Source organism: Phytomonospora endophytica, from assembly GCF_014202425.1.
Taxonomy (GTDB): Bacteria; Actinomycetota; Actinomycetes; order Mycobacteriales; family Micromonosporaceae; genus Phytomonospora; species Phytomonospora endophytica.
Genome location: NZ_JACHGT010000002.1, coordinates 513,648 through 571,318, shown reverse-complemented (window position 1 = coordinate 571,318; position 57,671 = coordinate 513,648). Strand labels below are relative to the sequence as shown.

Below are 57,671 nucleotides of genomic sequence, written 5' to 3'. Positions count from 1 at the left end.
ATCGAGCTGTACGCGATGTTCGCCGAGGTCGCGCACTGGCTGAACGCGCGCGGGGTCACGGTGAGCCGCAGCCTCGTCGGGAACTACGTGACCTCCCTCGACATGGCCGGCTGCTCGATCACGGTCATGAACCTCACGCCGAGGCTGCTGGACCTGTGGGACGCGCCCGTCGAGACGCCCGCGCTGAGGTGGGGACGGTGACCGCCGTCGACGCCGGGCTGTGCGCCCGCTGGATGGCCGCGACGGCCGCCCTCGTCACCGAACACGCCGACGAGCTCACCGCCCTCGACACCGCCATCGGCGACGGCGACCACGGCCTGAACCTCCGCCGCGGCTTCGCCGCCGCCGCCGAGGCCGTCGGCGACACCCCGGGAGCCGTCCTCAAAGCCGCCGGGACCGCACTCGTCAACACCACCGGCGGCGCCTCCGGGCCCCTCTACGGAACCTTCCTGCGCAGGGCCGCCAAAGCCCTCGGCGACGACCCCACCGCCACGGCCACCGCCTTCGCCGCCGCCCTCGGTGCCGGACTCGAAGGCGTCCGCAGGCTCGGCGGCGCCGCCGAAGGCGACAAGACCATGATCGACGCGCTCGCCCCCGCCGTCGCCGCCTTCACCGGCGACGACTTCTCCACCGCCGCCCGCGCGGCCGCCGACGCCGCCGCGTCGGGCCGCGACGCGACGAAGCCCCTCGTCGCCCGCAAGGGCCGCGCCAGCTACCTCGGTGAACGCTCCGCCGGGCACATCGACCCCGGAGCCGCGTCGAGCGCCCTGCTGTTCGAGGCACTGGCGGGGCTGACATGACCGTCGGACTCGTCCTCGTCTCCCACAGCCGGACACTCGCCGAAGGCACCGCCGAACTCGTCGCGCAACTCGCCGCCGACGTCCGCGTGATCCCCGCCGGCGGCACCCCCGACGGCGGCCTCGGGACCAGCCCCGAACTCATCACCGACGCCGTCACCCGCGCCGACGGCGGCGACGGTGTCCTCATCCTCGCCGACCTCGGCTCCGCCGTCCTCACCGCGAGACTCCTCCTCGACGACCTCGACGGCGACGTGCGCCTCGCCGACGCCCCCTTCGTCGAAGGAGCCGTCGCCGCCGGAGTCATCGCCGGAACCGGCGCCACCCTCACCGAAGCGCTCGCCGCCGCGGAGGAGGCCTGGGCGTACCGGAAGTCGTAGGAACACTCCGGCCGGTGGATGAGTCACCCCTGATTAATCCCTGACTCCCGGCCGGATGCCTTGCGCGTCAACGGAATCCGGATACCGTTCAATGGGCCGACAACCCCTCGCGCCCCGCCGGAGGCACCCATGCGCATCCTCGTCCTCGGCACCGGCCCGGGTGCCGCGAACGCGAGGCGCCTCGCCCACGAACGCGGCCTGCGGCTCGCCCGCCACGCCCTCGACTCGGTCACCTACATCGTCGCCGACGACACCGTCAACCCCCGCGACCCCAAACTCGTCGCCGCCAGGGCCCTCGGCGTCCACGTCGTACCCGACACCGAGTTCGTCAACCAGCCCGAACAGTGGCCCGCGCCCCGCGACGCCGCCGACAGCGCCGTCGCGCCGATGGGACACCACGGCGGACGCCCCAGCGGGCACCACCCGCGCTCACCGCACGGGCACCCGCGCTCGCCCCAGGTCCAGCAGGCCATGGACTCGCTGTTCAAGGCGATCAACAACGCCGACCCGACCGCCATCCGCGAAGCCCTGAGGCAGTTCGGGTCGATCCTGTGGGCACTGTCGCCGCTGCTCACCGGTGGGCTCAGCGCGCCCATCATCTTCGGGCACGCCGCCGCGAAACTGAAGTCCGTCGTCGCCGGCATCGCGGCGTTCCTGTACGCGGGGATGGCGATCGCCTACATCACCCTGTTCGCGATGGACGCGCAGAAACTCGACGACGGCCAGTTCGCCAACGTCAATCCGCTCGCCATGATCTCGCTGTTCGCGCTGATGCTCGGCGGCACCGCCCACGCGTTCATGATCCGCAACAAGATGTTCCCGCGAGCCGAAGGCGACGACACGCCCCGCCGTGTCATTCCCGCCGACGACGCCGAAGCCCGCGTCCTCGCCCGCCGGGAACGCCGCGCCCGCGCCCGCCGCCTCCTCGCCGACGACCCCGCCATGGCCGACGAACTCGGCATCGGCCGCCCCGACCTCGACCTCGGTTACGACGACGGCGGCCTCGTGGACGTCAACCACGCGCCCGCCGAGATCCTCGCGACAATGCGCGGAGTCGACGCGAAGACGGCCGAGCGCATCGTGACGATGCGCGAACTGTCGGGGCCTTTCGCTTCGGTGGCCGAGCTGGTGGTGCGCGCCGACCTGGACCCGGACGCCGTGCGGCTGGTGGAGGAGTACGCCGTTTTCGGGTGAGGGGGCGCGGGTTTGCTCGTGGCGCCGCCACGTTCTCGCGCGAGCCGACACCCGACTCCGTGCCCGGGCGGCTTCCGGGCTCGCCTGCGCCATCGTGATCCGTCGGTTCTCAGCGTGCGGTTCCCCTGCGTCGGCTCTGGCCTACGCTCGCCGGCACCAGGACACGCCGCCTGCGGTGAGAGGTGGTGTCGTGGCGGCTTTCGGGCGGGGCTCGGTCGCGCACCCGTGCCTGCCCTCGCGTCCGTGACTCGCACGAGGTTCCCGCCCGTACCGGGACTCGCGCCCCTACCCGCGTTCAGGTCCGCGCCCGCATCTCACCCCACGCGGCCTCACGCTCGCACCGGCCAGTCCTCGCGTCCGCTGCCGCGTCGGTCCAGGGCGCTGCGGTTGCGGCGAAACGGTGGTGTCGCGGGAGGCGGAACCGCCCTCGCTTCCGCGCTCGGCCGGCGGAGGCTCGCGCCGGCGCCTGTACCCGCTTCCGCCGTCGATCCCGCGCTCGCCCGGCGCCGGCTCCTGCGGCTTGTGGGGACGAGGTGGTGTCGCGGCGGGCGGACGGCGCCGGAGTTCGCTCCGGCTCGCGCTCGCCCCGGTCACGACCGCGCCGCACCCGCGTTCGGTGCTCGCCCGCCGACGGGCCACGCGGCTCGCGGTGGCGTGCGCGGCAGGACATACGGCGGCTGCTGCCGACCCCTCACCCCACCCCCACCACTCCCGACCGCCGTTCCAGCATCACCGTGTCCCGCCACACCCCCCGCAGCCTCCCCACCCGCTCCCGCACCCCCACGGTCCGAAATCCCGTCCGCGCGTGCAGCGCCAGGCTCGCGGTGTTCTCCGGGAAGATCGACGTCGTGATCGTCCAGATCCCCGCGGCTTCGGTCGAGGCGATGAACGTCTCCAGCAGCGCGCGTCCGACCCCGCGTCCCGCCGCGTCCGGCCGCACGTAGACGGAGTGCTCGACGACGCCGGCGTACGCGGGGCGTTTCGACGTGGCGGTGCCCGCGATCCAGCCGAGGACGTGGGCGCCCTCCGTCGCGACGAAGCGGTGCCGCAGGAGCTTTCCCACGCAGAATCGCGTCCAGTCCGGCGCGGCCGTCTCGAAGGTCGCGTTGCCCGTGTCGATGCCCGCCTGGTAGATCGCCAGCACCTGCCGGGCGTGGGCGTCGGTCATCTGGGTGATCGTCAGCCGTGGTGCGCGTGTCGTGGTCATGGGCTACCTCCACTGGTGCAGGGCTCACGGTAGGCGTGGGTTGTTGCCGCTCTGTTAACCGACTTGCGCATGGGGCGTGCGTGAACACCCCCTATCCGCGCAAGCAGTTTGCTTGAAACTCGGGTACAGTCGCGCCCGTGTGCGGAATCGTTGGATATGTTGGAGCGCGGCCGGCGCTCGATGTCGTTATGGACGGCCTTCGGCGCCTTGAGTACCGCGGGTACGACTCGGCGGGGGTCGCCCTCCCGGTGGGCGGGGAGCTCTACGTCGAGAAACGCGCCGGAAAGCTCGGCAACCTCGACAAGGCCCTCGCCGAGAACAACGGGGAGCCGGCGCACCTGGCCGCGACGGTCGGCATCGGCCACACGCGCTGGGCCACCCACGGCGGCCCGACCGACCGCAACGCCCATCCCCACTCGAGCGCCGACGGCCGCATCGCGGTGATCCACAACGGGATCATCGAGAACTTCGCCGTCCTGCGCGCGCGGCTGGAGGCCGAGGGCGTCGAGTTCGCCTCCGACACCGACACCGAGGTCGTCGCGCACCTCCTGTCCGCCGAGGTCGCGGCGGGTGCGAGCCTGTCCGAGGCCATGCACCGCGTCGTCCGCCGCCTCACCGGCGCGTTCACGCTCCTCGCGGTGCACGCCGACGACCCCGACACCGTGGTCGGCGCCCGCCGTAACTCGCCGCTGGTCGTCGGCCGGGGCGACGGCGAGTACTGGCTGGCCTCCGACGTCGCCGCGTTCCTCTCCTTCACGCGCGAGGCCGTCGAGCTCGGCCAGGACCAGGTCGTCACGATCGGCCGCGACGGTTTCGCCGTCACCGACTTCTCCGGCGAGCCCGCGAAGGCCACGCCCTACACCGTCGACTGGGACGCCGCGGCCGCCGAGAAGGGCGGCTACGACCACTTCATGCTCAAGGAGATCGACGAGCAGCCCGCCGCCGTCGCCGACACGCTGCGCGGCCGCGTCACCGAGACCGGCGAGATCGCCCTCGACGAGGTCCGCCTGTCCGACCAGGACCTCCGCGACGCCGACAAGGTCTTCATCGTCGCCTGCGGCACGTCCTACCACGCGGGCCTCGTCGCGAAGTACGCCATCGAGCACTGGACCCGACTGCCCTGCGAGGTGGAACTGGCCAGCGAGTTCCGCTACCGCGACCCGGTCCTCGACCGCTCCACGCTCGTCATCGTCATCTCCCAGTCCGGCGAGACCATGGACACGATCATGGCCCTGCGCCACGCCAAGGAGCAGAAGGCGCGCGTCCTGGCCATCTCCAACACGGTCGGCTCGACGATCCCGCGCGAGTCCGACGCCGTGCTCTACACGCGCGCCGGCCTCGAAGTCGCCGTCGCGTCGACGAAGGCCTTCCTCACCCAGCTCGTCGCCTGCTACCTGGTCGGCCTGCACCTCGCGCAGATCCGGGGCGTGAAGTACGCCGACGAGGTCGCCGCCGTGCTGGAGCAGCTCGCGGCGATGCCCGCGAAGATCTCGACCGTCCTCGACCAGATGGACCCGGTGCGCGAGCTCGCACGGAGCCTCGCCGGACAGCACCCGGTGCTGTTCATCGGCCGCCACGTCGGCTACCCGGTCGCGCTCGAAGGCGCCCTGAAACTCAAGGAGCTGGCCTACCTGCACGCCGAGGGCTTCGCCGCCGGCGAACTCAAGCACGGCCCGATCTCGCTGATCGAGGAGGGCACGCCCGTCGTCGTGATCGTGCCCTCGCCGCGCGGGCGCGGGGTGCTGCACGACAAGGTCGTGTCGAACATCCAGGAGGTCAAGGCACGCGGGGCCCTGGTCATCGCGGTCGCCGAGGAGGGCGACACCGCCGTGGCGCCCTACGCCGACCACATCGTGCACGTCCCGGTCGTGCCGACGCTGCTGGCGCCCTTGCTCACGGCGGTGCCGCTCCAGGTCTTCGCGTGCGAGGTCGCGCGCGGGCTCGGTCTGGAGATCGACCAGCCGCGCAACCTCGCCAAGTCGGTGACCGTCGAATAGCTAGAAGCCGTACGCCTCGGCGATCAGCTCGTAGGAGCGCAGCCGCGCCTCGGCGCCGTGCACGGTCGAGGTGATCATCAGCTCGTCGGCGCCGGTCCGCTTCACCAGCGCGTCGAGCTGCTCGCGGACCCGCTCCGGCGTGCCGTGGACCGCGTTGGACAGCCAGTCGCCGACGAACGCGCGCTCGGCGGGCGTGTACGGGAAGTCCTCGGCCTCCTGTGCGCTGGGCAGCAGGCCCGGGCGGCCCGTGCGCAGCTTCAGCATCGACAGGCCGAGCGAGCCGACCGCGCGGCGGGCGGTCTCCTCGGTGTCGGCGGCCACGGCCGTCGCGGCGATCATCGCGTAGGGCCGGTCGAGGATCGACGACGGCCGGAAACCCTGCCGGTAGAGCTGGAGGGCCGGCACGGTGTTGGCCGCCGAGAAGTGGTGCGCGAACGCGAACGGCAGGCCCAGCGAGGCCGCGAGGCGGGCGCTGTAGTCGGAGGACCCGAGCAGCCACACCGGCGGGCGGGAGTGCTCGCCGACGCCCCCGTCGACCCGTCGCTGGACGGGACCCGGCACGGCGTGGATGCGGTGGTAGGGGTGGCTCTCGGGGAAGGACCCGTCGAGGAAGCCGGTGAGCTCGGCGACCTGCTCGGGGAAGTCGTCGGCGCCGAGCCGCTCGGGCGTCAGGCGCAGTGCGAGGGTGGTGGCGCGGTCGGTGCCGGGCGCGCGCCCGAGACCCAGGTCGACCCGTCCGGGCGCGAGCGCTTCGAGCGTCCCGAACTGCTCGGCGACGACGAGGGGCGCGTGGTTGGGCAGCATGACCCCGCCCGAGCCGAGGCGGATGCGCTCGGTGTGCGCGGCGACGTGCGCGAGGATCACGGCGGGGGCGGAGCTGGCGATGCCGGGCATGGAGTGATGCTCGGCGACCCAGAAGCGGTGGTAGCCGAGACGCTCGGCGAGTTCGGCGACCTCCGTGGTCGTCCGCAGCGCCTCCGTCGCGGTGAAGCCGGAGCCGACGGGCGCCAGGTCGAGGACGGACAGGGGGACCGGAGCGGTGCCGCGGGCCTGGCCGCGGATGGGGTCGGTGTGCACGGTGAAGCTAAACGGGACGCCGGGTCCGTTTGTTCCCGCGGGTGACCTCGCGCACGCCCGGCGCCTTCGGACTTGCCGGACGGATATCTCGCTCCGGTACCCTCTTCGGCATGCCGATCATGGACGATGACATAGAGGGTTGTAGTACCCAGCCGGGTTCGGCCCGGCAGAACACACGCATGACGCGACAGGGGGTGACGTCATGCTGATCGGTATCGGTGTGCTCGTCATCGTCCTGCTCACCGCGGCCACCGGCTACTTCGTGGCGCAGGAGTTCGCCTACGTCGCCGTCGACCGCAACCGCCTCCGCCAGGCCGCCGACGCCGGGGACGGACCCGCCGCGCGCGCCCTCGGCGTCACCAGGCAGCTGTCCTTCATGCTCTCCGGAGCGCAACTGGGGATCACCGTCACCGGGCTGCTCGTCGGCTACGTCGCCGAGCCCTACGTGGGCGCCGGACTCGCCGAGATCCTCGGCGGGGCGGGCGTGCCGGAGTCGGTGAGTCTGTCGGTCTCGGTGATCATCGCGCTGCTGTTCTCCACGCTCATCCAGATGGTGTTCGGGGAACTCGCGCCCAAGAACCTCGCGATCGCGCGGCCCGAGGCGCTCGCCCGGGCCCTGTCGCGGTCGACGGTGATCTACCTGAAGGTCGCCGGGCCGGTCATCCGCCTCTTCGACGCCGCCGCCAACAAGCTGCTGCGGTCGGTCGGGATCGAACCGGTGGAGGAACTGCCGCACGGCGCCACCGCCGAGGACCTCGAACACATCATCGACGAGTCGCACGCCGGCGGGCACCTCGACGCCGAACTGTTCCGGCAGCTCGAAGGCGGTCTGGACTTCCGCACCCTCGACGCCGGGCAGGTCATGACCCCGCGCGTCGACGTGCACACCATCGGCGCCGGGGAACCGGTCGCGCGCGTCGTGGAACTGCTGTCCACCGGGCGGTCCCGCTTCCCCGTCATCGGGTCCAACGTGGACGACGTGGTGGGCGTCGTGAGCATCGCCGACGTGCTCCAGGTGCCGCGCGCCGAGCGCGCGGCCACCCTGGTCGGGGCGGTCGCCTCCCCGGCGCTGTTCGTGCCGGAGAGCCTGCCGGCGCCGGAGCTCCTCGAACGGCTGCGCACCGAGAACCGGCAGCTGGCCTGCGTCGTCGACGAGTACGGCGGCCTGGCCGGGGTGGTGTCCTATGAGGACGTCGCCGAGGAGGTCGTCGGCGAGATCCTCGACGAGGACGACAAACCCGAGGCCCGTGCCCGGCGCCGCGCCGACGGCAGCTGGGTGGTCCCGGCGCGCTGGCGGATCGACGAGATCGCCGAGGAGACCGGTGTGGAGCTGCCCGGCAACGGTGCCTACGAGACCGTCGGGGGACTGGTGCTGCAGCAGCTGGGCCGCACCGCGACGCCCGGCGACATCGTCGACGTGCCACTGGCCACTGTGGACGATCCGAACGAGGGCGAACACCCGGCGCGCATCGCGCAGCTGGCGGTCGTCGCCGTGCAGCGGCACGTGCCGCACACGATCGCCCTGTCCGTGCGCGACCTGGAGGTGGAGTCGTGAACACCGCCTGGGCGCTGATCGTCTCCCTGTTCCTGCTGGCGGCCAACGGCTTCTTCGTCGCCGCCGAGTTCGCGCTGATCTCGGCCAAACGGCACCGGCTCACCGAACTGGCCGCCGACGGGTCCATGTCGGCCCGGCTCGCCCTGCGCGGCAGCCGGCACCTGACGGTGACGCTCGCCGGCGCGCAGCTCGGGATCACCTTGTGCACACTGGGTCTGGGCGCGCTGGCCAAACCCGCGATCGCGCACCTGCTCGACCCGGCGTTGCAGGCGCTGGGGCTGCCGAGCCAGGTGTCCTACGTGGTGGCGTTCCTGGTAAGCATCGCCGTGGTGGTGTTCCTGCACATGGTCGTCGGTGAGATGGCGCCGAAGTCCTGGGCGATCTCGCACCCGGAGACCTCCGCGCTGGCCATCGCCGTGCCCTTCGAGGGCTACATCTGGCTGACCAGGCCGATCCTGGCGATGCTCAACGGTGCGGCGAACCTGTCGCTGAGGCTCGCCAAGGTCACCCCGAAGGACGAGATCGGCGAGAGCCACAAGCCGGAGGACCTGGCCGTTCTCCTGCGGCAGTCCAGGGAGGACGGGCTGCTCCAAGAACAGCAGCACCGGATCCTCAGCGGAGTGCTGCGGCTGCGCGCGACGACCGTCGAGGAGCTCATGCGGCCCCGCCACGAGGTCGTGACCGTCGAGGCGAGTGCCGACAACGACGAAGTCGAACGCGTCTCGCTGGAATCCGGCCGATCCCGCCTCGTGGCCCTCGACGGCGACCGTCCACTGGGGATCGTGCACATCCGCGACGCCCTGAAGAACCCCGGCGCCGGAGCCACGGATCTGCTGACCCGGCCGCTCACCCTGCCCCGCGACACGCCGATCTCGCGAGCCGTGGCGACCATGCGCGCCGAACGCGCGCAGGTCGCGCTGGTCACCGGGGACGACGGCGGGCTGCTCGGACTGGTCGCCCTGGAAGACCTGCTGGAACAGGTACTCGGGGACTTCGAGGACGAGACTGATGCCGGTCTTGGCGGCGCGAACGAAACCGCCTGAAAGGCATGGGATCGGGCTGGGCCCGCCGCCGGTGCCGGTCCCCGGCCAAGTGCGGAAACGCACTCGGGTTCCCGGCGTGGGTGCGAAAACGCGGCGGGAACCCGCCTTCACCCCCGTCGGCGCCCCACCCCTACCCCAGCCCCCGGCTTCCCGCCGAGGCCGTCGCCGGGAACGCCGCCGGCGGCGTATACCCCGCCGCCACGAAGGCCTTGTGCACCGCCGCCGAGATCTCCGCGGTCTTGTCCGTGTCGCACAACGCGATCACGCAACCACCGAAGCCGCCACCGGTCATCCGCGCGCCGTAGGCGCCCGCCGCGACGGCCGCCTCGGCCGCCAGATCGACCTCGCCGACGGTGATCTCGTAGTCGTCGCGCATCGACGCGTGCGACTCCGTCAGCAACTCGCCCAGCCTGCGCGGCTCGACGCCGTCGCGCAGCACGCCGACGGTGTGCAGGACGCGCTGGTTCTCGGTCACGATGTGGCGCACCCGGCGTCGCGCCACGGGCGAATCGAGCCGGGCGAGAGCGTCGTCGAGACCATCCAGCGTCAGGTCCCGCAGGGCTCGCAGCCCCAGCGCGTCGGCGGCCTTCTCGCAGTCGGCGCGGCGGGCGGCGTACTCCCCGTCGACGTGCCTGTGCGGCGCGCGCGTGTCGATGATGAGCATCGTCAGACCGCGCGCGGCCAAGTCGAAAGGCACGTGCTCGGCCTCGCCGGTCCGGCAGTCCAGGAACAGCGCATGCCCTTCACGGCAACGGATCGAGGCCGACTGGTCGAGAATCCCGGTCGGCGCGCCGACGTAGACGTTCTCCGCGCGCTGCGCCAGCGCCGGGCGGTCGTCCTCGGGGATGTCCACGCCGTACAGCGCGCACAGGGCACCCAGGACCGAACACTCCAGGGCCGCCGATGACGACAGCCCCGAACCGACCGGCACGTCCGAGGCCAGCGCCAGATCGGCGCCGCCGATCTCGTGCCCGGCCTCGCGCAGGGCCCACACGACGCCCGCGACGTAGGCGGCCCAGCCTTCGACCTTGCCGGGTTCGAGGTCGTCGACGGTGAACGTGACGCGCTCGTCCATGCCCTCCGAGACGACCGTCCACACGGGATTCGGCACTTTCGCGGCGGCCGCGACGACGTTGTGCGGCAGGGCGAACGGGAGCACGAAACCGTCGTTGTAGTCGGTGTGCTCGCCGATCAGGTTGACGCGGCCCGGCGCGGCCCAGCGGACGGTGGGTACACGGCCGTAGGCGGCGATGAAGGACTCGGCGGCCCGCAGACCGGTCGCGGAGGCGGTCACAGTACGGCCTCCCGCAGCATCCGCGCGGCCTGCTCGGGCGTGATGTCGTTGACGAACGCGCCCATCGCCGACTCCGAACCGGCCAGGAACTTCAGCTTGTTCGGTGCCCGCCGGGCGCTGTGCAGCTGAAGGTGCGCGTAGGACAGGTCGCGTCCGGTGCGCACCGGCGCCTGGTGCCACGCGGAGATGTAGGGCATCGGGACGCCGAAGACGGCGTCGAGGCGCCGCAGCACCTCCAGGTACACCGGCCCGAAGGCCTCACGCTCCATATCGGACAGTGCGGGCAGGTCCGGGACGTGACTGTGCGGGTACAGGTGCACCTCGAAAGGCCAGCGCGCGGCGACCGGCACGAAGGCCGTCCAGTGCTCGTTGGCGGCGACGACGCGCTCCCCGGCAGACTCGGCCGCCAGGACGTCGGCGAAGAGGTTGCGGCCGGTGCGCAGCAGGTGCGTCTCGGCCGAGGCGAGCATGCGGCGGGTCGTCGGGGTGACGAAGGGATAGCCGTAGATCTGCCCATGCGGGTGATGCAGCGTCACGCCGATCTCCTCGCCCCGGTTCTCGAAGCAGAAGACCTGCTCGACACCGTCCAGTTCGGACAGTGCGGCGGTGCGGTCGGCCCACGCCTCCATCACGACCCGGACCTGGCGCGGCTCAAGGGAGGCGAAGGAGGAGCCGTGGTCGGGGGTGAAGCACACGACCTCGCAACGCCCGGCCGCCGGCCGGCGTGGTGACGGCCCGGCGGCGTCGAGCGTCGTGCCGGCCGGACCGGAGAACGAGGGGAAGAGGTTCTCGAAGACGGCCACTTCGTAGTCGGGGGCGGGGATCTCGGTGGACCGCGACGCCGTCGACGGACACAGTGGACACTCACTCGCCGGGGGCAGGAAGGTCCGCGTCTGCCGGTGCGCGGCGACCGCGACCCACTCGTCGCGCAGGGCGTCGTAGCGCATCTCGCCGACCGGTGGACGCGGCGGCAGCGTGCGGCCGTCCGCGAAGGACGCGCGGCCGGAGTCGGCCACGGCGTCGAAGTAGTGCAGCTCGCGGCCGTCGGCGAGCGACGTGGTCGAGCGGTGAACACTGGTCAAAGTGGACAATGCCGTGGCGCCTTCGTTCCCGGACCGCGCGCGTTTCACGCCTCGGCCACGATCAGCTCGCCGACGTGCTCGCGGAGATCCGCGCGAGACGGCTCGGGCAGGCCCGAGTCGCTCACCAGCACGTCGGCGTCGGTCAGTTCCGCGATCGTGCGAATGCCGACCATCTCCCACTTGGTGTGGTCGGCGAGCACGATGAGGCGACGGGCGGCGGCGACCATCGCGCGGTCGGTCTCGGACTCGGCGATGTTGGGCGTGGTGAAACCCGCCCGCACGCTGAACCCGTGGACGCCGAGGAAGAGGGCGTCGACATTGATGGTCGCCAGGGAGGCCGTGGCGAAGGGGCCGACGAGCGCGTCGGAGGGCGTGCGGATACCGCCGGTGAGGATGACGGTCTGGTCGGCGCGGCCCGAGCGGTAGAAGACGTCGGCGACCGGGACGGAGTTCGTCACGACGGTCAGGCTCGGGACGGACAGCAGGTGGTGGGCGAGGGTCCAGGTCGTCGTGCCGCCCGACAGCGCGATCGCCGTCGCGGGCTTGACCAGCCCCGCCGCGGCTCGCGCGATGGCCTCCTTCTCGGCCTTCTGCTGGACCGACTTGGCGGCGAAACCGGGCTCGTCGGTGGCTCCGATGTCGACGGCCGTGGCGCCGCCGTGCACCTTCGCGACGAGGCCGCGCTCGGCCAGCTGTTCCAGGTCGCGCCGGATCGTCATGTCCGAGACGCCGAACTCGGCGACGAGTTCGCTCACCCGCACCGCGCCGTCGCGGCGGACGCGCTCGGCGATGATGGCCTGACGTTGTTGCGCGAGCATGGCTCCCCCGGGGGCGGGATCGGGTGACACGATCCTGCGAGAGTAAACCAACATGACCGAACATGCCAACGGTGAGCGTGCGCGCATCATTCGCGCACCCTTTGCGGTGCCTGATGCCTGGCGATCCGATATTCAGCGCCGATCTTGCGCATTCGGGCTCGAACGCGCACGTCCCGGGGGCTTGGGACGTGGGCGGGTTTGTTGGGGGCGGGGTGGGGTTGTCGCGGAATCCGGTGGGAGCGGCGCGGTCTCCGCCGGCCTCCGGCGCGCGAACGGCGCAAACAGGCCAATGTTTCGATTCGTCGATGTTCGCCCCCCTCATCCCCACTACGGTTCGTAGCGGTGGGGTCGCTCAGTGTCCCGCGTCACACGCGCGGAGCACGCCCGGGCGGCCCGTCCCACGAGGAAGACGAGGAAAGGGTGGAATCCACATGCGTACGTTCTCGAAACGGGTCGCCGCGGTAGCCCTGTCCGCCGCGATCACGGGTGCTGTCTTCGCCCCGGCGATCGCGTCGGCGGAGGACCCGCCGGCGGCGGACTGCGCCGCGCTGACCGCGGACCTGCAGGCCGCGGTCACCGCGTTGACCACGGCGGTCGCGGTGCCCGTACGGGACGGGGCCGACCTGCCCGGCCTCCCGGTCGGCGGCGACCCGCTCGCCGCGGCACTCGACGTCCAAGGAGCCGTCGCGGCCCTCGGCGGCGGCGGTTGCCTTCCAGGCGTTCCCGAACCGGGCGCCGACGTGACCCTGTGCGTCGAACTCGCCGTCGACCTCAACCTCAACGTGTCGGCGGTGCTCGCCGCCGTCGTCAACGTCGACGGCCCGGACCTGACCGCGGCGGCCGCCGCGGCCGCCGACCTGTCGACGACCGTCACCGCGCTCGTCGGCGGCAGCTGCCTCGGCGGCGTGGCGCCGCCGGTCTAGACCCACGGCGTGACCGGGGCGGTGACGCACACCGGCGCCACCGCCCCGGTGAACGACCTGACAGAATTCAGCCCATGGTCGAGTCGCGCATCCCCCGGGTCCTCTCCGGCATTCAGCCCACCGCCGAGTCCTTCCACCTCGGCAACTACCTCGGGGCCCTCCGCCAATGGGTCGCCATGCAGGACACCCACGACGCCTTCTACTGCGTCGTCGACCTCCACGCCATCACCGCCGGGCACGACCCGGAGGCGCTCGTCCGCCGCCGCCGCGCGTCGGCCGCGCAGCTCCTCGCGATCGGACTCGACCCCGACCGCTGCACCCTCTTCGTCCAATCCCAGGTCCCCGAGCACACCCAGCTCTCCTGGGTCCTCGGCGCCATCACCGGTTTCGGCGAGGCCAGCCGCATGACCCAGTTCAAGGACAAGTCCGCCAAACAGGAACGCGCCAGCGTCGGGCTGTTCACCTACCCGATCCTGCAGGCCGCCGACATCCTGCTGTACGACACCGACGAGGTCCCCGTCGGCGAAGACCAGCGCCAGCACCTCGAACTCACCCGCGACCTCGCCGGGCGCTTCAACAAGACCTTCGGCAAGACCTTCCGGCTCCCCAAACCGCACATCGTCAAGGACACCGCCAAGATCTGCGACCTGCAGGACCCGACGGCGAAGATGTCGAAATCGAACTCCGTGCCCGCCGGCATCGTCGACCTGCGCGACACGCCCAAAGCCGCCGCGAAGAAGATCCGCTCCGCCGTCACCGACACCGGCCGTGAGATCGTCTTCGACGAGGAGAACAAGCCCGGCATCGCCAACCTGCTCACCATCTTCTCCGTGCTCGCGGGCGTCACGATCCCCGAACTGGAAGCCCGCTACCAGGGCAAGGGGTACGGCGACTTCAAGGGCGACCTCGCCGACGTCGTCGTCGAGGCCATCGCCCCCATCGCGCGGCGCACCGAGGAATACCTCGCCGACCCGGCACAGCTCGACAAGCTGCTCACCGAAGGCGCGCGCAAGGCCCGAGCGGTCGCCACCGCGACCCTCGCGGACGTGTACGACAAGGTCGGGTTCGCGCAGCCCGTGCGCGACTAGAGACGGGTGGGGTGTCCGTGGCCAAGATCGGGGTCGCCATCGCGGTGCCGGAACCATGGGGGAGCGAACTGCGCGAGCACCGGATGGCAACCGGCGACCCGCAGGCCGAAGGCGTGCCGACGCACGTGACCCTCCTCGCGCCCGTCGAGATCGCCGACACCGCCATGGGCGGCGTCGAAGAACACCTGGCGCGCGTCGCCGTACGCCACGCGCCCTTCACCCTCCACCTGCGAGGAACCGGGACCTTCCGGCCGATCACCGAAGTGGTGTTCGTGGCCGTCGCCGCCGGCATCAGCGAATGCGAACGACTCGCCGCGTCGGTGCGGACCGGACCGCTCACATACGAGGCACGCTTCCCGTACCACCCGCACGTGACAGTCGCGCACGACGTCGCGCCAGAGCAGGCCGACCGCGTCTACGACCAACTCGCCGGATACGAGGCGAGATTCGGCGTGAGCGAGTTCGTGCTGTACGCGCACTGGGGAGACGGGGTCTGGAGGGTGCAGCGACGGTTCCCGTTGAGCGTTGAGCGTTGAGCGTTGAGCGTTGAGCGTTGAGCGTTGAGCGTTGACCGCCGACCGCCGACCGCCGACCGCCGACCGCCGAGGGGAGCGGGTAGGGAAGGGCTCTGGTTCCCGGCGTGGGTGGGGCGCGAAGCGGGGCTCACGCAGCGAGGGACGGGTGCGGCAGGGGTTCCCAGGGGGCGGGGGCCGCGAAGGGAGACTCGCGCACCGGGAGACCGCGCAGGTCGGGTCCCCGGCGTGAGCGGGCGAGCGAAGCGAGACGCGCGCTCGCGGGGTCGTGTCTTGGGTTGTGGGTGAACGAAGCGAGACTCGCCCGTCGCGAGACGGCTGCGGCCGGGTTCCCGGTGTTGGTGGGTGAGGTTTTAAGGGCCTGTGCTTGTTTGGGCGGCGCGAACGAAACCGCCTGACAGGCATGGGATCGGGCTGCGGCCCGCCGCCGGTGCCGCGTCCCCGGCCTGAGCGGGCGAGCGAAGCGAGACAAGCTGTGGGCGAGACGGCTGCGGCTGGGTCCCCGGCGTGAGCGGGCGAGCGAAGCGAGACTCGCCCGTCGCGAGACGGCTGCGGCCGGGTTCCCGGTCTTGGTGGGTGCGGTTTGAAGGGCCTGTGCTTGTTTGGGCGGCGCGAACGAAGCCGCCTGAGGGGTATGGGATCGGGCTCGGCCCGCCGCCGGTGCCGGGTCCCCGGCCTGGGCGCGGAAACGCGGCCGGGTCCCCGGCGGGGGCGGGCGAGCGAAGCGAGACACGCGCTCGCGAGGTCGTGTCTCGGGTCCCGGACCTGTGTGGGCGAGCGAAGCGAGACAAGCTGTGGGCGAGACGGCTGCGGCTGGGTCCCCGGCGTGATCGGGCGAGCGAAGCGAGACTCGCCCGTCGCGAGACGGCTGCGGCCGGGTTCCCGACGTTTGCGGGTGAGCTTTTAAGGGCCTGTGCTTGTTGGGGCGGCGCGAACGAAGCCGCCTGAGGGGTATGGGATCGGGCTGCGGCCCGCCGCCGGTGCCGGGTCCCCAGCCTGGGCGCGGACACGGAGCCGGGTTCCCGGCCTGCGTGGGGAGCGAAGCGAGACTCGCCCGGGCGGGAAGGCTGCGGGCGGGTGCCCGGCCTGCCTGGGCGGGCGAAGCGAGACTCGCGCAGGCGGGCCCGTTGCGGCCGTGTCCCCGGACCACGGAAGCCGCGAAGCGGGACATGCGGGCCGGACGCTGAACCTTTGGCGGGAGCAGCGAGCGAAGCGAGACGCGCGCTTGGCGGGGGCGTGCCTTGGGTTCCCGGCCTTGAGTGGGTGAGCTTTTAAGGGCCTGTGTTTGTTTGGGCGGCGCGAACGAAACCGCCTGACAGGCATGGGATCGGGCTCGGCCCGCCGCCGGTGCCGGGTCCCCGGCCAGGGCGCGGAAACGCGGCCGGGGTTCCCGGCCTGCGTGGGTGAGCGAAGCGAGACAAGCTGTGGGCGGGACGGCTGCGGCCGGGTCCCCGGCGTGGGTGAGCCGCGAAGCGAGACTCACGCGTCGAGAGACCGCGGCGGGTTCCCGGTCTGGGACGGAACGCGAAGCCGGGCTCGCGCTCGCGGAGCCGCGGTTGGGTTCCCGGCCCGAGCAACCCGCGAAGCGGCACTCCCGCTCGCGGAGCCGCGCCACCGGCGGGGCGGGGGCGGCAAGCGAAGCGCCGCTCGGCCTGCGGGACCGGCGACTTGGGTTCCCGGCCTTGAGTGGGTGAACTTGAAGGGCCTGTGCTTGTTTGGGCGGCGCGAACGAAACCGCCTGCCGGGTATGGGATCGGGCTGCGGCCCGCCGCCGGTGCCGGGTCCCCGGCCAGGGCGCGGAAACGCGGCTGAGTCCCCAGCGTGAGCGGGCGAGCGAAGCGAGACTCACCCGAAGCGGGAAGGCCGCAGCCGGTTCCCGGCCCGTGCGAGCCGCGGAGCCGCGGCCGGGTTCCCGCCCCGACCAACCCGCGAAGCCAGACCCGCCCTCGCGCCCCCCACCACCCGCCCACCCGAGCCCCCCCACCACCCGCCCTCGCGCTCCCCACCCCGACCTTCCCCGCAAATCGTCCCAGCCCGCCCCCGCCTCCCCCCGCGACCCGCCGGGTTTCGAGCGGGGCTCCCCGCGCGGCTGGCTCGCCTGCCCGATGATGGGCGCATGAGGTTTCCCGATCCGGTCGACGCGGCCGAGCGAATGTGGATGCGCCTGCGCAAGTGGTCGCCGCGCGTCGACCACTTCAGCCGCGCCATCGACCGGTTCTGGGACACCCAGGGCGGACTCCTGTCCGCCGGCATCTCCTACTACGCCTTCTTCGCCGCCTTCGCGCTCCTGCTCGCCGCCTTCTCCGGACTCGGCTTCGTCCTCGACGCCAACTCCAAAGTCCTCGAAACCGTCGAGGAATGGCTCACCACGAACCTCCCCACCATCGACGTCTCCCAGATCGTCTCCGCGCGCGGCACCGTAGGCATCATCGCCCTCATCGGCTTCATCATCACCGGCATCGCCTGGGTACAGGCCCTGCGCTCCTCCGTGCGAGCCGTCTGGCGCCTCGAACCCGAACCCGGCCACCCCATCCTGCGCTGGCTCGTCGACCTCGGCGTCCTCGCCGCCCTCGGCATCCTGCTCGCCGTCACCCTCGGCATCGGCACGATCGTCGAAACCGGTCTCAACTGGACCGTCAACGCCTCCGTCGGCGACGGCTACGGCTGGATCGCCACCTTCGGCGAGGTCTTCGTCGGCATGGCCATCAACACCGTCCTCGCGACCGCCCTGCTCACCGTGCTCCCGCGCCTCGCGATGCGCCCGGCGCGCGTGCTCTTCCCGGCGATCTGGGTCGCGGTCGGCCTCGAACTGATCAAGACCGTCGGCCGCTTCTACATCACCCGCGTCGAACACAACCCGGCCTACCAGCTGGTCACCGGCACCGTCGGGCTACTGGTGTTCCTCCAGCTGTTCAATCAGACGCTGATGTTCGCCGCCGCGTGGACGGCGACCTCCCGCAGAGGGAAGGTCATCGACCTGTCCGCCCGCCCGCCGACCGTGGTGGCCGACGACCCGGAATGAGGAACAGCGCGAAGATCGCGACGAGCCCCAGCGACAACGCGGTCTGCACGCCGAAGGACATCTCGCCGAAGCCACCGCCCCCGCCGCCTTCCGCGGGCGCCTTGCCGTCGCCCTCCTCGCCACCGGGCATCGGGTTTCCCGGCCCGGGCGTGGGCGTGTGCGTACTGGGCGCCGAACTCGGCTCGCTCCCCGGCGACTCCGAACCACCACCGGCGTCGTCGACCAGGGAGAACGGCGGCGCCTGATCGGCCCCACCGCGTCCGGACAGCGCCGAAGGCAGCAGCATGGCCGCGCAGCCGACGACGGTGAGCGCCACAAAGGAGAGGGATCCGAGCAGTGACCGCCGCTTCACTGTGCCCTGCGTCCGCATGCCCGACCCCCTTTGCATACGCATACGCTATCGACTGTCATCACCACCGTCAGGCAGGCGTGCCAAGGAATGTGCCGAAGATCTTGCCGACGGTGGAGCTCCATCGACTTCGACGCCACGTAGAACCTCTGGCATACTGCCCTGCCATGGAGACTCTACGGCTCATCCTGAGGTACGCACATCTGATTGGGTTCGCGGTACTGCTCGGCGGCGCCATCGTCCAGTACTTCGGCGGCAAGTTCCGGGTCAACTCGACCATGGCCTGGGGCGCGACCATCCAGCTGGTCACCGGCATCCTGCTGTCGGCGCCGCTCGGCCGCGACGAGGCCGACAAGCCCGACCCCGCCAAGCTCGCCGTCAAGGGCGTCGTCGCCCTGCTGATCGGGATCATGGTCCTGGTCCCCTACTTCCGCAAGCGCAAAGGTCCCGAGGGTGCCATTGTCCACAAGGGACATTTCCTCGGCATCGTGGTCCTGACCCTCGGCAACGCCGCGGTGGCCACCTTCTGGCGCTGACCGCCCCGGAAACTCCTTCCACCCCCGTGCAACCTCCCCGGCGCCCGCACCCATTGATAGGGGCGACAAGTTCGGGAGAGGAACTCGATGCGACGTGCTGAAAGAGACGCGCAATACCGTGAGTTCGTGGTGGCGCGCGTCGACGGACTCCGCCGCTTCGGATATCTGCTGACCGGTGACTGGCACCGGGCCGAGGACGCCGTCCAGACGGCGCTGACCAAGCTCTACGTCGTCTGGACCCGCGCCTCCAAGCTCAACACCGAGGCCTACGTCCGCAGAATCCTGGTGAACGTGGTCAACGAGGACCGTCGGCGCGCCTGGTTCCGGCGGGAACGCGTGTCCCAGGCACTCCCCGAGCCGCCACCGGCGGCCTCGGCGGACGCCGGGGCGGTCCGCCTCACGGTCTTGTCGGCGCTCGCCCGGCTGCCCACGCGGCAGCGGGCGGTCGTGGTCCTCCGTTTCTGGGAGGACCGGTCGGTCGAGCAGACCGCGGAGATTCTGCGCTGCTCGCCCGGAACGGTGAAGAGCCAGTCCGCGCGGGGGCTCGAAAAGCTGCGCGGCCTGCTCGAAGAAGTCGAATCGACGCGGGCCGAAGGAGTGGTCGCATGACCAAGGACATCAAGGAACTACTGGACACCACGGCCGGGCACGAGTCCCTGCCGGCCTTCGACGCCGACGCCGCGCTCAAACGCGGCCACGGGGCACTGTCGCGGCGGCGGCTCGCCGTCGGGGGACTGACCACCGGGGTCGTCGCGATCGTCGCGGCGGCGATGGTGGCCCTGCCGGGGATCATGGCCCCCGCCAAGGGCGGTGACCCGTCGGACCCCGGACCCGGGACCAACGCGGCGACCCCGCGGGAGGCGCTGCCCGAACTCGACCCGGACCTGTACTACACGTGGCTCGACGAGGTCTTCTGGGACGACCAGGGCAACATCACCGAGAACACGCCGGAGAAGACCGAGAGCAGCGCCAAGTACACCGGCGCCTTCTACGAACTCCTCGACCAGGAGTTCGGCGGCTACACCGGCGACACCATGGACTTCGGCCGGATGGACCTCAAACTGGTCGCCACGCCGGAAGCCCTGCGGGACACCTCGGGTGCCTACGAGGTCGCCGAGGAGCAGGTCTTCTACCGGCTGCACCTGAACTTCGTCGCCCACCAGACCGACGACGGCCTCGTCCAGTGGGGCAACGGCAACGGCGGCTTCGAGGCGCTCTACATCGACGTGCGCGCACCCGGTGACTTCACCGACGGTCTCGAAGGCCCCGGTCCGGGCTCCGCCAAGGGCGGCGCGGGCGTCTTCGACCTGCTCGGCTGCGAGGACCGCACCGACGGCGCCCAGGCCGGGCAGACCGTCGAGGTCGACGTCGAGTGCATCGAGAAGGCCACGGCCAAGAACGAGCGCTACATCGAGGTCACCGAGGTCTCACAGCCCGGCACCGAGCACGCGATCACGACCCGCAAGCTCGTGCTCTACCGCGTCGACGGCAGTGCCGTGACCGTCCGGGACACCGGCGACTCCGGGCAGGACCTGAGTCTCGGCTTCACCGACCTGCTCGCCATGGCCCAGGCCCTCCCGCTGGAACCCGTGCTCTAACCCCCGCACAGGCACACCCACCCCCGCGAGCCTCGGCTCGCGGGGGTTTCCCGCGTCCCCGGCTAACCTCACGCGGGAAACCCCCGCGCCCGTGACAACCCTTCGCCCGGGCACGCCCGTACGTACCCCCGACAGGTTCCGCGGGCGAATAGAGGACGCATGAGACACAGCGAGCGGGAAGAGGCGGAGTTCCGGGAGTTCGTCGCCGGGAGACTGGACCGGCTGCGCAACTTCGCCTTCCTCGTCTGCGGCGACTGGCATCGCGCCGAGGACGCCGTGCAGGTGACGTTGAGCAAGCTGTACGTCGTCTGGCCGAAGACGGCGAAGGGCTCCGCCGACGCCTACTCGCGTCGCATCCTCATCAACGCGGTCAAGGACGAATGGCGCCGCGCGTGGTTCCGCCGAGAGCGGAGCACCCTGGTCCCACCGGACGCGGCGACGGCCGACCCGGCGGTACTGGGCGCCGAACGGATCGCGGTCCTGTCCGCGCTCGCCAAGCTGCCGACGAAGCAGCGGGCGGTCGTGGTCCTCCGGTTCTGGGAGGACAGGTCGGTCGAGCAGACGGCGGAGATCATGCGCTGCTCGACCGGGACGGTCAAGAGTCACACCGCGCGGGGACTGCAGGCGCTGCGCGGTCTGCTCGAAGAGAAACGATCGCAGCAGACCGAAGGGGTTCGACGATGAACGACGAGATCAAGGAATTGCTGAACAGCGCACTGCCACCGGCGCAGCCGACCGCGCTGAACGGCGACACGGCCGTCGAGGCCGGGCGGCGCAGGCTCGGCAGGCGGCGCTACACCGCGGGCGGGGGCGCGCTGGCGGGTGTCGCGGCGGTGGCCGTGGCGATCAGCCTGGCGATGAACACGGTGGGGGGAAGCGGAGGCGTCCCCAGCACCGGCGCCGGGGCCTCACCGAGCGCCGTGGCCTCGGAGAAGGTCGTGGAGCCGCCGCGCTACGAGCTCCCCGAGCTCGACCACGACAAGAACTACTACTGGCAACGCAACATCGACGGACCGCAGACCGGCGAGACCCAGGCGATCACCGAGCGGATGTGGGCGTGGCTGTCGGCGAACTACGGTCTCAACGTGTCCGGCCCGCGCGCGGAGTTCCTTGAGGAGACCGCCGTCCTGGCCGAGCACATCAGGGACGGCAAGGGCGGCAGCGACCTCGACGACACCGAGCCGGTCGGACTGGAGGTGCCGCTGCTGTCGCTGCAGACTCCCGGCTTCGGCGACCGCAACGACCTCGCCCTCTCCACGGACGGGAACGTGCTGGACAACCTCAACGTCCGCATCTGGCCCGCCGGGAGCTTCACCCGGCCCGACGAGCTGGCCTACGAAGGCCCGACCGACTTCGAGATCCCGAGCCCCGGCGGCCCCGGCTTCTTCGATCTCGCGCGCTGCGAGACCGGTGAGATCACCATCCAGCTGGGACACGTCCTCACGATCGACCCCGAGTGCCGCGTCGCCATGGGCGGCTCGGGCCTGAAGGTCACCAAGCAGATCAGCGGTCCCGAATGGGAGAGCACGGAGGCCTACGCGGTCTATTACGCCCGGAACGGCTCGGCGATCGTGCTCAGCGACGCCGCGACGGCGCTCGAATCCGAACCGGCCGAACCGACGCTCGACCCGGCCGCCCTGCTCGACCTGGCCGTCGCGCTCTCCGGCGACGGGCTCACCGGGTAACCGCACCTCGATCCACCCCGCGGGAACGGACCACCCGCGGGGTTCTCCATGCAAAAGACACCATGTCGCCCACAGTGGACCTCGTCGCCGCCTACCATGACCATGCCGACAAACCAGGTCAAACGGGGGTAGCGATGCGGGTACGTGCGGGGGCCGGGATCCTGGCCGGGACAATGCTGCTGCTCAGCGCGTGCGGCAGCGCGCCCTCCGATGACGACGGCGGCAGCGGGGGCTCCTTCAAGGCCTGCATGGTCACCGACACCGGCGGCGTCGACGACCGCTCCTTCAACGCCTCGGTGTGGAAGGGCCTCCAGGACGCCAAGACCGCCGACGGCGACGTCGACCCGTCCTACGTCGCCTCGACGACCGAGGCCGACTACGAGCCGAACCTCAACGCCGCCGTCGACCAGAAGTGCGGCATCGTGATCGCCGTCGGCGGCCTCATGGCCGACGCGACCGAGAAGATCGCCAAGGCCAACCCGGACACGCACTTCGCGATCGTCGACGCCAAGATCGACCTGCCGAACGTGTACTCGATGCAGTTCAACACCGCGCAGGCCGCCTTCCAGGCCGGTTACCTCGCCGCGGGCATGTCCCAGTCGAAGAAGGTCGCGACGTGGGGCGGACTGAACATCCCGCCGGTCACGATCTTCATGGACGGCTTCGCCGAGGGCATCGAGTACTACAACAAGCAGAAGTCGGCGACCGTGGACCTCCTCGGCTGGGACGAGGCCAAGCAGAACGGCAGCTTCGCCAACAGCTTCGCCGACCAGACCGCCGGCAAGAACCTCACCGCGAACTTCCTGTCCCAGGGCGCCGACATCGTCATGCCCGTCGCGGGCAACTCCTCCCTCGGCGCGGCCAACGTCGCCGCCGACAACGGCGGGAGTCTCAGCCTCGTCTGGGTCGACTTCGACGGCTGCGACGCCGCCCCCGACTACTGCAAGTTCTTCCTCACCAGCGTCGTCAAGGAGATCCCGACGGTCGTCTCGCAGTCGGTCGTCGACGCCGCCAAGGGCAGCCCCCGCTCGGGCTCCTACGTCGGCACCCTGGAGAACCAGGGCGTGCGGATCGCGCCCTTCCACGACTTCGACGGCAAGGTCCCGGCCGAACTGAAGGCCGAGGTCGAGCAGGTCGGCGCCGACATCACCGCGGGTACGATCCAGATCACCTCGCCGTCGCAGCCGGCCTGAGGCCGGCCGCCGAGGCGGCACGAGTCCCATCCCATGGCCGGCGGGCGGCCGAGTCCGCCGCCGGCCATGGGCACGAGATCGCGACGACGCGTACCGGTCTCGTCCGCGAGCGTCGCGACGACGCGGCGAGTCGCCGCCCGGGCCGCGCACGGGGTCCGTTCCGCGCCTTCGATTACGCCTCGGTAACCACTCGCCGACGAATCGGACTCAACACTGTGCCCAGTCGCTTAACACCACTATGCTTCCGCCCTTGGACCACCGCGACGCGTGTGGCCATCAGGGAAGGGAGACGCAGGGTGCGTCCTGCAATGAAGCTGATCGTCGCGCTGGCCAGCGGTGGTCTGATGCTCACCGTCGCCGCGTGTGGTAAGGCCCCCGAAGAGAACAACGCCGGTTCGTCCGGCTCCGAGTTCAAGGGCTGCATGGTCACCGACCTCGGCGGCGTTGACGACAAGTCGTTCAACACCTCGGCCTGGCAGGGCATGCAGGACGCGTCGACGCGTGACGCGAGCATCAAGGTCGACTACACCCAGTCGAACTCCGAAGCCGACTACGAGCCGAACCTCCAGGCGGCCGTGGACGGCAGCTGCGACCTCATCGTCGCCGTCGGCGGACTGATGTTCGACGCGACCAAGAAGCTCGCCGAGGCGAACCCGAACCAGCAGTTCGCGATCGTCGACGCCAAGCTCGACCTGCCGAACGTGTACTCCATGGAGTTCAACACCGCGCAGAACTCCTTCATGGCCGGCTACCTCGCCGCCGCCACCTCCAAGACCGGCAAGGTCGCCACCTACGGCGGTCTCAAGATCGCCCCCGTGACGATCTTCATGGACGGTTTCGCCGAGGGCGTCGCCCACTACAACAAGGTCAAGAGCGCCAAGGTCGAGGTGCTCGGCTGGGACCCGGCCAAGCAGGAGGGCTCCTTCGCGGAGAGCTTCATCGACCAGCAGAAGGGCAAGAGCCTCACCGACACCTTCGTGTCCCAGGGCGCCGACATCATCTTCCCCGTCGCCGGTGGCACCGGGGTCGGCTCGGCGAACGTCGCCAAGGAGAACCCCGACAAGCTGAGCGTGATCTGGGTCGACGTCGACGGCTGCAAGAGCCTCGCCGACTACTGCTCGGTCTTCCTCTCCACCGCCGAGAAGAACATCCCGGCCGCGGTGACCGACGCCGTCGTCGCCGCCAAGGGCGGCACCAAGGGCGGCCACTACGTCGGCACGCTCCAGAACCAGGGCGTCTCGCTCGCCGCGTTCCAGGAGAAGGCGTCCATGGTCGACGCCACGCTCCAGGGCGAGCTCGACCAGCTGAAGCAGGACCTCATCGACGGCAAGGTCGCGATCGAGTCCAAGGTTCAGCCCGCCGCCGCGTAGTACGGCTCAAGCAAAGAACCTGTAGTCACTTCGCGCCTACAATGCGTACCGGGTGTCGGTCCTCGTGACCGGCACCCGGTACGGCGGTTATCTTCCTGTTCTGCACCGACGGCGGACGGCACACGGAAGGGGCTTTCCCCTGAGACTCGAACTGCGCGGCATCACCAAGAAGTTCGGTGCGCTTGTCGCCAACGACCACATCGACCTGATCGTCGAGCCGGGCGAGATCCACGCGCTGCTCGGCGAGAACGGCGCCGGCAAGAGCACGCTCATGAACGTCCTGTACGGGCTGCTGACGCCCGACGAGGGCGAGATCCTCATCGACGACGTGCCGCGCACCTTCGGCAGCCCCCGCGACGCCCTGCGCGCCGGCATCGGCATGGTGCACCAGCACTTCATGCTCGTCCCGGTCTTCACCGTCGCCGAGAACATCATGCTGGGCCGTGAGAAGACCACCGGCCTGGCCTTCCTGGACCGGCGCGCCGCCCGGCGGGAGGTGCGGGAGCTTTCCGAGCGCTACGGCCTCGACGTGAACCCCGACGCCGTCGTCGAGGACATCCCCGTCGGCGTCCAGCAGCGCGTCGAGATCATCAAGGCGCTGACCAGCGACTGCGACCTGCTCATCCTCGACGAGCCGACGGCGGTGCTCACCCCCGGCGAGATCGAGGACCTCCTGGAGGTCATGCGGACGCTGCGCGACGACGGCAAGTCCATCGTGTTCATCACCCACAAGCTCAAAGAGGTCAAGGCCATCGCCGACAAGATCACCGTGGTCCGCCGCGGGACGATCGTCGGCACGGCCGCGCCGAGCGCGTCGGAGGACGAACTCGCCGCGATGATGGTCGGCCGCGAGGTCAGCCTCACCGTCGACAAGGACCCCGCCGTCCCCGGCGAGGAGGTCCTGAGCATCTCCGGCCTCACCGTGACCGACGAACGCGGTCAGCACGCCGTCGACGGCCTCGACCTGGAACTGCGCGCCGGGGAGATCCTCGGCATCGCCGGCGTCCAGGGCAACGGGCAGACCGAACTCGCCGAGGCGATCATGGCGCTGCGCCCGGCGGTGACCGGCACGATCCGCGTCAACGGCGTCGACATCTCCAACTCGAAGACCTCGAAGGTCATCGAGAGCGGTGTCGGCTACGTGCCCGAGGACCGCAGCGCCGACGGCCTGGTGAAGTCCTTCTCGATCGCCGAGAACCTGGTGCTCAACCAGTACAACCGGGCCCCGTTCGGCAACTCGCTGACCATCAACCCCGACGTGATCGCCAAGACCGCCGACGAGCGCGTCGAGGAGTACGACGTGCGGACCCTGTCGTCGCGGGCCCCCGTGGGGAGCCTGTCGGGCGGCAACCAGCAGAAGGTCATCGTCGCGCGGGAGATGTCGCGCAAACTGAACCTGCTCGTCGCGGCCCAGCCCACGCGCGGTGTGGACGTCGGCTCCATCGAGTTCATCCACAAGCGGATCATCGCCGAGCGCGACACCGGGACCGGGGTCCTGCTCATCTCCAGCGAGCTCGACGAGGTCCTGGCCCTGTCGGACCGGGTCGCGGTCATGTACCGCGGCAAGATCCTGGCGACCGTCGGACCCGACACCCCGCGCGAGAAGATCGGCCGCCTCATGGCGGGCGTCACCGAGGACAGCGAGACTTCCCCCAGTGAGGAGCCGGGAGCGTGACCAAGCCGCCCGTGGAACCGCCCGGTGAGGGCGAGTCGCCCGAGACGACCGGGGACGGCGCACCGGACCGCCGCGGCGAAGGCGGCGAGCACGCCGCCCACGCCGAACCGGCCGTGTCCTCACCGGACGCCGAACCGGAGACCGAGCGGGGCGAGGTGACCGCCGAACGTGAGGCCCTCCTGGAGGCCGCCGCCGCGGGCGTGGCCCCGCAGCCCGACCAGACCGTCAAGGTCGAGGCGCCCCCGCTGGAGAAGCCGCACTCGTGGCCGGTCCGTTTCCTGCGCTACCTCGTCACCGCCAACGCGGTGATGGTGACCGTGTACTCGCTGATCCTGGCGATGATCATCGGCGGGATCCTCATCATCGTCTCCGATGAAGAGATCCGCGGCATGTACACCTACTTCTTCTCCCGCCCCGGAGACGCCCTCAGCGCCAGCTGGACGGCCGTCGCCGACGCCTACAGCGCCCTCTTCCAGGGCGCGATCATCAACTTCGAGCAGCTCTCCCTCGCCCTCAACGGCGAATCGGAGTGGGGACCGGTCCTGCGGCCCATCTCGAACACGCTCACCAACGCCGCTCCGCTGATCTTCACCGGTCTGGCCGTGGCGCTGGCGTTCCGCGCGGGCCTGTTCAACATCGGCGCCCAGGGCCAGGCGATCGCCGGTGCCGTCGGCGCCGCCGTCGTCGGCTTCGGCCTCGACCTGCCCCTCGGGATCCACCTCGTCGTCACCCTGGCGGGCGGCGCGCTCGCCGGCGGGCTGTGGGGCGCGATCCCCGGCATCCTCAAGGCCCGCACCGGCGCCCACGAGGTCATCACGTCGATCATGCTCAACTACGTCGCCGCCTACGGCCTGCTGTGGGTGATCTCGACGGAGTTCGTGCACTCCGAGGAGCGCACCGACGCGATCAGCAAGTCGGTCGACAACACCTCGTGGCTGCCGAACCTGTTCCTCGACGCGAACCTGCGCGCCAACTGGGGCGTGCTGTTCGCCGTCGCCGCCGCGGGCGTGGTCGGCTGGCTGCTGACCCGCTCCACGCTCGGTTTCCGGATGCGGACCGTCGGCGCGAACCCCGACGCGGCCCGCACGGCCGGGATGGGCGTCCCCAACACCTACGCGACGGCCATGGGTCTCGCCGGTGCGCTCGCCGGACTCGGCGGCGCCGTGATCATGCTGTCGAGCACCTCCCACGCCCTCACCCCGGCCGTGGTCGGCAACGTCGGCTTCGACGGCATCACCGTGGCCCTCCTGGGCCGCGCGAAGCCCGTCGGCGTGGTCCTGTCCGGCCTGCTGTTCGGGGCCATGCAGGCCGGCGGCGTCCAGATGCAGACCGTCGCCGACATCCCCGTCGACATGGTGACCGTGCTCCAGGCGCTCATCGTCATCTTCATCGCCGCCCCGGCGCTGGTGAAGGCCATCTTCCGGCTGCGCACCTCCCGGGGCGCGGGCATGGACCTCACCATGGCGAAGGGATGGTGAACCGATGACCACTCTCGCTACCGCTGAGGTCGCCGAGTCGAAGGCCGTGCACGGCTTCTGGACCCGCTCCTCCAAGGCCGGCATCGCCTACGTCGTCCTCGGGCTCGTCGCGGCCTGGCTCGGCACGCGCGTCGACGACGGCGCCGACGCCGTGTTCAAGATCTTCTGGACCGGCTCCGACATCGAGGTCAAGCTCCCCGCCGCCGCGACCGTGTTCGTCCTGGCCGCGCTGTGCGTCCTGGCCGGCGCCACGCTGATCTCGCCCGCCGGACGGAACCTGTTCGGCTGGGGCACCGGCGTCGCGCTCGTCGGGTTCACGCTCGCGTTCGTGTGCTTCTCCATCGCCAAGCCGGGCGTGTTCCTGCCCGTCACCGCGACCATGCAGGGCGCGCTGTTCCTGGCGCTCCCGCTCATCCTGGGCGCCCTCTGCGGTGTCCTCTGTGAACGCTCCGGTGTCATCAACGTCGCCATCGAGGGCCAGTTCCTCGTCGGCGCCTTCACCGGCGCGCTCATCGGGACGCTCACCGCCAGCGCCTGGGCCGGGCTCATCGCCGGCGCGCTCGCCGGCTGCCTCATCGGGCTGTTCCTCGCGGTGCTGGCGATCCGCTACCTGGTCGACCAGGTGGTCCTCGGCGTCGTGCTGAACCTGCTCGCACTCGGCCTCACCGGCTTCCTGTACGAGCGGATCATGCAGCAGGCCGCCGAGAAGTACAACGCCCCGCCGAAACTCGGCGAGTGGACGATCCCGCTGCTGTCGAAGATCCCCGTCATCGGGCCCGCGCTGTTCGACCAGAACATCTTCACGTACTTCGCCATCGCCCTCGTCGTGATCGTCTACGTCGCGCTGTTCCACACGCCCTTCGGGCTGCGGACCCGCGCGGTCGGCGAGCACCCCGCGGCGGCCGACTCCGTCGGCGTGCGCGTCAACTGGGTGCGGTTCCGCAACGTGCTCATGGGCGGCCTCATCGCCGGTGTCGGCGGCGCGTTCTTCACCATCGGCTCGGCGATCGCGTTCAACAAGAACATGACCGTCGGCAAGGGCTTCATCGCCCTCGCCGTGCTCATCGTCGGACGCTGGAACCCCATCGGCGCACTGCTCGGGGCGCTGCTGTTCGGGTTCACCGACCAGCTGCAGATCTTCCTGAGCTCGATGCCAGGCGGTTCGCCGATCCCCTCGCAGTTCCTGTCGATGCTGCCCTACATCGTGACGATCTTCGCGGTGGCCGGGCTCGTCGGGAAGGTGAGGGCACCCGCGGCGGACGGGGTGCCCTACGTCAAGTCCTAGCTCGGGCGAACGGCGCGGACCTCCCGGGTCCGCGCCGTTCGCGTGTGCAAGCCACGTCACCTTTCCACCCCGTTCCGGCCCGCACCCGCTCCCCGCGGGCGAGCATCATGTCTGGAGGTATGCCGTGGACATCGACTGGAACCACCTGCGCACCGAGGCCGTCGCCGCGATGCGCCGCGCCTACGCGCCCTACTCGAAGTACCCCGTGGGCGCCGCCGGGCTCGTCGTCGCCGACGACGGCACCGCGCGTGTCGTGTCCGGCTGCAACGTCGAGAACGCCTCCTACGGCCTGACGCTCTGCGCCGAATGCGGTCTCGTCTCCGCCGTCCACAACACCGGCGGCGGCCGCCTGATCGCCATGGCCTGCGTCGACGGCGGCGGCGACCCCCTCACCCCCTGCGGACGCTGCCGCCAGCTCCTCTACGAGCACGGCGGCCCCGAATGCCTCGTGGACTCGGCCGACGGCCCCGTCCGCGTCATCGACCTACTACCGGGCGCCTTCGGCCCCGACCACCTCACCAGGGAGACGTCGTGAGCTTCAGCGCGGTCGAGATCATCCGCACCAAACGCGACAGGGGCGTCCTCAGCGACGACCAGATCGACTGGGTCATCGACGCCTACACGCGCGGCGTCGTCGCCGACGAGCAGATGTCGGCCCTGGCCATGGCCATCTTCCTCAACGGCGCCACCGACCCCGAGATCGCCCGCTGGACCCAGGCCATGATCGCCTCCGGCGAACGCCTCGACCTGTCGGGTGTCGGCATGCCCACCGTCGACAAGCACTCCACGGGCGGCGTCGGCGACAAGATCACCCTCCCGCTCGCGCCGCTCGTCGCCGCCCACGGCGTCGCCGTGCCGCAGCTGTCCGGCCGCGGGCTCGGCCACACCGGCGGAACCCTCGACAAGCTGGAGACCATCCCCGGCTTCCGGACCGCGCTGTCCAATGAGGAGTTCATCGACCAGATGCGCCGGGTCGGCGCCGTCGTGTGCGCGGCCAGCGAATCGCTCGCCCCCGCCGACCGCCGCCTCTACGCCCTGCGCGACGTCACCGGAACGGTCGAGTCGATCCCGCTGATCGCCTCCTCCATCATGAGCAAGAAGATCGCCGAAGGCACCGACGCCCTCGTCCTCGACGTCAAAGTCGGCTCCGGCGCCTTCATGAAGGAACTCGCGCCCGCGCGCGAACTCGCTGAGACGATGGTCCGCCTCGGCGCCGCGCACGGCGTGCGGACCGTCGCGCTGCTCACCGACATGTCGACCCCCCTCGGCCGCACCGCCGGCAACGCCCTCGAAGTCCGCGAGTCCGTCGAGGTCCTCGCCGGAGGCGGACCCGCCGACGTCGTCGAACTGACCGTCGCGCTCGCCCGGGAGATGCTGGCACTCGCCGGTGTCGACGCCGATCCCGCGAAGGCCCTGAGCGACGGCCGCGCCATGGACGCCTGGCGCGCGATGGTCGAAGCCCAGGGCGGCGACCCCGACGCCGAACTCCCCGTCGCGGCCGAGACCGACGACGTGCTCGCCGAAGCCGACGGTGTCGTGACGCGCATGGACGCCTACGCCGTTGGTGTCGCCGCGTGGCGCCTCGGCGCCGGCCGGGCACGCAAGGAGGACGCGGTGTCGGCCGGTGCCGGCGTCGAGATCCTGCGGACCGTGGGAGAGACCGTGCGGGCCGGGGAGCCGATCCTGCGCCTGCACGCCGACGCCGGTGAGACGGCCCGGTTCGGGGCCGCGAGGCAGGTTCTGGAAGGCGCGGTGGACGTCGGCGGCGACACGCCGGGACGGACCATGTTGATCGATAGGATCGCCTAGCCGTACGGCAGACCCGGACATGAGGACGAAAGTCCTCGTGTTCAGGCCTTGGTCCCCATTGCCATCGCGTTAATTTCTGCCCGGTGCAGCGCCGTTTCGGCGTCAGGACGTGTCGAGTAAACGACCCTTCGCGGCCATTGGCCCCGACTTGTCACCCTTGTAGATCAGCCCGTGAACCCCTAATGTTCCCGCTTAGAGCGCCACGTGTGTCGCGCGCCACCCCTGGGCGCGTGATGATGTGCGCCATCCTGGCACGACGAGTGTTGAACGAGTGGCTCATGACAGCGATGACGGTGGATCCTCGGCAGATCCGGTCCCGTACGTGCGGCGATTTTCAGCGTCTGGGCGTGCCAATGAACGCCGACCGCTTCCCGCTGATCTGGCAGCCCGACGAGGATGTGACGCTGCGGTCGGTCGGTGAGATCGAAGCACGCGCGGCGATCCTCAACGTCCTGCAGGCCCGGGTGATGGACATGCCCCCGCAGAACGCGATGCGATGGATGCTCGACGCGCACGTCCTTGAGGAGATGACCCGCGACGAGTGGGCCTTCATCGGCAGCGGCGTGGGGGACCCCCGACGGTACGCCCAACAGCTCGACGCCCTGTACGGACTCGCGTGGCTGCTCGGACTCGTCGAGCACCTCGACCCCCAGGAAGCCTGCGCCGACGGCCTGGCGGCGCTGTTCCCCGACCTGCGAACCGGCGAACCCTTCGGGACATGGCGAGCCCGGACCATCACCGCACGGCCCGACGCCTGGGAAGTCGCGTCCCTCCTCGACATGTACTACTGCCTCGACTGGATGTACCAGGACGCCGCCCGCCGCGGCCTCCCCACACCCGGCCCACTCGACCCCGCCGCCGTATGGCACCGGCGCTGGGCACTGGAATGGGCGCTGGTCGTCCGGGGCCGCAACCAGGTGCCCTTCCCCGCTTGGGATCAGGTCGACTTGTCGGCTTAGCCGATGTGGGCGGTGCGAACGAAGCCGCCCGCCGGGCATGGGATAGGGCTCGGCTCGCCGCCGGTGCCGGGTTCCCGGCGTCGGTGAACCGCGAAGTGGGCTCACTCTCGCGGCGGGACGTGAGCCCTTGAGTACGCGGCCGCACGCCCCCGCCCGCCCCACGTCCCCACCGTCCACAGTGATCTTGTCGGGCCGAGGGGTTCCACACTCCCAAGCGATCGAGTAGCTTCGATTCCGCGGGCGTCGCCGGACGCCCGCCCGTCCTTGGGAGGCGCGGAAAATGGAGTATCTGGCCCTGGCGTGCCGGGCACTGCTCATCGTGGTGTTCCTGGTGTCGGCGCTGACGAAGCTGACCAGCCCGGTCCGTTACCGCTCCTTCGTGCGTGCCACCCGGCGCATGCGCGTCGTCCCCCGTGCCCTGGTCAAACAGACCGCGGTGCTGGTCGTCGCGGCCGAGGCGTCCATCGCGATCCTCCTGGCGATCCCGACGACGATCACCGCCCTCGCCGGCTTCACCATCGCCTTCGGGCTACTCGCCGGCTTCACCGTCGGCATCATCGTCGCCGTCCGGGACGGCGACACCGAACCCTGCGCGTGCTTCGGCAAGTCCACCACGCCCATGGGACCCCAGCACGTCGGCCGTAACGCCTTCCTGCTGCTCGCCGCCACCGCCGGCTTCACCGGCGCGCTCATCGGCGGGCCGTTCGACCTCGGCATGGCCGCGATCGCCGCCGTCGGCGGACTCGTCTTCGGCGGGCTCGTCACCGTGTTCGACGACCTGTACGAACTGTTCCGCCCGACCCCCGCGGCGAGCTCGTCGCGGCATGGCTGAAGCGGAGATCCCACGGACGTAGTGGCGGGATCGCGCTCGTCGCCCACCGTCACTGTCCCGACACGAGCCCGGCACGGGCCGGTCGTATGCTCGACCGATGCCACTGACTCTCGAAGAGATCCGCTCCGCCCCGAAGGTCCTCCTGCACGACCATCTCGACGGTGGCCTGCGTCCGCGGACGGTGATCGAACTGGCCGCCGAGTGCGGGCACGAGCTGCCCGCGACGGAGGCGGGGGCGCTCGGGGACTGGTTCAGCGCCGCGGCCGACTCCGGTTCGCTGGAGCGGTATCTGGAGACTTTCGCGCACACCGTCGGCGTGATGCAGACCGAGCGGGCGATCCACCGCGTCGCGAAGGAATGCGCCCTCGACCTGGCCGACGACGGTGTCGTCTACGCCGAGGTCCGGATGGCGCCGGAACTGCTCATCGAGCAGGGGCTGACGCTGGAGCAGGCCGTCGAGGCGATGCTCGCCGGTTTCGGTGAGGGCAGCGCCGAGGCCGCCCGCGAAGGGCGGCCCATCAAGATGGGGCTGCTGCTGGTCGCGATGCGCCACGCCGCCCGCTCGATGGAGATCGCCGAACTCGCCGTGCGGTACCGGGACGAGGGCGTCGTCGGTTTCGACATCGCCGGCGCCGAGGCGGGTTTCCCGCCCACCAGGCACCTGGACGCCTTCGAGTACCTGCAGCGCGAGAACGCGCATTTCACGATCCACGCCGGTGAGGCCTTCGGTCTTCCGTCGATCTGGCAGGCGTTGCAGTGGTGTGGTGCCGACCGGCTGGGACACGGCGTGCGCATCATCGACGACATCACCCCGACCGCCGACGGTGGCGCCCACCTGGGCAGGCTCGCGCATTACGTGCGTGACAAGCGGGTCCCGCTGGAGATGTGCCCGTCGTCGAATGTGCAGACGGGCGCGGCGGACTCGATCGCCGAGCACCCGATCGGGTTGTTGAGCAAGCTGGGTTTCCGGGTCACGGTGAACACGGACAACCGTTTGATGAGCGGGACGTCGATGTCGAAGGAGTTCGCCTTGCTGTCGGAGGCGTTCGGTTACGGGTGGACGGATCTGCGCTGGTTCACGGTGAACGCGATGAAGAGCGCTTTCGTGCACTTCGACGCCCGCCTGGAGATCATCAACGACGTGATCAAGCCGGCATACGCGAAGCTGATCGGCTAGGGGCGGGCGACGGGGCGCGGGCCGCGCCCGCGCCCGCGGCGGTGCCGGTGCCGGTGCTGGCGCGAAGGGTGAGCCGTGCAGCCGGGCTCACCTCGCCGGAGACGGGTGGGCGGGGCCCCGCCGGGTGGCTCCCGCGCCGACCCCGAGCAAGGGGCCACGCGTGAGTCCCCACCCGATGGCTCCCGGTGCGGGGGACACGACCGGAGCGGTCTCGCCAAGGGCGAGCCTCGCTCGCCCGCTCACGCCGGGAACCCACCCATAGCTGTTTCCCCGGGGGCGAGTCCCGCTTCGCTCGCCCGCTCACGCCGGGAACCGACCCATAGCTGTTTCGCCGAGGGCGGGTCTCGCTTCGCGGCTCCCGCAGGCCGGGGACCCGGCCGCAGCGCTCTCGCCAAGGGCGTGTCTCGCTTCGCTCGCCCGCCCTGGCCGAGGATCCAAGACACGGCCCCGCGAGCGCGTGTCTCGCTTCGCTCGCCCGCTCACGCCGGGGACCCGGCACCGGCGGCGGGCCGCAGCCCGATCCCATACCCGCAAGGCGGTTTCGTTCGCGCCGCCCAAACAAGCACAGGCCCTTAAAACCTCACCCACCAATACCGGGAACCCACGACACGACCCCCGCGAGCGCAAGTCCCGGCTTCGCGTCCCACTCGGCCCGGGAACCCAAGCCGCAGCGCACGTGAGCGCGAGCTGCGCTTTGCTCGCTGTCCCGCCGGAGGTTCAGCGTCCAGATTGCGTGTCCTGCTTCGCGGTTTCCGTGGTCCGGGGACGCGGCCGCAGCCGATTCGCCCACAGCGAGTCTCGCTTCGATCGCCCAGGCGGGCAGGGAATTCTGGCCGCAGCGGTGTCTACTGCGGGCGAGTTTCGCTTCGCATGCCCACCCGCGCCGGGGATCCGGCCGCAGCCGTCTCGCCCACAGCGAGTCTCGCTTCGCTCGCCCGCTCACGCCGGGACCCCGGCCAAGTGTCCGCACCCAGGCCGGGGACCCGGCACCGGCGGCGGGCCGCAGCCCGATCCCATACCCCTCAGACGGTTTCGTTCGCGCCGCCCCAACAAGCACAGGCCCTTAAAAGCCCACCCACTAACGCCGGGAACCGGGTCTGTTCACCCACCCAACGCCGGGAACCTAAGGCACCGGCCCCGTGGGCGTGAGTGTTGCTTCGCTCGCTGCTCCCGCCGAAGGTTCAACGTCCGGCCCGCATGTCCCGCTTCGCGGCTTCCGTGGTCCGGGGACACGGCCGCAGCGGATCTGCCTGCGCGAGTCTCGCTTCGCTTGCCCGCTCACGCCGGGGACCCGGCCGCAGCCGTCTCGCCCACAGCGTGTCTCGCTTCGCTCGCCCGCCCTGGCCGGGGACCCGGCACCGGCGGCGGGCCGCAGCCCGATCCCATACCTGGCAGGCGGTTTCGTTCGCGCCGCCCAAACAAGCACAGGCTCTTAAAACCTCACCCACCAACACCGGGAACCAAGTCACGGCCCCGCGAGCGCAAGCCGCGCTTGGCGGTTCACTCTTGCCGTGGCCCGTGGCCCGTGGCCCGTGGCCCGTGGCCCGTGGCCCGTGGCCCGTGGCCCGTGGCCCGTGGCCCGTGGCCCGTGGCTCGTGGCCCGGCCGACGTGCCCTCCCCGCCTCGGGCTCCCACGCTGCGGCAGACCCCGAGCCGTGCCCGCCCCACGAACGCACCCCACCCCACCACACCCCCCCAACCCAGAACCCCGGACACCACGCGTGGTGTCCGGGGTTCTGTCCGTCGGTCAGGGTCAGGCGCGGCCGCCGCTGGGCGTGGGGGGCGAGGCCAGGGTCGCCGGGTCGCCTTCGGTGCGCGGTCGGGGGACTCGCGTGTCGCGGCGGGGGAGGGTTCCCTGTGGTTCGGTCTCGTCCATGAAGTTCGCCCAGGCCTCCTCGCTGGCGGGACGGGGAGGTTGTTGCGGTGTGGCGCGCGTGTTCTCGTTGTACGCGTAGGGCTCCGGTGCGTTGGCGACGACCGTTGGTGTGGGCCCGTGCGGCGTGTAGGGCTGCGGCGTGGCGGCGGCGGGTTTGGGGCCGCCGCTGAACGTCGTGGCCCTGCGAGGACCCTGACCGGGGTCCGGGGTGCGGGTCGTCGCCCGGCTGCGGGGTGTGTCGGCCGACAGGACGGACTCGGGTTCGTCGGCGTCGCTGAGGAGTCCGAAGATGAGGCCGATCAGCGCGATGGTGGCGAGCACCATGATGGGGATGAGCAGCAGGATCGGGTCGACACCGGGGACGGGTTTGGCGCCTTGGGTGCGGAGGGTGACGGTCACCGACGACATCCCGGTGTAGTGCATGCCGCAGACGGCGATGGCCATGATGAGGGAGGCCAGCAGGATGGGTTTGCGGCCTTCGATCCACACGGCGAAGGCGAGCGCGACGGTCGCGGCGACGACGGCGATGGCGACCGAAGCGGCGAACAGCAGCGGGTCGTATTCGATGGTCCCGTTGATGCGAAGCGCGCCCATGCCGGTGTAGTGCATGGCGACGACGCCGAGTCCGGTGAGGGGCCCGCCGATGAGGACCTTGGTGAGGGACTTGCGGCCGAGTCCGACGGTGTAGATGCCGAAGCCGACGGAGGCGATCGAGATGAACAGGCTCAGGGCGGTGACGCCGAGGTCGTACCGGACGTCGGAGTTCTGCACGTCGAAGCCGATCATGGCGGTGAAGTGCATCATCCAGATACCGGTGGCGCCCAGGGCGATGGTCGCGTAGCCGAGGCGCATGACTCGCGACCCGGTCGTGGTCGCCTTGCGGGCCCGGACCATGCAGAACAGGCCGAGCAGCGACCCCGAGATGGCGAAACCGAAGGCCATCAGCGGATTGATGAAACCGTGGGCGAAGTGCGAGATATGAGCCACGTCAACTCCTGACGCATTGGGTAGGCAGGTGGTGCTGCCACCGAGTCTTGTCATGAGGGCGTTGTGCTCGTCGGACACGGTGTGCGTCCATGTGCGTTGTGCGCATGCGGGCCGTGTGCCGATCGGGTGCCGGGGACCGACCCTAGCGAAGCCGGACATCTCTCATGTTCTGGGGTGAGTGTGTCCGATCCATCAGCGAAGATCCACGCGCTTAAGAGTCTCTTAAACCCGACTTGAGACGACTCGCGGCACTCCTCCACCCAGCGTGTCCCGCCCCTGCCGGGCTGCGATCGCGATCACCGGCGCGCAGTCGGTACGGTGACAGCGATCCACCACGACGAAGGGAACGCGACGTGACCGACGCGCTGCGCAGCATCGACCCCCGCACCGGCCGTGAGTCGGGCGAGCCGGTGCCGGCGACCACGCCCGCCGAGCTCGCCGCGATCGCCGACCGCGCCCGCGCCGCCACCGCGCCCTTCGCCGCACTGCCCCTCCGGGCCCGCGCCGCCTGCCTCCGCGCCGTCGCCGAAGCCCTCGGCGCCGCCGCCGACCAGGTCATCGCCACCGCCGACGCCGAGACCGCGCTGGGCACCACGCGCCTCACCGGCGAGCTCGCCCGCACCCGCGTCCAGCTCGAACTGTTCGCCGACGCCGTCGAGACCGGCGCCTTCCTTGAGATCATCATCGACAAGGCCGACCCCGCCGCGAAGCCGACGCCGCGCCCGGACCTGCGCCGCATGCTCGTCCCCGTCGGACCGGTCGCCGTCTACGCCGCCAGCAACTTCCCCCTGGCGTTCTCCGTCCCCGGCGGCGACACCGCCAGCGCCCTCGCGGCCGGCTGCCCCGTCATCGTCAAGGCCCACGAGGCCCACCCGCGCACCTCCGAACTGTGCGGCCGCATCGTCGCCGACGCACTCGCCGACGCCGGAGCCCCCGACGGCGTCTTCGCCGTCGTGCACGGCTTCGAAGCCGGCAAGGACCTCATCACCCACCCGGCCGTCAAGGCCGCCGGGTTCACCGGTTCGCTGAACGGCGGCCGCGCCCTGCACGCCCTGGCGGCCGCGCGACCCGAACCGATCCCCTTCTTCGGTGAACTCGGCAGCATCAACCCCGTCGTCGCCACCCCCGGCGCCGTCGCCGAACGCGGCCCGGCGCTCGCCGAGGCCTTCATCGCCTCGGCGACCCTCGGCAGTGGACAGTTCTGCACCAAGCCGGGCGTGCTGTTCCTCCCCGCCGGGCACGGGCTGGCCGACACGCTCGCCGCCGCGGCGGCCAAGGCCGAACCTCATCCCCTGCTGCACCAGCGGATCCGCGACGCCTACCTCGACGGCGCCGCCGCGCTCGCGGCCCTGCCGGGAGTGACCACACTGGCCGAACCCGGCGGTGACGACACCGGCGGCGGCTTCGGTGTCCGGCCCGGACTGTTCCAGGTGGACGCCGCGAACTTCCTCGCCAACGCCGAGGCGCTCCTCACCGAATGCTTCGGTCCGGTCTCGGTCGTCGTCGACGCCGGACCCGGCGAGCTCGCCGGGATCCTCGACCTGCTGCCGGGCAGCCTGACCGGCACCGTTCACCTCGCGGACGCTGAAACGAGCGGGACGTTCGTACAGGGGCTGCTCACCGCTCTGGCCGCCAAGGTCGGCCGGGTCGTCGTGAACGGATGGCCGACCGGCGTGGCGGTGACCGCGGCGATGCAGCACGGCGGTCCGTGGCCCGCGGCGACGTCTTCCCAGTACACGTCGGTGGGGGAGACCGCGCTGCGCCGTTTCCTGCGGCCCGTCGCCTACCAGGACACCCCCGCCGAGCTGCTCCCCGAACTGCTCCGCGACGAAGCCGAAGGGGTCGTCCCTCGTCGCGTTTCGGAGGCCTTCGGCACGTGAAGTCGCTGGTCAGTCACATTAAGTGACTGATGTTCGTCGATATACCCGAAATGTGGCGGAGCCTTAATTGATCTTGCCACCTGCCCTTCCGCTTTCCAGCTTCGCGTGATGGAATCGCTCAGGTCCGTAAAGCCTGACGGCGTCTGTCGCGCTGTCCTCGAACTCCGTCGGCTGCGAACCGACGCGCACGAAAAAGCCTGGAGGACGACCAGAGGTGAGCAAGCGAAGCGAGGCGACCGGTGGACGACGCCGGTTCGGCATCCCGCCGCTGCGAGACATCCGCATCCGGCCGAAGCTCGGCATCATCCTGGTGGTTCCGGTGCTCGCCCTGGTCGGTCTCGCCGTGGTGCGGCTCCTCGACACCGGTGAGCGGGCCGTGCAGGCCGATGAGATCCGCACGCTCGCCCGCTTCACCGCGACGGTCTCGCAGCTGACCCAGGATCTCCAGGTCGAGCGCACCGCCGCCTTCGACCACCTCGACCCGGGCGAGCGCGGCGACGCCGACGGCGACGACGACCTCGGCGCCTACGAGCAGGCCGTCATCGCGACGAACAACTCGTACACGGCCTACAAGGCCGAGCGCGACGGGCTCACCGACCTGCCCGAACTGCTCGAACAGACCATCCGCGACGCCGACAACCTGCTGATCAACCTCGACACGCAGCGCGCCGACGTCCGCGAGCGGCTCATCGCCGACACCAGTGCCGTCACCCGCTACGGCGGTTACGTCACCAACCTCCTCAACGTGCACGACGCGATCGCGCAGGTCACCCAGGACCCGGACCTGGCCCTCGACATCCGCATCGCGTCCCTCCTGTCACGTATGAAGGAGGCGAACGAGCGCGAGAAGCTGACCGTGCTCAGCACCGAAGGCGACCACGTCTTCTCCACCGAGGAGTACCGCGAGTTCATCACCCAGCGCACCAGCCGTGATCTCTCCGAGGCCAACATGAAGGCCGTGATCACCGTCGAGCAGCGCAACGAGGTGGACCGGATCCTCAACGAGGCCGACGCGCGCGCCGCGACCCAGGCCGAGGCGCAGCTGGACAACATCCTGCCCGGCCAGGAGTTCGCCGACCTCGACTACGCGGTGTGGACCAAGGCGATGGACGAGCGCCGCGAGGCGACCCGCCTGGTCGAGACGCGCCTGGAGACCGAACTGGTCGCCAAGGCCGAGGACCTGCGCGACGAGGTCGTCACCCGCGTGCTCGTCGAGTCGGCGATCGTGCTGCTCACCCTGACCCTCGCCGTGGCGCTGGCCCTGATCATCGCCCGCTCGATGGCCTCCAGCCTCCGCCAGCTGCGTGAAGGCGCGCTGCAGATGGCGCACGTCGACCTCCCCGAGGCCGTGGCGCGGCTGCGCGAGTCCGAGGCGCTCGGCCAGTCGACGCCCGACGAGTTCGCCGAACGCCTCGCCGAACCCCTGCGCCTGCGTAACGCCGACGAGATCGGCCAGGTCGCCCAGGCCTTCAACATCGTCCACAAGGAAGCCGTCCGCGTCGCCGCCGAACAGGCCGCGCTGCGCTCCTCGGTGTCGACGATGTTCGTCAACCTGGCCCGCCGTTCGCAGATCCTCGTCGACCGGCTCATCGGCCACCTCGACCGCCTCGAACGCGGTGAAGAGGACCCCGACCGCCTCGCCGAGCTGTTCCAGCTCGACCACCTCGCGACCCGAATGCGCCGCAACGACGAGAACCTCCTCGTCCTCGCCGGTGCCGACTCCGCGCGCATCCAGCGCGAACCGGCCACCGTCGCCGACCTGCTGCGCGCCTCCCAGTCCGAGGTCGAGCAGTACACCCGCGTCGAGTTCGGCACGATCCTCGCCGAACGCGAGATCACCGCCGCCGTCGTCAACGACCTCGTGCACCTCATCGCCGAGCTCTTCGACAACGCCACCGCCTTCTCCTCACCCGACACCGCCGTGGTCGCCGAGGCCCGCCAGGTCGGCAACGAGATCGTCGTCCTCATCACCGACCGCGGCATCGGCATCAGCCCCGAGCAGATCGAGGAACTCAACCAGCAGCTGGCCGCGCCGCCGCTGGTCGACCTCGCCGCCTCGCGCATGATGGGCCTCGTCGTCGTCGGCCGCCTGGCGATCCGCCACGGTGTCCGCGTCACCCTCCACCCCGGCGAACTGGGCGGCACCGTCGCCGAGGTCGTCCTGCCCGACGGGGTCCTCACCGACCCGCACGGCGCCGCGCACCGCCTCAACGGATCCCGTCCGCAGGCCGAGATCCCGGCCGCGCCGAGCTCCTTCAACGGCTTCGAGGCGCCCGCGCAGACCGGGTCCTTCAACGAGCCCGCACCGCGGCACGCCTACGAACCGGAGGACTCCGGTTCCTTCGGGATGGCCCCGCCGCAGCAGAGCCTCTTCGAACCCGTGCACATCCCCGACCACGACCCCGAGCCGCCGGCGCCCCCCGCCCCGGTCGAGCGCGAGGACGAGGACGTCCCGACCATGACGTTCCGGCCCGCCGCCGAGGACGCCGACGGGATGCCCCGCCGCAAGGTCATGGAACTCACCGGCGAGATCGTGTCGGAGGCCGAAGGCGCCCTCGACCCCGACGCGCCGGTGCACACCCCCGTCGAAGGCCCCACCGAGGCCTTCCCCATGATCACCCTTGAGGCGACGACCTCGCCCGGCAGCCGCTCCCGCCGCAATCTCGCCACCGGCAACGGCAACGCGCAGAGCGACACCGCCGCCGACGGCGAATCGAAATGGGCAGCCCTCAACGACATCCCCTCATGGCCGCCGCCGCGGTCGACGGAGAAGCCGACGCCGCCCCCCTCGGGCGCCGCCGACGAGACCATGGAGATCCCGATCTTCCGCGAGGTCTCCTCGGCGTGGTTCACCGTCACCCCGCCCGCCGGCCAGCAGGCCGTCCAGGCGCAGGCCGAGGTACCCGCCCCACGAAACCCGAGTTCACCCGCAGGGGGCGGCGGCACTCCCGCTCGCGGCTCCAGCCGGGTACGGTCTAACGAACCGAACCGGGCCGACGAGTCCTTCTTCGGGGCCGCACCATCGGTTCCCGAAGTACCAGACCTCCCCGACCTGCCGACCCGCGCACCGGCCGGCGACCCGGTCCGGAACCGCGACCGCGCAGAATCGACCTCCACCCGGCAGGAGGAGAGCATGTCCGACGTTCCGCCGTCACGCGAGACCCCCAGGACCGATTTCTGGGGGGAGACGTCGGCCGACGACGGCTGGCGAGCCGCTCGTGCCGCGACCTCACCGACGGCGGAAGTCCGGTCAGACAACGGACTGCCCAAGCGCACGCCCATGGCGCAGCTTGTCCCGGGCAGCATCGAAGTCCCCGACGAACAGCCCATGCGTGCCCAGCAGCGCGATCCCGAAGGCGTACGCGGACTCCTGTCCGCCTACCACCGGGGCGTGCAGCGCGGACGCGTCGGCCGTTCCGGTGACGACGACGCCGCCTGGGGCCGGACGGGCAGGCTCACCAATGGCTCAGGCAAGGAGCACGACGCATGACTCTTCCCCACACGGCTCACGGCCACCAGCGTGGCCCCTCCCAGTCCGGTCCGCAGTCGGGACGTGGCGGCATGCAGGACCTGGGGTGGCTGCTGGCCGGGTTCGCCGACCGGGTCCCGGGCGTCGCCCACGCCGTCGCGGTGTCGGCCGACGGACTCCTGCTCGCCTCATCGCGCGACCTGCCCCGTGACCGCGCCGACCAGCTCGCCGCCGTCGCGTCGGGACTGGTCAGCCTCACGCAAGGCGCGTCCCGCTGCTTCGAAGGCGGCGCCGTGCTCCAGACCGTCGTGGAGATGGACAACGGGTTCCTCTTCCTGATGTCCATTTCGGACGGTTCCTCCTTCGCCGTACTGGCCGCGCGCAACTGCGACGTCGGCCAGGTCGGATACGAGATGGCCCTGCTCGTCGACCGCGTCGGTCAGGCCCTCACCCCGGCCGCCCGTGAGGCGGCGAGGTGAACAACGCGCCGGACGTGAGCTCTCGTTCCCTTGCCCTGGAGGAGAACGGGATCTACCTGCCCGCGTGCGGTACGGTGCAACGTGGACAAAGGCTAGGAGCCCGACGACGTGACCTACAGCCAGGACAGAGCTTTAACACCCCGTGAAGACTCGAGGATGTGAGGACGATGGTCGTTGATCGGGACCACGAGCCGACCGGTGCGCTGGTACGGCCATATGCCGTCACCAGAGGCCGCACCCGCCCGCGCCTCGAGATCGCGATGGAGGCGCTGGTCGAGACCACCGCTCGTGGCAGGCTGAACGGCCTGTCCTCCGGGCGCGAACAGGCGACGATCGCGGGTATGTGCGGAACGAGACTCCAGTCCCTCGCCGAGATCGCCGCGCACATGCGCATGCCTCTCGGTGTGGCGAGGGTTCTCGTCGCGGACATGGCGGCCGACGGGTTGCTGGCCGTGCACGAACCCTCGGGGATTGGTGATGGGGGCGGTGACCTGGTGGGCACCGAACTGCTGGAAAGGGTACTAAGTGGACTCCGGAGGCTCTGACGTGTCCATCCGTCAACCGAACAACCGCGTGACTTCGGCGAAGATCGTCATCGCAGGTGGATTCGGCGTTGGCAAGACGACCTTGGTCGGCTCGGTCTCGGAGATCACTCCGCTGACCACCGAGGCCATCATGACCTCCGCCAGTGAAGGCGTCGACGACAACGACATGGTCCAGGACAAGACCACCACCACGGTGGCGATGGACTTCGGCCGTATCACGATCGACTCCGACCTCATCCTCTACCTGTTCGGCACCCCGGGCCAGACACGCTTCTGGTTCATGTGGGACGAACTCGTACGAGGCGCCATCGGTGCCGTCGTGATAGTCGACACCCGACGCCTCGCCGACTGCTTCGCGGCGATCGACTTCTTCGAACACCGCCGCCTGCCCTACCTGATCGCGCTGAACTGCTTCGACGGCAGGCAGCACCACGACGTCAACGACGTGCGAGAGGCCCTCGCGGTCTCGCCGAACACGCCGATCGTCACGACCGACGCGCGCAGCCGCGAGTCGACGAAGCAGGTGCTGATCACACTTGTGGAGTACGTGCTCACGATGCGCCGCGCCGGCGCGGGCGCGGGGGTCGGGGCCTAAAGCCCCTGCCGGAGCCGCTCCTCGGGGAGCGGCCTCGGCGCTCCGCCGCGACATCGGCGGCGGGTTCTGCCTGGCTTGGTACGAAGAACCGCCCCACCTGAACTGGTGGGGCGGTTCTTCGTCGGTGGGGCGGCTACCCGAGTTGGGCCTGGAACACGTCCCGGTTGAAGTAGGCGCGGGCTTCCCGGATGAGGCCGTCTTCGCCGAGTTCGTAGACGTTGATGCCCGACCAGTTCACCGGAGCGCCCGCGCGGCTGACGGCCGCGCCGGTCCAGGAGACCGCGACGGAGTCGCCGACGGTGTGTGCCTCGCGCGGGGTGAGGCCGAGGAAGGGATCGAAGTTCGGCAGCACCGAGGCGATGAACTCGGCGATGGCGGCGCGGCCCGTGATCGGCGGTTCGCCGATCGGGTCGTGGAAGACGCCGTCGAGGGCGAACGCGCCGGCCCAGGAGGCGGCGTCGCCCGACTGCGAGGCGGTGAAGAACCGCGTCACGGCGGCGGGCATGGCGGGCATGGTCATCGTTGATCTCCTTGCGGTGATGGATTTTCGACAGTGGTGCGGGAGAAGTCAGCCGGGTCAGGCGGTCGTCGCGGGGAGGTGCCGGTGGTCGTGGCGGCGCGCGAAGGGCAGCACCGCCAGGCCCGCGACGGCCAGCAGCGCTTGGAGGGTGCAGACACCGGGCCAGCCGAAGGCCGCGTAGCAGGCTCCGGCCAGGGCCGCGCAGATCGCGCCGCTGAGGAAGACCGCGCCCATGTAGACGGTGTTGGCGCGGCTGCGCGCCTCGGGCAGGTAGGCGAAGATCCGCGCCTGGTTGGCGATCTGGCTCCATTGGACGGCGACGCTGACCGCGATGATCGCCGTGACCATGAGGAGCGGCGTGCTGCGGCCGAGGGCGTAGGCACCGGCCGAGGCGAGCGTCAGCAGCAGCGCTGCGGTGATGATCGGAAGGGCCCCGCGGCGGTCGATGAACCGTCCGGCCCACGGTGCGGCGACCGCGCCGGCCAGGCCCAGCAGTCCGAACAGGCCCGCCGTGGCGGTACTGAAGTGATACGGCTCGCGGGTGAGGACCAGCACCAGCGAGGTCCACGTGGCGTTGTAGGCGCCGAACAGGGTCGCGTGCAGCAGGCTCGCGTGCCGCAGGGCGGGTTCGGCGCGCAGCAGCCGCGGCAGTGAGGCGAGCAGGCGGCCGTAGCCGATCGTTCTCGTGCGGGCCGGTTCGCGCGGGACCAGGGCCACGGTCAGCAGTCCCGACGCCGCGGTGAGCACGGCGGCCAGCACGTACACCGCACGCCATCCGAGGACTTCGCCCACCGCGCCGCCGATCACACGAGAACCGATGATGCCGGTCATCAGCCCGATCTGGACCGCGGCGACGACCGACGCCCGCCGCCCCTCGGGGGCGAGTTCGGCGGCCAGCGGCACCAGCACCTGCGGGACGACGGTGAATCCGCCGACGAGTGCCGCAGCCGCTGCCAGCGGTGCCAGGCCGGGCGCGGCCGCGGCGAGCAGCAGGGCGATGACCGTCGCGGACAGCATGGCGGCCAGCAGCGGCCGGCGTCGGCGGACGTCGCCCAGGGGGACCAGGAACGAGATTCCGGCCGCGTAGCCGAACTGCGCGCACGTGACCACCAGCCCGGCGGACGAGGGCGAGATGCCCAGGTCGCGGGTGAACAGGGTCAGCAGCGGTTGCGCCAGGTACACGTTGGCCACCGTCACGCCGCTGCAGACCGCCATCACCGCGAACAGTCGCGGGTGTGCGCGGGTTGCGGTGGGCGGCCGGGTGGGGCGCCGCTCCTGTACAGAGGTCATCACCAACTCCAATGCGATCGAACTAGTTGGTTCGGATGCTAGCGAGCGTTGACGATGGTGTCAAACGAACTGGTTCGTTACCATCGCTCACATGGCATACGACTCAGCGGCGACGAAGGAACGGATCCTCACCGCGGCGGCGGCGGAGTTCGCCGAGCACGGTGTCGCCGGGGCGCGCGTGGACCGCATCGCGGCCGCGGCGGCGGCTAACAAGCGGGCCATCTACGACTACTTCGGCGACAAACAGGCGCTCTTCGCCGCCGTGCTGGAGCGGTTGATGACCGATCTGGCCGAAGCGGTGCCGCCGGGCGACGACGCCGACCTGGGCGTCTACGCGGGATCCCTGTTCGACTACCACCGGGCCAACCCCGAAGCCCTGCGCCTGCTGCTGTGGGAGGCGCTCGAAATGGGCGAGGACCCGGTGCCGGACGAGGAGACCCGCACCCGGCACTACCTGGACAAGGTCGGCGCCGCCGAAACCGCGGCGGGAGCCCACAACGGCGACCCGCGCGCCCTGCTGTTCTTCACCCTGGGACTCGTCGGCTGGAGCCTGGCCATGCCGCAGCTGCGCCGGATGATCCTAGGGTCCGACTACACGCCGGAACGGCTCCGCGAAGCGGTCTCCTCGGCTGTTCGCGCCCTCGCGGGGTCCCCGACGGCGGGTAGTCCGCACGGAGGCGGCGAGAGCACGTCTCAGCCCGGTGCCGAATCGCGGGTCCGGTGAGACCCCTACCGCCCGCCCCCGAGGGCCTCGTCCAGCAACGGCCCGACCTGCGTCGTGAACTGCCCGATCTCGTAGCCGAGCAGTTCGCGGTTGCACTCCGTCACCGCGAGCAGCGTTAGCGAGATCGCGGGTCCGACGGGTGCCGTGAGCAGGATTCCCTCCGCCATCTCGACCATGACCTGGTGCGTTCGCCCGGTCGTCATGACCTGTCCGGCACCGTCCCCGATGGACAGCAGTCCGGCACCGATCGACGACAGCTGGGACGCGCGTTCCAGTGGCAGTCCGTGGGACATGGCCAGGGGGACGCCTTCTGCGGACACGAGCACGGCGTGCGTCAGTCCGGGTGTCCTTGCCACCAGCGAGGCCAGCAGCATGCTCAGACTTCGCTCGTACACACCTAGGTTCGTCACAGTAAGCGCACCGTCGATCCGTTGGCGCCGACGGGGGCCGCGTCGACGGCGTCGCGTCGGGCGCGGTTCCAGCCGCGGAAGTAGCCGGCGGTGTTGGCGGCGATGAGTTGCGGGTCACGTTCGATGGCGATGGGGCCGGGGTCTTCGGGCAGCGCCGATCCCGGCACGAGGTTGGCCTGCGGCACGCGGCGGGGGAGTCCCTTGGCGGTCGCTTCACCGGTCGACGGCGTGACCGTCTTCTGAGCGCTGCGCCACGCCTCGTCGGTCGGCATCGACCAGTCGAGCGTGTTGGGCTCCTCGTCCTCGTTCACGCCGGTGAACCAGGCGGACTTGGCCTGCGCGAAGATCGTGAGGCCTTCGTCGTTGTCGCCGTCGATCTCGGCTACGGGCGGTGAGGGCCGGGTCGGCGGCTGGGGCGGTGCCGCGATGTTGTTCGGCGGCGGGAGCTGGATGCCGCTGGGCACCGTTTCCGGTTCGGCGTGCGTGGGCATCACGGGCTGGGCCGTCGTCGTCGGCTCGTTGAACACCGGCGGCTCGGGCATCTGCGGGAAGCCGCCGCTGTCGCTCTTGCTTCTGGCGCCTCTGCGGGTCGGCAGTGACGTGATCTTCGAGCTGCGCGAGCCCTCCTCGGCGGGGGGCTGCGGCGGGGCCGGGCGGACCGGCGGGGCTTCGGGGGCGGCGGGCGCCGACGCGCGCTGCGCCGGGATCGTCCGGCGCTTCGGGCGCTCCTCCGGGATCGGGGGGAGCTCGACGGCGGGCGGCGCCTCGCCACGCGTCCTCGTCCCGGTGGTCCTCGCCGCGCCGCCCGCCTTCAAGCGCTCGGCGAGCGCTTCGGCGAGGTTGCGCAGCCCGTCGTCGTAGACGCGGACGGCCTGCACGGCCGTGCGGACCGTCGTGCGGGTCGCCTCGTCGCCGGAGCGGCGGCTCGGCGCGTATTCGGCGGCGGCGGTGCGCAGGGCGACGATGACACCGGTGGTGTCGGGAAGTCCCGCGGTGGCGAGTTCCTGCGCGACCTCGTCTTCGCGGCAGTAGGCCGCGGCGGCGGGTTCGGGGAGCGCGTCGAGGACGGCGAGGGGCCGCTGGGCGCCCGGGTCGTCGAAGGCGCGCAGCGCGGCCGGGTACAGCTCCCGCAGGACCCCTCGGAGGGCCGCAACGGCGGTCGCGCGGCCCGCGGCGAGCGCTTCGGCGGAGCACAGGAGCGGACGCAGCCGCGCGAGGTTGCGCACGGCGCCGCCGGCGATGGCCGTGACGGCACCGGTCTGGAGGGCCCGTGCCGCGGCGAGGGCGCGCTGTGCGCCCGGCTGCCGTGCGGCGGGGTCGTCGCGGGTGAACCGGCCGATCAGGTCGTCGTCGGTGACCGTGACGGGGTGGCCGGCCGCGGTGCACAGCTGCGGCGTCTGGCCGGACCCGTCGTCGGTCGCGATCGGCGTGGTCCGGTCACCGCCGTGGGCGGCGAGGAGCTGGCACAGCGCGGTGAACGCACGTGGCCCGGCCTCGTCCAGCGCGGCGACGGCGATGGCCCGCCCGGCGTCGTCCACGATCGCGGCGAAAGACGCATGCCCGGCCGTGGCGAGTCCACAGTAGATGCGCACGCTGTCTGCTCCCTCCAGTCGTACGGTCCGTCCCGATGCTCCCCCGAAGAGTGCTACTTCCGCCAGTCCACCGCGGCAGTTATCTTGCCGATGATGGACCTCCACGCCAGAGATGCCTGCTGTGCCCCGATTTTACGCAAGCGGCGCTTGGCGAGGAATCCCCCGAACCCCCCGGCCTCGACGGCGCGCAGGGCGTCGTCGAGATCGTCGATGGGCGAGCCGGGCGCGAGCGCGGTCAGCACCGACTTGAGGTGCAGCGCGTAGGCGAGGTCGCGGGCCAGTTCACCGGCGGAGATGAGGAGTTCGTGGTCCCAGGCGTCGCGGCCGCCGCGGAGGTTCTCCACGACGAGGTCGAGCTCGTAGGTGTCCTCTTCGGTGGGGACGACCCACTCGTCCTTGATGCCGCTGACGACGTCGTCCCACTTGTCGAGGTCGGCGAGGTCGTGGTCGCGGTTCTCGCGCACGTAGGCGGCGAGCAGCGCGGGCGTGTCGAAGAGGAGGAGTTTGCCGTCGGCGGTGAGGAAGCGGGGGGCTTCGTCGATGTCGGCGTCGGCGATCTCGGCGACGGGCGCGGCCACCTCGGTGTCCTCGTCCTCGGCGAAGTCGGCCTCGTCGGGCTCTTCGGCGTCCTCGGACTCGGCTTCGACCTTCTTCTTGGCCTTGCCCTTGGGGGCGTCGTCCTCGTCCTCGTCGTCTTCGACGGCCTCATCGGTCTCGTCGTCGTCGGATTCGGCGGCCGAGTCGTCGGCGTCGGCCGTCTCGTCGTCGAGGTCCTCGTCGGCGACCTCCTCGTCCTCGTCATCCTCGACGGCTTCGGCCTCGACGGTGACGTAGGCGCGCAGGGTGTAGCCGACGCCCTTGCTCAGCGCGATCTCGACCGGCTCGACCCCGACCAGGTCCCAGAACTCGTCGGCCTCGCGGTCGCGTTCGGGGGTGTCGTCGACGTCGAGTGCGTCCGGCTGCGCGCCATCGTCTTCTGAACTGTGGCGGCCCACGGCGTCCTCCAGGTATTGAGATCTCGCGGTTCGTTCTGTGTCGTGAACGTCATAGAGACTATGCGGTCGCACTTGACCGTGCGGGGTCGCCCCATCGTGCTCTCGCCGTGTGACGGGGTGGCCTGTATCGTCGCCGCGTGGCTGTAACGATCGCTGAGAGCACCGACGTCGACCCCCGTGCCGTGATCGGCGACGGAACGAAGGTCTGGCACCTCACCCAGATCCGCGAGAACGCCGTGATCGGGCGCGACTGCGTGATCGGCCGATCGGCCTACATCGGCTCCGGCGTACGCATCGGCGACCGCTGCAAGATCCAGAACCTGGCGCAGGTCTTCGAGCCCGCGCACCTCGAAGACGGCGTGTTCATCGGGCCCGGCGTCATCCTCACCAACGACCAGTACCCGCGCGCCGTCACCCCCGACGGGGAGCTCAAAGGCGGCGACGACTGGGAGTCGACCGGTGTGACCGTCCGCGAAGGCGCCGCGCTCGGCGCGCGGACCGTCGTCGTGGCCGGTGTGACGATCGGCCGGTTCGCGATCGTCGGCGCGGGCGCCGTGGTGACCCGCGACGTACCCGACTTCGCGCTCGTCATCGGCAATCCCGCGCGTTTCCACCGCTGGGTGGGCCGCGCCGGGCGTCCACTCGTCCTCGACGGCGAGGCCGACGGCGGCAGGTGGCGCTGCCCGGTCACCGGTGAGACCTACGTCGAGACCGGCGGCACGCTCGCCCTGGGCTGAGCTCACCGGTACTCGCCGAGGAGCTCGACGACCTCGGCGTGCGCCCCGGCGGCCTCGATGGCCGCCCGCGCGGCCTGTTCGCCGTCACGCGCGATCGTCCGGCGGGCCTCTTCGACGTCCCGGCCGAACGCCTCCATGAAGTAGTCGACCGATCCGGCGGCCTCCCGGGCCGTCCCGCGGACCGCGAACCACTTGATCGCCAGTCCGGCGGCGACGACGCCGGCGAGAATCGCCAGCCCCGGCACCACGAACGCAGGCGGCACGGCGAGGACCGCCGCGGCGGCCGCCGCCAGCGCCCAGGGGGTCGCGTTCGGGCTCACGTGGCGCTCGCGCGCCTCGGCGCGGACCACGTCCAGGTCCGGTGTCACACCTGACCCGGTGACCGTTACCGTCGACCCGCCCCGCCTGACTTCGCGCGTCGCGCCGGTGAAGGGCTCGCTCGCGTCGGCGAGCAGCCCGTCGGCGAGCGCCAGCAGCCGGGGCGCGGCCAGGGCCACCGCGCGTGCCCGTACGGCCGGGTCGTCGTCGGCGGCGACGGCCTCGGCGAGGACCGCGTCGACGGTGCCGACGTGGTCGTCGAAGTGTTCGGCGGTGCCGGGCTCGGCCGCGCGCCGTTCGATCTGGGCGCGCAGTTCCAGTGAGCGCCGCAGGAGGGGCGCCTCCAGCGGTGCTCCTTCGTCGACGACGTCTTCGACGAGCGCGAAGAGCCCGCCGGGGCGGGGTTCGGGAGCGGCGGCGAGGGCCGTGGCGCACAGGTCGCGGAGTTTCCCGAGTTTCCCGGCGGCGCCGACGGCCTTCGCGGAACCGACCTGGACGGGTGCGCGCAGGCGCCGTTCGGTGAACTCGGACCAGAGTTTCCCGGCTTCGGCGTCGTCGCAGGACGCGAGGTGTTCGCGAAGGAGGGCGTGCATGAACGCGGAACCGTTCGTGCCGAGGGCCCCGTGCGCCGACGCGCGCCACAGTGCCGTCTGTGCCCGGGTGAGTTCGCCGTGGAAGCCCCGCACGGTGTCGGGGAGGTGCGCGGCGGCGTCGTCGGGCCTGCCGGTCGCCGACAGTGCGGCGGTCAGGAACAGCGCGGTCCGGCGGTGGTCGAGGGCGCGCGCGGCGTCGAGGCTCGCGGCCGGGTCGCCGCCGGTGAGGACGGCGGCGAGCGCCTCGGCGGCGGGGCCGAGCCAGTAGCCGCTCGTCGCGGGCAGCGCGGGGTCGGGTGTGCCGCTGCTGTCGGAGGCGGCGACGAGGAAGCGGCGCACGGCGGCGCGCAGGGCGGCGTCGGGCTGGTGGACGATCAGCTCGAAGCGGATGTCGGAGAGTTCGACGAAGGCGTCGAGGGCGTTGCCGATGGTGTCGATGCGGGCGCCGAGGTCGCCGGAGAGCCTGCTGAGCTGGTCTTTGAGGGCACGCTGGGTACGGCGGTTGGCGTGGTGCTGCGCCTGGAGTTCATCGTGCAGGTGGCCGATGTTGCGGGACTGCTGCCGTTCGTGTCCCCACTCGGTCCATCGGTGCCCGTCGTCGTAGCCCATGGCCGTGCCTCCCCGTGATGCCGTGGGAGGACACGGTATTGGGGTGGTGCCACCGGGTGTCACCAGTCGGACAGGGGCGCGCCTTCGGTGAACCCGGCGGCGCTCTGCACGCCGACGTAGGCCAGTTCGGCGAACTCGGCGAGGTTCGACGCGCCCGCGTAGGTGCACGCGCTGCGCACGCCGGCCACGATCGAGTCGAGGAGGTCCTCGACGCCCGGCCGCTGCGGGTCGAGGTACATCCGGGAGGTCGAGATGCCTTCTTCGAAGAGGGCCTTGCGGGCGCGGTCGTAGGCGGTGTCCTCGGCGGTGCGCAGGCGCACGGCACGCGCGGAGGCCATGCCGAAGTTCTCCTTGTAGGAGCGGCCGTCGGCGTCGCGGTGGATGTCGCCGGGCGACTCGTAGGTTCCGGCGAACCAGGACCCGACCATCACGTTCGACGCGCCCGCGGCGAGCGCGAGGGCGACGTCGCGGGGATGGCGGACGCCCCCGTCGGCCCACACGTGGCGGCCGAGGCGGCGGGCGGCGGCCGCGCATTCGAGGACGGCGGAGAACTGGGGCCGCCCGACGCCGGTCATCATGCGCGTCGTGCACATCGCGCCCGGCCCGACACCGACTTTGATGATGTCGGCTCCGGCGTCGGCGAGGTCGGCGACACCGTCACCGGTGACGACGTTCCCGGCGGCGACGGGCACGTCCGGGGCGGCCCTGCGGACCAGCCGCAGCGCCTCCAGCATCCGCTCCTGGTGGCCGTGGGCGGTGTCGACGACGAGGACGTCCACCCCGGCCTCGACCAGGCGGCGCGCCTTGGCACCGGCGTCGCCGTTGATGCCAACGGCCGCGGCGACGCGCAGGCGCCCCGAGGAGTCGACGTTGGGCGCGTAAAGCGTGGCGCGCAGCGCGGCCTGCCGCGTGAGGATCCCGGTGAGGCGCCCGTCGGCGTCGACGACCGGCGCGAGTTTGCGGCGCCGCGCGGTCAGCTCGGCGAAGGCCTCCTCGGGCGCCATCGTCGCCGCCACGGTCACCAGGTCGCGCGAGGCGATCTGGCGCAGCTGCGTGAAACGGTCCACGCCGGCGCAGTCGGCCTCGGTCACCACGCCCACGGGTTTCCCGTCGGCGACGACGACCACGGCGCCGTGCGCGCGCTTCGACAGCAGGGCGAGGGCGTCGGAGACGGTGTCGGTGAGGTGCAGGGTCAGGGCCGTGTCGTGCACCAGCGGCCGCGCCTTCACCCACGACACGACGTCGGAGACGATCTCGGCGGGGATGTCCTGCGGGATCACCGCGAGCCCGCCGCGCCTGGCGAGGGTCTCGGCCATGCGGCGGCCCGACACCGCGGTCATGTTCGCCGCGATGATCGGGACGGTCGTGCCGGTCCCGTCGTCGGTCGACAGGTCCACGTCGAGCCGCGAACCCACCGACGAGCGGTTCGGGACCATGAACACGTCGGCGTAGGTCAGGTCGTAGCCAGGTTCACCGTGCAACCAGCGCATCGCGAATACCCCCGTGTGCCTTCCTCGTCGTTACTTGATCTCGCAGATCGCGGCGCCCGAGGACACCACGTCGCCGACCTCGGCCGACAGGCCCGTGACGGTCCCGGCCTTGTGCGCGGTCAGCGGCTGCTCCATCTTCATCGCCTCCAGGACCACGACGGTGTCGCCCGCGGCGACCTCCTGCCCGTCCTCGACGGCGATCTTGACGATGGTGCCCTGCATGGGGCTGGTCAGCGAGTCGCCCGACGCGGCCGCCGCGGTGTTCTTGCGGCCGCCGCCCTTGCGGGGCCCGGCCTTCGCGGCGGGCGCCGCCGAAGCCCCGAACCCGGCGGGGAGACGCACCTCGACGCGTTTGCCGCCGACCTCGACGACCACGGTCTCGCGCTCTTGCAAAAGGATCTCGGCGGCACTCTGCTCACTAGTGAACGGCGGGACCTCGTTGACCCATTCGGTCTCGATCCAGCGCGTGTGCACGCGGAACGGTTCGTCGGTGAAGGCCTCGTCGCGCAGGACCGCGCGGTGGAAGGGCAGCGCGGTGGCCATGCCCTCCACGACCATCTCGTCGAGCGCCCGCCGGGCCCGCTCGATCGCCTCGGTCCGGGTGGCGCCGGTGATGATCACCTTCGCCAGCAGCGAGTCGAAGTTCCCGCCGATGACGGTGCCCGACTCGATGCCGGCGTCGACGCGCACACCCGGCCCGGTCGGCAGGGTCAGTGTCGTGACGGTGCCCGGCGCGGGCAGGAAACCCCGGCCCGGGTCCTCGCCGTTGACGCGGAACTCGATGGAGTGCCCGCGCGGGGCCGGATCCTCCCCGAAGGTCACGGTCTCGCCGCGGGCGATGCGGAACTGCTCGCGGACCAGGTCGACGCCCGCGGTCTCCTCGGTCACCGGATGCTCGACCTGGAGACGCGTGTTGACCTCCAGGAAGGAGATCGTCCCGTCGTTGCCGACGAGGAACTCGACCGTCCCGGCGCCGTGGTACCTCGCCTCGGCGCAGATCGCCTTCGCGGCGGCGTGGATCGTGGCGCGCTGCTCCTCGCTCAGGAACGGCGCGGGGGCCTCCTCGACCAGCTTCTGGTGGCGGCGCTGGAGGGAGCAGTCGCGGGTGCCGACGACGATGACGTTGCCGTGCGTGTCGGCGAGGATCTGCGCCTCGACGTGGCGCGGGCGGTCGAGGTAGCGCTCGACGAAGCACTCGCCGCGCCCGAAGGCGACCTCGGCCTCACGCACGGCCGAGGCGTAGAGCTCGGGGATCTCCTCGCGGGTGCGGGCGACCTTGAGGCCGCGCCCGCCGCCGCCGAAGGCGGCCTTGATGGCGACCGGCAGGCCGAACTCGTCGGCGAAGGCGACGACCTCCTCGTGCCCGCTCACCGGCTCCGAGGTGCCCGGTACGAGCGGTGCGCCCGCGCGCTGCGCGATGTGGCGGGCGGTGACCTTGTCGCCGAGGTCCCGGATGGCCTGCGGGGTCGGGCCGATCCAGGTCAGCCCGGCGTCGATGACGGCTTGGGCGAACTCGGCGTTCTCCGACAGGAAGCCGTACCCGGGGTGAACGGCGTCGGCGTCCGCGCGGGCCGCGACGTCGAGGAGTTTGTCGATGCGCAGGTAGGTGTCACCGGGGGTGTCGCCGTCGAGCGCGTAGGCCTCGTCGGCGAGACGTGCGTGCGGGGCGTCGCGGTCGGAGTCGGCGTAGACGGCGACCGAGTCCAGGCCCTCGTCCCGGCAGGCTCTGGCGACCCGGACGGCGATCTCTCCCCGGTTGGCGATCAACACCTTGCGCACGACGTGGCTCCTCCGCGGTGACTGTGGGGGGCCAAAGGCCCGCAAGGAGTCTAGTTCGCCCCCGGGGCCGTGGCACCTTGCTCTCCGGCGATGGTTCGGCGTGTGCGCCGGGTCACGCGGAGGCGAACTTGCCATGTACCCCTAGGGGGTATATGTTGCCCGGTATGGGACACGGATCCGAAGCACACCGGCAGCACCACGGGCACCACGGGCACCACGCGCCCCACGACCACCACGGCCCCGGCGGAACCCACGCCGGCCACGAGGAGCACGCCGGGCACGGTGCCCACGACGCTCACGCGGGCCACGGCGGCGGCAGGGTCTCCTGGAAGACGGCCGCCCAGGCCACCCTCCACTGCCTCACCGGCTGCGCCATCGGCGAGGTCCTCGGCATGATCATCGGCACCGCCCTCGGCTGGGGCAACGCCGCCACGATCGTCCTCGCCGTCGCGCTCGCCTTCCTCTTCGGCTACGCGCTGACCATGTGGGGCATCCGAAAGTCCGGCCTCACCCTCAAGCGGATGATCGGCGTCGCGCTCGCCGCCGACACCGTCTCCATCGTCTTCATGGAGATCATCGACAACTCCGCCATGATGCTCATCCCCGGCGCCATGGACGCCGGACTCGGCTCCTGGCTGTTCTGGATCTCCCTCGCCGGAGCGCTCGCGCTGGCCTTCGTCGTGACCACGCCCATCAACAAGTGGATCATCGGCCGCGGCAAAGGTCACGCGGTCGTCCACCAGTACCACCACTGACCCGCGACGCGACCGAGCCGCGCGCCCCCGCCACACGCCGAAGGCGCGCGGCTCTTCGCCCATGGGGGATCATGGCGGGATGACGCGCACCCCCGGCACGGACACGGACGCCGAGTCCCCGGTCCGCTGGTCCTACGCCTTCATCGACCGCCTCGACGGCACCGCCGACGCCTTCTGGCGCGCGGTCACCGCGACCGGGGCGTCCGCCCGGCGCGGTGAGGAAGACCAGTTCGCCACCCTCCTCCCCGGTGACGGCCACGCCTACGTCAAGACCCAGACCGTCGGCGCGAACCCCGGCTCGCATCTCGACCTGTGCGTTGAGGACATGCCCGCCTTCGCCGCCCGGGCCGTCGAACTGGGCGCCCGGATCGTCACCGAACTCGACGACGTCATCGTCCTCGCCTCACCCGGCGGTGCGCCCTTCTGCGTCGTCGCGTGGGAAGCCGAGACCGGACGGTCCGCCCCCGTCGAGATCGGCGACAGCCGCACCCGCCTCGACCAGCTCTGCGTCGACGTCGCCCCCGCCGACTTCGAGGCCGAGAGCCGCTTCTGGCCCGCACTGACCGGCTGGACGACGGGGGCGGGGATTCTCCCCGAGTTCACCTGGGTCCGTCAGCCGCGCGAACTGCCCCTGCGGATCCTGATCCAGCGCATGGCCGAGACCGGACCGGCCCGCATGCACCTCGACTTCGCCTGCGCCGACATCGACGCCGCCCGCGAGGTCCACGAGAGACTCGGCGCGAGCCACGTCGCGAGCCACGTGCGCTGGCACGTCATGCGCGACCCCGGCGGCGTCGAGTACTGCCTGACCGTCCGGGACCCCGACACCGGCGTGATCTAGACCGCCGGCAACAGCCCCGGCCGCGGATTCGCGCCCGTCAGCACGGTCGCCGGGCGCTCACCGAGTCCGTGGCGGGCGATGGCGGCGATGCCCGCCGCGCCCGCGGGTTCCACCAGGATCCCGAGGGTGTCGGCGATCAGCCGCATCGCGGCGAGCAGGTCGGTGTCGTCGACGAGGACCATCTCGTCGACGAGGCCGCGCAGCCGCTCCACCGACTCCGCGACCGGCACCCGGATGGCGATGCCCTCGGCGATGGTGTCGACGGGCCCGCCGGGGACGACGCGTCCCGCGCGCAGGCTGTCGGCCAGGGCGGGCGCGCCGGTGACGCCGACGCCCACGATCCGCGTGGACGGCGCCGCGTGCTTGACCCAGCGCGCCACCCCGGCGATGAGGCTGCCGTCGCCGACGGGCAGGACGACCGTGTCGGGTGTGCCGGTGCGCAGCAGTTCGACACCGATCGTGCCGGCGCCTTCGGCGATGGCGGGTTCGCGTCCGTCCTCGACGAACACCGCGCCGGGGGTTTCCCGTGCGTGTTCGCGCGCGGCCTCCTTGGCGGCGTGGCCGTCCCCGTCGACCTGGGTGATGGTCGCGTCGAGCGCGGCCAGCCGGGCGAGTTTGACGGGGTTGGCGCCGGCGGTGGTGAACACGTGCACGGGCAGGCCCCGGCGCCGTCCGGCGTGGGCGACGCCCTGGCCGAAGTTCCCCGAGGACGCGCAGACGACCGCCGTGGTGCCGGCCGGCAGCTCGTGCACGAGGAAGGCGGCGCCGCGTCCTTTGAAGCTGCGCAGGGGGTTGGCCGTCTCGACCTTGACCAGCACCGGGCGGCCGAGCGCGGCAGACAGCAGCGGGTCGGTGTACTGGGGGGTGTCGCGGAAGCAGTCGTCGATCACGGCGGCGGCGCGGGCGATCCGTTCGAGGGAGAGGTCCGTTGGCATTCGCACATCGTATACGATGTGCGAATGAAGGCGAGAGAGCCGATCGAGCGGCCGGCCCCTCTGCGGGCCGCCGTCTACCAACGGGTCGTGGACCTGGTCGCCACCGGCGAGGTCGAACCCGGCCAGGCGGTCACCGAGGCCGAACTGAGCCGCTCCCTCGGCGTCTCGCGCACTCCGGTGCGGGAGGCGCTGCTGCGGCTGGAGGCCGAAGGGGTTCTGGAGTCGGCGCCCGCGCGCGGATTCAGCCTGCGGCCCCTGAGCCCGGCGGAGGCCGCCGAGCTGTACCCGATCCTCGG

General features: G+C 71.2%; 51 protein-coding genes and 1 pseudogene (2 of these 52 cut by a window edge). 36 read left to right on the top strand and 16 right to left on the bottom strand.

Annotated features, from left to right (window positions below; genetic code table 11):
- The 4 genes from dhaK to HNR73_RS05920 all read left to right on the top strand — a co-directional run.
- Positions 1-201: the 3' portion of a dihydroxyacetone kinase subunit DhaK gene (dhaK, locus tag HNR73_RS05935; protein ID WP_184786229.1), read on the top strand. 786 nt of this gene lie to the left of the window's left edge; only the last 201 of its 987 coding nucleotides appear in the window; the start codon falls outside the window, past its left edge; the stop codon is at positions 199-201.
- The gene (gene dhaL / locus HNR73_RS05930) at positions 198-800 is read left to right on the top strand and encodes a dihydroxyacetone kinase subunit DhaL (RefSeq protein ID WP_239122376.1); all 603 of its coding nucleotides are present in this window, start codon (positions 198-200) and stop codon (positions 798-800) included. Before dhaK ends, dhaL begins: the two co-directional genes overlap by 4 nt.
- Positions 797-1,177, top strand: a complete 381-nt coding sequence (gene dhaM, locus HNR73_RS05925; RefSeq protein WP_184786228.1) for a dihydroxyacetone kinase phosphoryl donor subunit DhaM — start codon at positions 797-799, stop codon at positions 1,175-1,177. Before dhaL ends, dhaM begins: the two co-directional genes overlap by 4 nt.
- Before the next feature lie 129 nt (positions 1,178-1,306).
- Positions 1,307-2,371, top strand: a complete 1,065-nt coding sequence (locus HNR73_RS05920; protein ID WP_184786227.1) for a ComEA family DNA-binding protein — start codon at positions 1,307-1,309, stop codon at positions 2,369-2,371.
- Between the two features lie 691 nt (positions 2,372-3,062).
- Here the strand turns inward: HNR73_RS05920 and HNR73_RS05915 are convergent.
- On the bottom strand, positions 3,063-3,578 hold the full coding sequence (locus HNR73_RS05915) for a GNAT family N-acetyltransferase (RefSeq protein WP_239122377.1): 516 nt from the start codon (positions 3,576-3,578) through the stop codon (positions 3,063-3,065).
- A 137-nt stretch (positions 3,579-3,715) separates the two neighbouring features.
- Here HNR73_RS05915 and glmS point away from each other — a divergent pair, with 137 nt between their 5' ends.
- Positions 3,716-5,575, top strand: coding sequence for a glutamine--fructose-6-phosphate transaminase (isomerizing) (gene glmS / locus HNR73_RS05910; RefSeq protein WP_184786226.1), 1,860 nt, complete (start codon positions 3,716-3,718; stop codon positions 5,573-5,575).
- Here glmS and HNR73_RS05905 read toward each other — a convergent pair whose 3' ends face one another.
- Positions 5,576-6,652 carry an LLM class flavin-dependent oxidoreductase gene (locus HNR73_RS05905; RefSeq protein ID WP_184786225.1) on the bottom strand — a complete coding sequence of 359 codons (1,077 nt, stop codon included), beginning with the start codon at positions 6,650-6,652 and terminating at the stop codon, positions 5,576-5,578.
- A gap of 202 nt (positions 6,653-6,854) precedes the next feature.
- Here HNR73_RS05905 and HNR73_RS05900 point away from each other — a divergent pair, with 202 nt between their 5' ends.
- Positions 6,855-8,207: a hemolysin family protein gene (locus tag HNR73_RS05900; RefSeq protein ID WP_184786224.1), complete on the top strand. Its 1,353-nt coding sequence runs from the start codon at positions 6,855-6,857 to the stop codon at positions 8,205-8,207.
- A complete protein-coding gene (locus HNR73_RS05895; protein ID WP_184786223.1) occupies positions 8,204-9,250 on the top strand; it encodes a hemolysin family protein in 1,047 nt (348 codons plus the stop codon). Before HNR73_RS05900 ends, HNR73_RS05895 begins: the two co-directional genes overlap by 4 nt.
- A gap of 130 nt (positions 9,251-9,380) precedes the next feature.
- Here the strand turns inward: HNR73_RS05895 and galK are convergent, their stop codons facing one another.
- From galK to HNR73_RS05880, 3 genes are read right to left on the bottom strand one after another with little or no spacing between them, the layout of a single operon-like run.
- The gene (gene galK / locus HNR73_RS05890) at positions 9,381-10,544 is read right to left on the bottom strand and encodes a galactokinase (protein WP_373316652.1); all 1,164 of its coding nucleotides are present in this window, start codon (positions 10,542-10,544) and stop codon (positions 9,381-9,383) included.
- Positions 10,541-11,626: a galactose-1-phosphate uridylyltransferase gene (galT, locus tag HNR73_RS05885; protein WP_184786348.1), complete on the bottom strand. Its 1,086-nt coding sequence runs from the start codon at positions 11,624-11,626 to the stop codon at positions 10,541-10,543. Before galT ends, galK begins: the two co-directional genes overlap by 4 nt.
- 44 nt (positions 11,627-11,670) lie before the next feature.
- Positions 11,671-12,444, bottom strand: coding sequence for a DeoR/GlpR family DNA-binding transcription regulator (locus tag HNR73_RS05880; protein WP_184786347.1), 774 nt, complete (start codon positions 12,442-12,444; stop codon positions 11,671-11,673).
- Positions 12,445-12,875: 431 nt separating this feature from the next.
- On the opposite strand from HNR73_RS05880, the gene HNR73_RS05875 reads away from it, so the two are divergent.
- The 4 genes from HNR73_RS05875 (at position 12,876) to HNR73_RS05860 (ending at position 18,010) form a co-directional block, all read left to right on the top strand.
- Complete coding sequence (locus HNR73_RS05875) at positions 12,876-13,367, top strand: hypothetical protein (protein WP_184786222.1); 492 nt, start codon at positions 12,876-12,878, stop codon at positions 13,365-13,367.
- 74 nt (positions 13,368-13,441) lie between these two features.
- Positions 13,442-14,455, top strand: a complete 1,014-nt coding sequence (gene trpS, locus HNR73_RS05870) for a tryptophan--tRNA ligase (RefSeq protein ID WP_184786221.1) — start codon at positions 13,442-13,444, stop codon at positions 14,453-14,455.
- Between the two features lie 17 nt (positions 14,456-14,472).
- The gene (locus HNR73_RS05865; protein ID WP_184786220.1) at positions 14,473-14,991 is read left to right on the top strand and encodes a 2'-5' RNA ligase family protein; all 519 of its coding nucleotides are present in this window, start codon (positions 14,473-14,475) and stop codon (positions 14,989-14,991) included.
- A 2,113-nt stretch (positions 14,992-17,104) separates the two neighbouring features.
- Complete coding sequence (locus HNR73_RS05860; protein ID WP_184786219.1) at positions 17,105-18,010, top strand: YihY/virulence factor BrkB family protein; 906 nt, start codon at positions 17,105-17,107, stop codon at positions 18,008-18,010.
- On the opposite strand, the gene HNR73_RS05855 is transcribed toward HNR73_RS05860, so the two are convergent.
- The gene (locus HNR73_RS05855) at positions 17,958-18,380 is read right to left on the bottom strand and encodes a hypothetical protein (RefSeq protein WP_184786218.1); all 423 of its coding nucleotides are present in this window, start codon (positions 18,378-18,380) and stop codon (positions 17,958-17,960) included. The genes HNR73_RS05860 and HNR73_RS05855 overlap by 53 nt on opposite strands.
- 146 nt (positions 18,381-18,526) lie before the next feature.
- On the opposite strand from HNR73_RS05855, the gene HNR73_RS05850 reads away from it, so the two are divergent.
- The 15 genes and pseudogenes from HNR73_RS05850 to HNR73_RS05780 all read left to right on the top strand — a co-directional run bounded on the left by HNR73_RS05850 (position 18,527) and on the right by HNR73_RS05780 (position 33,956).
- Positions 18,527-18,895: a hypothetical protein gene (locus HNR73_RS05850; protein ID WP_184786217.1), complete on the top strand. Its 369-nt coding sequence runs from the start codon at positions 18,527-18,529 to the stop codon at positions 18,893-18,895.
- Positions 18,896-18,982: 87 nt separating this feature from the next.
- A complete protein-coding gene (locus HNR73_RS05845; protein WP_184786216.1) occupies positions 18,983-19,504 on the top strand; it encodes a SigE family RNA polymerase sigma factor in 522 nt (173 codons plus the stop codon).
- A complete protein-coding gene (locus HNR73_RS05840) occupies positions 19,501-20,493 on the top strand; it encodes a hypothetical protein (protein WP_184786215.1) in 993 nt (330 codons plus the stop codon). Before HNR73_RS05845 ends, HNR73_RS05840 begins: the two co-directional genes overlap by 4 nt.
- Before the next feature lie 159 nt (positions 20,494-20,652).
- Positions 20,653-21,177: a SigE family RNA polymerase sigma factor gene (locus tag HNR73_RS05835; protein WP_184786214.1), complete on the top strand. Its 525-nt coding sequence runs from the start codon at positions 20,653-20,655 to the stop codon at positions 21,175-21,177.
- Entirely contained in the window at positions 21,174-22,178 is a 1,005-nt protein-coding gene (locus HNR73_RS05830; RefSeq protein ID WP_184786213.1) for a hypothetical protein, read from the top strand. Before HNR73_RS05835 ends, HNR73_RS05830 begins: the two co-directional genes overlap by 4 nt.
- A gap of 134 nt (positions 22,179-22,312) precedes the next feature.
- Positions 22,313-23,371, top strand: coding sequence for a BMP family lipoprotein (locus tag HNR73_RS05825; protein WP_184786212.1), 1,059 nt, complete (start codon positions 22,313-22,315; stop codon positions 23,369-23,371).
- A gap of 308 nt (positions 23,372-23,679) precedes the next feature.
- Positions 23,680-24,741 carry a BMP family lipoprotein gene (locus HNR73_RS05820; RefSeq protein ID WP_184786211.1) on the top strand — a complete coding sequence of 354 codons (1,062 nt, stop codon included), beginning with the start codon at positions 23,680-23,682 and terminating at the stop codon, positions 24,739-24,741.
- Between the two features lie 52 nt (positions 24,742-24,793).
- The gene (locus tag HNR73_RS05815; RefSeq protein WP_308441976.1) at positions 24,794-26,416 is read left to right on the top strand and encodes an ABC transporter ATP-binding protein; all 1,623 of its coding nucleotides are present in this window, start codon (positions 24,794-24,796) and stop codon (positions 26,414-26,416) included.
- A gap of 113 nt (positions 26,417-26,529) precedes the next feature.
- Complete coding sequence (locus HNR73_RS05810) at positions 26,530-27,894, top strand: ABC transporter permease (protein ID WP_373316657.1); 1,365 nt, start codon at positions 26,530-26,532, stop codon at positions 27,892-27,894.
- 4 nt (positions 27,895-27,898) lie between these two features.
- Positions 27,899-29,179 (top strand): ABC transporter permease, encoded by a 1,281-nt coding sequence (locus HNR73_RS05805; protein ID WP_184786210.1) that lies wholly within the window; start codon positions 27,899-27,901, stop codon positions 29,177-29,179.
- A 124-nt stretch (positions 29,180-29,303) separates the two neighbouring features.
- Positions 29,304-29,702, top strand: a pseudogene (locus HNR73_RS05800) (cytidine deaminase); the annotation flags it as partial.
- Between the two features lie 8 nt (positions 29,703-29,710).
- On the top strand, positions 29,711-30,988 hold the full coding sequence (locus tag HNR73_RS05795) for a thymidine phosphorylase (RefSeq protein ID WP_239122432.1): 1,278 nt from the start codon (positions 29,711-29,713) through the stop codon (positions 30,986-30,988).
- Between the two features lie 182 nt (positions 30,989-31,170).
- On the top strand, positions 31,171-31,947 hold the full coding sequence (locus HNR73_RS05790; protein WP_308441975.1) for a DUF4272 domain-containing protein: 777 nt from the start codon (positions 31,171-31,173) through the stop codon (positions 31,945-31,947).
- A gap of 280 nt (positions 31,948-32,227) precedes the next feature.
- Entirely contained in the window at positions 32,228-32,779 is a 552-nt protein-coding gene (locus HNR73_RS05785; RefSeq protein ID WP_184786206.1) for a MauE/DoxX family redox-associated membrane protein, read from the top strand.
- A gap of 97 nt (positions 32,780-32,876) precedes the next feature.
- A complete protein-coding gene (locus HNR73_RS05780; protein WP_184786205.1) occupies positions 32,877-33,956 on the top strand; it encodes an adenosine deaminase in 1,080 nt (359 codons plus the stop codon).
- A 1,753-nt stretch (positions 33,957-35,709) separates the two neighbouring features.
- Here HNR73_RS05780 and HNR73_RS05775 read toward each other — a convergent pair.
- Positions 35,710-36,819, bottom strand: a complete 1,110-nt coding sequence (locus tag HNR73_RS05775; RefSeq protein WP_184786204.1) for an MHYT domain-containing protein — start codon at positions 36,817-36,819, stop codon at positions 35,710-35,712.
- A 353-nt stretch (positions 36,820-37,172) separates the two neighbouring features.
- On the opposite strand from HNR73_RS05775, the gene HNR73_RS05770 reads away from it, so the two are divergent.
- The 5 genes from HNR73_RS05770 (at position 37,173) to HNR73_RS05750 (ending at position 43,787) form a co-directional block, all read left to right on the top strand.
- A complete protein-coding gene (locus HNR73_RS05770) occupies positions 37,173-38,699 on the top strand; it encodes an aldehyde dehydrogenase (NADP(+)) (RefSeq protein ID WP_239122037.1) in 1,527 nt (508 codons plus the stop codon).
- 214 nt (positions 38,700-38,913) lie between these two features.
- On the top strand, positions 38,914-42,189 hold the full coding sequence (locus tag HNR73_RS05765; protein ID WP_184786203.1) for a sensor histidine kinase: 3,276 nt from the start codon (positions 38,914-38,916) through the stop codon (positions 42,187-42,189).
- A 71-nt stretch (positions 42,190-42,260) separates the two neighbouring features.
- On the top strand, positions 42,261-42,647 hold the full coding sequence (locus HNR73_RS05760) for a roadblock/LC7 domain-containing protein (RefSeq protein ID WP_184786343.1): 387 nt from the start codon (positions 42,261-42,263) through the stop codon (positions 42,645-42,647).
- Between the two features lie 167 nt (positions 42,648-42,814).
- Positions 42,815-43,192 (top strand): DUF742 domain-containing protein, encoded by a 378-nt coding sequence (locus HNR73_RS05755; RefSeq protein WP_184786202.1) that lies wholly within the window; start codon positions 42,815-42,817, stop codon positions 43,190-43,192.
- Positions 43,173-43,787, top strand: coding sequence for a GTP-binding protein (locus HNR73_RS05750; RefSeq protein ID WP_184786201.1), 615 nt, complete (start codon positions 43,173-43,175; stop codon positions 43,785-43,787). Before HNR73_RS05755 ends, HNR73_RS05750 begins: the two co-directional genes overlap by 20 nt.
- Positions 43,788-43,920: 133 nt before the next feature.
- Here HNR73_RS05750 and HNR73_RS05745 read toward each other — a convergent pair whose 3' ends face one another.
- Both HNR73_RS05745 and HNR73_RS05740 read right to left on the bottom strand, forming a co-directional pair.
- A complete protein-coding gene (locus HNR73_RS05745; RefSeq protein ID WP_184786200.1) occupies positions 43,921-44,307 on the bottom strand; it encodes a nuclear transport factor 2 family protein in 387 nt (128 codons plus the stop codon).
- Between the two features lie 57 nt (positions 44,308-44,364).
- Positions 44,365-45,597 (bottom strand): MFS transporter, encoded by a 1,233-nt coding sequence (locus HNR73_RS05740; RefSeq protein ID WP_184786199.1) that lies wholly within the window; start codon positions 45,595-45,597, stop codon positions 44,365-44,367.
- A gap of 91 nt (positions 45,598-45,688) precedes the next feature.
- On the opposite strand from HNR73_RS05740, the gene HNR73_RS05735 reads away from it, so the two are divergent.
- Positions 45,689-46,321, top strand: a complete 633-nt coding sequence (locus HNR73_RS05735) for a TetR/AcrR family transcriptional regulator (RefSeq protein ID WP_184786198.1) — start codon at positions 45,689-45,691, stop codon at positions 46,319-46,321.
- 5 nt (positions 46,322-46,326) lie between these two features.
- On the opposite strand, the gene HNR73_RS05730 is transcribed toward HNR73_RS05735, so the two are convergent.
- Genes HNR73_RS05730 through HNR73_RS05720 form a run of 3 tightly spaced genes read right to left on the bottom strand, consistent with a single transcriptional unit; the run spans position 46,327 to position 49,318 of the window.
- Entirely contained in the window at positions 46,327-46,716 is a 390-nt protein-coding gene (locus HNR73_RS05730; protein WP_239122036.1) for a roadblock/LC7 domain-containing protein, read from the bottom strand.
- Between the two features lie 11 nt (positions 46,717-46,727).
- A complete protein-coding gene (locus HNR73_RS05725; protein WP_184786196.1) occupies positions 46,728-48,323 on the bottom strand; it encodes a hypothetical protein in 1,596 nt (531 codons plus the stop codon).
- A gap of 53 nt (positions 48,324-48,376) precedes the next feature.
- On the bottom strand, positions 48,377-49,318 hold the full coding sequence (locus tag HNR73_RS05720; protein ID WP_184786195.1) for a SatS C-terminal domain-containing protein: 942 nt from the start codon (positions 49,316-49,318) through the stop codon (positions 48,377-48,379).
- A gap of 137 nt (positions 49,319-49,455) precedes the next feature.
- Between HNR73_RS05720 and HNR73_RS05715 the strand changes: the two genes are divergently transcribed.
- Positions 49,456-50,055: an acyltransferase gene (locus tag HNR73_RS05715; protein ID WP_184786194.1), complete on the top strand. Its 600-nt coding sequence runs from the start codon at positions 49,456-49,458 to the stop codon at positions 50,053-50,055.
- 2 nt (positions 50,056-50,057) lie between these two features.
- Here HNR73_RS05715 and HNR73_RS05710 read toward each other — a convergent pair whose 3' ends face one another.
- Genes HNR73_RS05710 through HNR73_RS05700 form a run of 3 tightly spaced genes read right to left on the bottom strand, consistent with a single transcriptional unit; the run spans position 50,058 to position 54,844 of the window.
- Positions 50,058-51,575, bottom strand: coding sequence for a hypothetical protein (locus HNR73_RS05710; RefSeq protein WP_184786193.1), 1,518 nt, complete (start codon positions 51,573-51,575; stop codon positions 50,058-50,060).
- Between the two features lie 59 nt (positions 51,576-51,634).
- Positions 51,635-53,065: a GuaB1 family IMP dehydrogenase-related protein gene (locus HNR73_RS05705; RefSeq protein WP_184786192.1), complete on the bottom strand. Its 1,431-nt coding sequence runs from the start codon at positions 53,063-53,065 to the stop codon at positions 51,635-51,637.
- A gap of 30 nt (positions 53,066-53,095) precedes the next feature.
- Positions 53,096-54,844: an acetyl/propionyl/methylcrotonyl-CoA carboxylase subunit alpha gene (locus tag HNR73_RS05700; protein ID WP_184786191.1), complete on the bottom strand. Its 1,749-nt coding sequence runs from the start codon at positions 54,842-54,844 to the stop codon at positions 53,096-53,098.
- A gap of 164 nt (positions 54,845-55,008) precedes the next feature.
- Between HNR73_RS05700 and HNR73_RS05695 the strand changes: the two genes are divergently transcribed.
- Positions 55,009-55,599 (top strand): DUF4396 domain-containing protein, encoded by a 591-nt coding sequence (locus HNR73_RS05695; RefSeq protein WP_184786190.1) that lies wholly within the window; start codon positions 55,009-55,011, stop codon positions 55,597-55,599.
- 79 nt (positions 55,600-55,678) lie between these two features.
- Positions 55,679-56,440, top strand: coding sequence for a VOC family protein (locus HNR73_RS05690; protein WP_184786189.1), 762 nt, complete (start codon positions 55,679-55,681; stop codon positions 56,438-56,440).
- Here the strand turns inward: HNR73_RS05690 and HNR73_RS05685 are convergent.
- Positions 56,437-57,375: a threonine ammonia-lyase gene (locus tag HNR73_RS05685; RefSeq protein WP_184786188.1), complete on the bottom strand. Its 939-nt coding sequence runs from the start codon at positions 57,373-57,375 to the stop codon at positions 56,437-56,439. The two genes, HNR73_RS05690 and HNR73_RS05685, sit on opposite strands and share 4 nt — an antisense overlap.
- A gap of 24 nt (positions 57,376-57,399) precedes the next feature.
- On the opposite strand from HNR73_RS05685, the gene HNR73_RS05680 reads away from it, so the two are divergent.
- Positions 57,400-57,671, top strand: partial view of a GntR family transcriptional regulator gene (locus HNR73_RS05680; RefSeq protein ID WP_184786187.1) — the start only. Its footprint extends 382 nt past the window's final position; the window shows 272 of its 654 coding nt (coding positions 1-272); the start codon lies at positions 57,400-57,402; its stop codon lies beyond the right edge, outside the window.

Bases quoted from the DNA above. Each gene is read 5' to 3' on its own strand.
- dhaM (WP_184786228.1), top strand. From the start codon at position 797: ATGACCGTCGGACTCGTCCTCGTCTCCCACAGCCGGACACTCGCCGAA.
- HNR73_RS05920 (WP_184786227.1), top strand. From the start codon at position 1,307: ATGCGCATCCTCGTCCTCGGCACCGGCCCGGGTGCCGCGAACGCGAGG.
- HNR73_RS05915 (WP_239122377.1), bottom strand. From the start codon at position 3,578: ATGACCACGACACGCGCACCACGGCTGACGATCACCCAGATGACCGAC.
- HNR73_RS05900 (WP_184786224.1), top strand. From the start codon at position 6,855: ATGCTGATCGGTATCGGTGTGCTCGTCATCGTCCTGCTCACCGCGGCC.
- HNR73_RS05880 (WP_184786347.1), bottom strand. From the start codon at position 12,444: ATGCTCGCGCAACAACGTCAGGCCATCATCGCCGAGCGCGTCCGCCGC.
- HNR73_RS05875 (WP_184786222.1), top strand. From the start codon at position 12,876: ATGCGTACGTTCTCGAAACGGGTCGCCGCGGTAGCCCTGTCCGCCGCG.
- trpS (WP_184786221.1), top strand. From the start codon at position 13,442: ATGGTCGAGTCGCGCATCCCCCGGGTCCTCTCCGGCATTCAGCCCACC.
- HNR73_RS05860 (WP_184786219.1), top strand. From the start codon at position 17,105: ATGAGGTTTCCCGATCCGGTCGACGCGGCCGAGCGAATGTGGATGCGC.
- HNR73_RS05855 (WP_184786218.1), bottom strand. From the start codon at position 18,380: ATGCGGACGCAGGGCACAGTGAAGCGGCGGTCACTGCTCGGATCCCTC.
- HNR73_RS05850 (WP_184786217.1), top strand. From the start codon at position 18,527: ATGGAGACTCTACGGCTCATCCTGAGGTACGCACATCTGATTGGGTTC.
- HNR73_RS05845 (WP_184786216.1), top strand. From the start codon at position 18,983: ATGCGACGTGCTGAAAGAGACGCGCAATACCGTGAGTTCGTGGTGGCG.
- HNR73_RS05840 (WP_184786215.1), top strand. From the start codon at position 19,501: ATGACCAAGGACATCAAGGAACTACTGGACACCACGGCCGGGCACGAG.
- HNR73_RS05835 (WP_184786214.1), top strand. From the start codon at position 20,653: ATGAGACACAGCGAGCGGGAAGAGGCGGAGTTCCGGGAGTTCGTCGCC.
- HNR73_RS05830 (WP_184786213.1), top strand. From the start codon at position 21,174: ATGAACGACGAGATCAAGGAATTGCTGAACAGCGCACTGCCACCGGCG.
- HNR73_RS05825 (WP_184786212.1), top strand. From the start codon at position 22,313: ATGCGGGTACGTGCGGGGGCCGGGATCCTGGCCGGGACAATGCTGCTG.
- HNR73_RS05820 (WP_184786211.1), top strand. From the start codon at position 23,680: ATGAAGCTGATCGTCGCGCTGGCCAGCGGTGGTCTGATGCTCACCGTC.
- HNR73_RS05805 (WP_184786210.1), top strand. From the start codon at position 27,899: ATGACCACTCTCGCTACCGCTGAGGTCGCCGAGTCGAAGGCCGTGCAC.
- HNR73_RS05790 (WP_308441975.1), top strand. From the start codon at position 31,171: ATGTTCCCGCTTAGAGCGCCACGTGTGTCGCGCGCCACCCCTGGGCGC.
- HNR73_RS05785 (WP_184786206.1), top strand. From the start codon at position 32,228: ATGGAGTATCTGGCCCTGGCGTGCCGGGCACTGCTCATCGTGGTGTTC.
- HNR73_RS05780 (WP_184786205.1), top strand. From the start codon at position 32,877: ATGCCACTGACTCTCGAAGAGATCCGCTCCGCCCCGAAGGTCCTCCTG.
- HNR73_RS05760 (WP_184786343.1), top strand. From the start codon at position 42,261: ATGCAGGACCTGGGGTGGCTGCTGGCCGGGTTCGCCGACCGGGTCCCG.
- HNR73_RS05755 (WP_184786202.1), top strand. From the start codon at position 42,815: ATGGTCGTTGATCGGGACCACGAGCCGACCGGTGCGCTGGTACGGCCA.
- HNR73_RS05745 (WP_184786200.1), bottom strand. From the start codon at position 44,307: ATGACCATGCCCGCCATGCCCGCCGCCGTGACGCGGTTCTTCACCGCC.
- HNR73_RS05740 (WP_184786199.1), bottom strand. From the start codon at position 45,597: ATGACCTCTGTACAGGAGCGGCGCCCCACCCGGCCGCCCACCGCAACC.
- HNR73_RS05735 (WP_184786198.1), top strand. From the start codon at position 45,689: ATGGCATACGACTCAGCGGCGACGAAGGAACGGATCCTCACCGCGGCG.
- HNR73_RS05710 (WP_184786193.1), bottom strand. From the start codon at position 51,575: ATGGGCTACGACGACGGGCACCGATGGACCGAGTGGGGACACGAACGG.
- HNR73_RS05705 (WP_184786192.1), bottom strand. From the start codon at position 53,065: ATGCGCTGGTTGCACGGTGAACCTGGCTACGACCTGACCTACGCCGAC.
- HNR73_RS05695 (WP_184786190.1), top strand. From the start codon at position 55,009: ATGGGACACGGATCCGAAGCACACCGGCAGCACCACGGGCACCACGGG.
- HNR73_RS05690 (WP_184786189.1), top strand. From the start codon at position 55,679: ATGACGCGCACCCCCGGCACGGACACGGACGCCGAGTCCCCGGTCCGC.
- HNR73_RS05685 (WP_184786188.1), bottom strand. From the start codon at position 57,375: ATGCCAACGGACCTCTCCCTCGAACGGATCGCCCGCGCCGCCGCCGTG.